The 57,671-nt window shown below is 59.3% G+C and carries 48 protein-coding genes and 4 tRNA genes (2 of these 52 running past the window's edge); 15 read left to right on the top strand and 37 right to left on the bottom strand.

Going from position 1 to position 57,671, the window contains the following annotated elements:
- On the bottom strand, window positions 1-230 hold the 5' portion of the coding sequence (gene rplU / locus ACIOTN_RS04010; protein ID WP_013349163.1) for a 50S ribosomal protein L21. The gene continues 79 nt to the left of window position 1, outside the view; only the first 230 of its 309 coding nucleotides appear in the window; the start codon lies at window positions 228-230; the stop codon falls past the left edge of the window.
- Between the two features lie 228 nt (window positions 231-458).
- On the bottom strand, window positions 459-3,302 hold the full coding sequence (locus tag ACIOTN_RS04005; RefSeq protein ID WP_105661423.1) for an Rne/Rng family ribonuclease: 2,844 nt from the start codon (window positions 3,300-3,302) through the stop codon (window positions 459-461).
- A 606-nt stretch (window positions 3,303-3,908) separates the two neighbouring features.
- Here ACIOTN_RS04005 and ACIOTN_RS04000 point away from each other — a divergent pair.
- Both ACIOTN_RS04000 and ACIOTN_RS03995 read left to right on the top strand, forming a co-directional pair.
- On the top strand, window positions 3,909-4,532 hold the full coding sequence (locus ACIOTN_RS04000) for a vitamin K epoxide reductase family protein (protein WP_105661424.1): 624 nt from the start codon (window positions 3,909-3,911) through the stop codon (window positions 4,530-4,532).
- A gap of 260 nt (window positions 4,533-4,792) precedes the next feature.
- Window positions 4,793-5,380 carry a GNAT family N-acetyltransferase gene (locus ACIOTN_RS03995; RefSeq protein WP_105658492.1) on the top strand — a complete coding sequence of 196 codons (588 nt, stop codon included), beginning with the start codon at window positions 4,793-4,795 and terminating at the stop codon, window positions 5,378-5,380.
- Between the two features lie 75 nt (window positions 5,381-5,455).
- Here ACIOTN_RS03995 and ACIOTN_RS03990 read toward each other — a convergent pair whose 3' ends face one another.
- Window positions 5,456-5,728 (bottom strand): hypothetical protein, encoded by a 273-nt coding sequence (locus ACIOTN_RS03990; RefSeq protein WP_286134567.1) that lies wholly within the window; start codon window positions 5,726-5,728, stop codon window positions 5,456-5,458.
- A gap of 189 nt (window positions 5,729-5,917) precedes the next feature.
- Here ACIOTN_RS03990 and ACIOTN_RS03985 point away from each other — a divergent pair, with 189 nt between their 5' ends.
- Window positions 5,918-7,207: an AI-2E family transporter gene (locus ACIOTN_RS03985; RefSeq protein ID WP_105658490.1), complete on the top strand. Its 1,290-nt coding sequence runs from the start codon at window positions 5,918-5,920 to the stop codon at window positions 7,205-7,207.
- Window positions 7,208-7,559: 352 nt separating this feature from the next.
- Complete coding sequence (locus ACIOTN_RS03980) at window positions 7,560-7,766, top strand: hypothetical protein (RefSeq protein WP_105661425.1); 207 nt, start codon at window positions 7,560-7,562, stop codon at window positions 7,764-7,766.
- Between the two features lie 63 nt (window positions 7,767-7,829).
- Here ACIOTN_RS03980 and ndk read toward each other — a convergent pair whose 3' ends face one another.
- The 6 genes from ndk to ACIOTN_RS03950 form a co-directional block, all read right to left on the bottom strand.
- Window positions 7,830-8,246 (bottom strand): nucleoside-diphosphate kinase, encoded by a 417-nt coding sequence (gene ndk / locus ACIOTN_RS03975; RefSeq protein WP_105658488.1) that lies wholly within the window; start codon window positions 8,244-8,246, stop codon window positions 7,830-7,832.
- Between the two features lie 40 nt (window positions 8,247-8,286).
- Window positions 8,287-8,721, bottom strand: a complete 435-nt coding sequence (locus ACIOTN_RS03970) for a DUF4233 domain-containing protein (protein ID WP_105658487.1) — start codon at window positions 8,719-8,721, stop codon at window positions 8,287-8,289.
- Window positions 8,721-10,016 carry a bifunctional folylpolyglutamate synthase/dihydrofolate synthase gene (locus tag ACIOTN_RS03965; protein ID WP_388022955.1) on the bottom strand — a complete coding sequence of 432 codons (1,296 nt, stop codon included), beginning with the start codon at window positions 10,014-10,016 and terminating at the stop codon, window positions 8,721-8,723. Before ACIOTN_RS03965 ends, ACIOTN_RS03970 begins: the two co-directional genes overlap by 1 nt.
- Window positions 10,017-10,072: 56 nt before the next feature.
- On the bottom strand, window positions 10,073-13,333 hold the full coding sequence (gene ileS / locus ACIOTN_RS03960; protein ID WP_402734798.1) for an isoleucine--tRNA ligase: 3,261 nt from the start codon (window positions 13,331-13,333) through the stop codon (window positions 10,073-10,075).
- Between the two features lie 365 nt (window positions 13,334-13,698).
- A complete protein-coding gene (locus ACIOTN_RS03955) occupies window positions 13,699-15,180 on the bottom strand; it encodes a 5-methylcytosine restriction system specificity protein McrC (protein WP_105661428.1) in 1,482 nt (493 codons plus the stop codon).
- 2 nt (window positions 15,181-15,182) lie between these two features.
- On the bottom strand, window positions 15,183-16,763 hold the full coding sequence (locus ACIOTN_RS03950) for an McrB family protein (RefSeq protein WP_105661429.1): 1,581 nt from the start codon (window positions 16,761-16,763) through the stop codon (window positions 15,183-15,185).
- Between the two features lie 195 nt (window positions 16,764-16,958).
- Between ACIOTN_RS03950 and ACIOTN_RS03945 the strand changes: the two genes are divergently transcribed.
- From ACIOTN_RS03945 to ACIOTN_RS03925, 5 genes are all read left to right on the top strand, one after another.
- Window positions 16,959-18,206, top strand: a complete 1,248-nt coding sequence (locus ACIOTN_RS03945; protein WP_105661430.1) for a sensor histidine kinase — start codon at window positions 16,959-16,961, stop codon at window positions 18,204-18,206.
- Window positions 18,203-18,820 carry a response regulator transcription factor gene (locus ACIOTN_RS03940; RefSeq protein ID WP_105661431.1) on the top strand — a complete coding sequence of 206 codons (618 nt, stop codon included), beginning with the start codon at window positions 18,203-18,205 and terminating at the stop codon, window positions 18,818-18,820. The genes ACIOTN_RS03945 and ACIOTN_RS03940 overlap by 4 nt, the downstream gene beginning before the upstream one ends.
- A 112-nt stretch (window positions 18,821-18,932) precedes the next feature.
- Window positions 18,933-21,035 carry an MMPL family transporter gene (locus ACIOTN_RS03935; protein WP_402734797.1) on the top strand — a complete coding sequence of 701 codons (2,103 nt, stop codon included), beginning with the start codon at window positions 18,933-18,935 and terminating at the stop codon, window positions 21,033-21,035.
- Window positions 21,028-21,471 carry a DUF2871 domain-containing protein gene (locus ACIOTN_RS03930; protein WP_181149005.1) on the top strand — a complete coding sequence of 148 codons (444 nt, stop codon included), beginning with the start codon at window positions 21,028-21,030 and terminating at the stop codon, window positions 21,469-21,471. Before ACIOTN_RS03935 ends, ACIOTN_RS03930 begins: the two co-directional genes overlap by 8 nt.
- A gap of 176 nt (window positions 21,472-21,647) precedes the next feature.
- A complete protein-coding gene (locus ACIOTN_RS03925; protein ID WP_105661433.1) occupies window positions 21,648-22,886 on the top strand; it encodes an exonuclease domain-containing protein in 1,239 nt (412 codons plus the stop codon).
- Between the two features lie 90 nt (window positions 22,887-22,976).
- Here ACIOTN_RS03925 and ACIOTN_RS03920 read toward each other — a convergent pair whose 3' ends face one another.
- The 11 genes from ACIOTN_RS03920 to ACIOTN_RS03870 all read right to left on the bottom strand — a co-directional run bounded on the left by ACIOTN_RS03920 (window position 22,977) and on the right by ACIOTN_RS03870 (window position 34,130).
- Entirely contained in the window at window positions 22,977-24,431 is a 1,455-nt protein-coding gene (locus ACIOTN_RS03920) for an FAD-dependent oxidoreductase (RefSeq protein WP_105661434.1), read from the bottom strand.
- Window positions 24,432-24,448: 17 nt separating this feature from the next.
- Entirely contained in the window at window positions 24,449-25,228 is a 780-nt protein-coding gene (gene cobA, locus ACIOTN_RS03915; RefSeq protein ID WP_105661435.1) for a uroporphyrinogen-III C-methyltransferase, read from the bottom strand.
- Window positions 25,221-26,039: an ABC transporter permease gene (locus ACIOTN_RS03910; RefSeq protein ID WP_402734796.1), complete on the bottom strand. Its 819-nt coding sequence runs from the start codon at window positions 26,037-26,039 to the stop codon at window positions 25,221-25,223. The genes cobA and ACIOTN_RS03910 overlap by 8 nt, the downstream gene beginning before the upstream one ends.
- A gap of 10 nt (window positions 26,040-26,049) precedes the next feature.
- Window positions 26,050-26,793, bottom strand: coding sequence for an ABC transporter ATP-binding protein (locus tag ACIOTN_RS03905; RefSeq protein ID WP_105661437.1), 744 nt, complete (start codon window positions 26,791-26,793; stop codon window positions 26,050-26,052).
- Entirely contained in the window at window positions 26,793-27,890 is a 1,098-nt protein-coding gene (locus ACIOTN_RS03900; RefSeq protein WP_105661438.1) for an ABC transporter substrate-binding protein, read from the bottom strand. Before ACIOTN_RS03900 ends, ACIOTN_RS03905 begins: the two co-directional genes overlap by 1 nt.
- A complete protein-coding gene (locus ACIOTN_RS03895; RefSeq protein ID WP_105661439.1) occupies window positions 27,877-29,172 on the bottom strand; it encodes a sulfate adenylyltransferase subunit 1 in 1,296 nt (431 codons plus the stop codon). The genes ACIOTN_RS03900 and ACIOTN_RS03895 overlap by 14 nt, the downstream gene beginning before the upstream one ends.
- A 1-nt stretch (window position 29,173) precedes the next feature.
- Entirely contained in the window at window positions 29,174-30,097 is a 924-nt protein-coding gene (gene cysD, locus ACIOTN_RS03890) for a sulfate adenylyltransferase subunit CysD (RefSeq protein WP_105658472.1), read from the bottom strand.
- Window positions 30,098-30,107: 10 nt separating this feature from the next.
- Entirely contained in the window at window positions 30,108-30,830 is a 723-nt protein-coding gene (locus ACIOTN_RS03885; RefSeq protein ID WP_105661441.1) for a phosphoadenylyl-sulfate reductase, read from the bottom strand.
- Window positions 30,827-32,527: a nitrite/sulfite reductase gene (locus tag ACIOTN_RS03880; RefSeq protein ID WP_105661442.1), complete on the bottom strand. Its 1,701-nt coding sequence runs from the start codon at window positions 32,525-32,527 to the stop codon at window positions 30,827-30,829. Before ACIOTN_RS03880 ends, ACIOTN_RS03885 begins: the two co-directional genes overlap by 4 nt.
- A gap of 67 nt (window positions 32,528-32,594) precedes the next feature.
- Window positions 32,595-33,335 carry a sirohydrochlorin chelatase gene (locus ACIOTN_RS03875; RefSeq protein WP_105658469.1) on the bottom strand — a complete coding sequence of 247 codons (741 nt, stop codon included), beginning with the start codon at window positions 33,333-33,335 and terminating at the stop codon, window positions 32,595-32,597.
- Window positions 33,336-33,365: 30 nt separating this feature from the next.
- A complete protein-coding gene (locus ACIOTN_RS03870; protein WP_105658468.1) occupies window positions 33,366-34,130 on the bottom strand; it encodes an SDR family oxidoreductase in 765 nt (254 codons plus the stop codon).
- Window positions 34,131-34,589: 459 nt separating this feature from the next.
- Between ACIOTN_RS03870 and valS the strand changes: the two genes are divergently transcribed.
- Window positions 34,590-37,211, top strand: a complete 2,622-nt coding sequence (gene valS / locus ACIOTN_RS03865) for a valine--tRNA ligase (RefSeq protein ID WP_402734795.1) — start codon at window positions 34,590-34,592, stop codon at window positions 37,209-37,211.
- 56 nt (window positions 37,212-37,267) lie between these two features.
- Here valS and ACIOTN_RS03860 read toward each other — a convergent pair whose 3' ends face one another.
- The 13 genes from ACIOTN_RS03860 to ACIOTN_RS03800 all read right to left on the bottom strand — a co-directional run bounded on the left by ACIOTN_RS03860 (window position 37,268) and on the right by ACIOTN_RS03800 (window position 47,561).
- Window positions 37,268-37,462, bottom strand: coding sequence for a hypothetical protein (locus ACIOTN_RS03860; RefSeq protein ID WP_146112904.1), 195 nt, complete (start codon window positions 37,460-37,462; stop codon window positions 37,268-37,270).
- A 70-nt stretch (window positions 37,463-37,532) separates the two neighbouring features.
- Window positions 37,533-38,540, bottom strand: a complete 1,008-nt coding sequence (locus tag ACIOTN_RS03855) for a serine protease (protein WP_105658466.1) — start codon at window positions 38,538-38,540, stop codon at window positions 37,533-37,535.
- Window positions 38,541-39,438: 898 nt separating this feature from the next.
- A complete protein-coding gene (locus ACIOTN_RS03850; RefSeq protein WP_105658465.1) occupies window positions 39,439-40,047 on the bottom strand; it encodes a DsbA family protein in 609 nt (202 codons plus the stop codon).
- 40 nt (window positions 40,048-40,087) lie between these two features.
- Window positions 40,088-41,380: an ATP-dependent Clp protease ATP-binding subunit ClpX gene (gene clpX, locus ACIOTN_RS03845; RefSeq protein WP_105658464.1), complete on the bottom strand. Its 1,293-nt coding sequence runs from the start codon at window positions 41,378-41,380 to the stop codon at window positions 40,088-40,090.
- Between the two features lie 167 nt (window positions 41,381-41,547).
- A complete protein-coding gene (locus tag ACIOTN_RS03840; protein WP_105658463.1) occupies window positions 41,548-42,207 on the bottom strand; it encodes an ATP-dependent Clp protease proteolytic subunit in 660 nt (219 codons plus the stop codon).
- 47 nt (window positions 42,208-42,254) lie between these two features.
- On the bottom strand, window positions 42,255-42,878 hold the full coding sequence (locus ACIOTN_RS03835; protein WP_286134321.1) for an ATP-dependent Clp protease proteolytic subunit: 624 nt from the start codon (window positions 42,876-42,878) through the stop codon (window positions 42,255-42,257).
- 223 nt (window positions 42,879-43,101) lie between these two features.
- Window positions 43,102-44,433, bottom strand: coding sequence for a trigger factor (gene tig / locus ACIOTN_RS03830; protein WP_105658461.1), 1,332 nt, complete (start codon window positions 44,431-44,433; stop codon window positions 43,102-43,104).
- Between the two features lie 87 nt (window positions 44,434-44,520).
- Window positions 44,521-44,595 (bottom strand) — tRNA-Pro (locus tag ACIOTN_RS03825).
- 157 nt (window positions 44,596-44,752) lie between these two features.
- A tRNA-Pro gene (locus ACIOTN_RS03820) sits at window positions 44,753-44,827 on the bottom strand.
- Window positions 44,828-44,969: 142 nt separating this feature from the next.
- Window positions 44,970-45,044, bottom strand: a tRNA-Pro gene (locus ACIOTN_RS03815).
- An 812-nt stretch (window positions 45,045-45,856) separates the two neighbouring features.
- Window positions 45,857-45,930: transfer RNA gene (locus ACIOTN_RS03810), tRNA-Gly, on the bottom strand.
- Between the two features lie 186 nt (window positions 45,931-46,116).
- Window positions 46,117-47,085 (bottom strand): Fpg/Nei family DNA glycosylase, encoded by a 969-nt coding sequence (locus ACIOTN_RS03805; RefSeq protein WP_105659203.1) that lies wholly within the window; start codon window positions 47,083-47,085, stop codon window positions 46,117-46,119.
- Between the two features lie 2 nt (window positions 47,086-47,087).
- Window positions 47,088-47,561 (bottom strand): ribose-5-phosphate isomerase, encoded by a 474-nt coding sequence (locus ACIOTN_RS03800; RefSeq protein WP_105659202.1) that lies wholly within the window; start codon window positions 47,559-47,561, stop codon window positions 47,088-47,090.
- Window positions 47,562-47,850: 289 nt separating this feature from the next.
- Between ACIOTN_RS03800 and pepN the strand changes: the two genes are divergently transcribed.
- The 3 genes from pepN to ACIOTN_RS03785 all read left to right on the top strand — a co-directional run bounded on the left by pepN (window position 47,851) and on the right by ACIOTN_RS03785 (window position 51,495).
- On the top strand, window positions 47,851-50,406 hold the full coding sequence (gene pepN / locus ACIOTN_RS03795; protein WP_105659201.1) for an aminopeptidase N: 2,556 nt from the start codon (window positions 47,851-47,853) through the stop codon (window positions 50,404-50,406).
- 81 nt (window positions 50,407-50,487) lie between these two features.
- Window positions 50,488-50,964, top strand: a complete 477-nt coding sequence (locus tag ACIOTN_RS03790; RefSeq protein ID WP_332486839.1) for an OsmC family protein — start codon at window positions 50,488-50,490, stop codon at window positions 50,962-50,964.
- 12 nt (window positions 50,965-50,976) lie between these two features.
- Window positions 50,977-51,495 carry a globin gene (locus ACIOTN_RS03785; protein WP_105659199.1) on the top strand — a complete coding sequence of 173 codons (519 nt, stop codon included), beginning with the start codon at window positions 50,977-50,979 and terminating at the stop codon, window positions 51,493-51,495.
- Window positions 51,496-51,551: 56 nt separating this feature from the next.
- On the opposite strand, the gene ACIOTN_RS03780 is transcribed toward ACIOTN_RS03785, so the two are convergent.
- The gene (locus tag ACIOTN_RS03780) at window positions 51,552-52,211 is read right to left on the bottom strand and encodes a hypothetical protein (RefSeq protein WP_332498343.1); all 660 of its coding nucleotides are present in this window, start codon (window positions 52,209-52,211) and stop codon (window positions 51,552-51,554) included.
- Between the two features lie 173 nt (window positions 52,212-52,384).
- Between ACIOTN_RS03780 and ACIOTN_RS03775 the strand changes: the two genes are divergently transcribed.
- On the top strand, window positions 52,385-53,278 hold the full coding sequence (locus ACIOTN_RS03775) for an acyl-CoA thioesterase II (RefSeq protein ID WP_105659197.1): 894 nt from the start codon (window positions 52,385-52,387) through the stop codon (window positions 53,276-53,278).
- Between the two features lie 31 nt (window positions 53,279-53,309).
- Here the strand turns inward: ACIOTN_RS03775 and ACIOTN_RS03770 are convergent, their stop codons facing one another.
- Both ACIOTN_RS03770 and soxR read right to left on the bottom strand, forming a co-directional pair.
- Window positions 53,310-55,046, bottom strand: coding sequence for an MOSC domain-containing protein (locus ACIOTN_RS03770; protein ID WP_332486833.1), 1,737 nt, complete (start codon window positions 55,044-55,046; stop codon window positions 53,310-53,312).
- Between the two features lie 109 nt (window positions 55,047-55,155).
- Window positions 55,156-55,662, bottom strand: a complete 507-nt coding sequence (gene soxR / locus ACIOTN_RS03765; RefSeq protein WP_332486867.1) for a redox-sensitive transcriptional activator SoxR — start codon at window positions 55,660-55,662, stop codon at window positions 55,156-55,158.
- A 132-nt stretch (window positions 55,663-55,794) separates the two neighbouring features.
- Here soxR and ACIOTN_RS03760 point away from each other — a divergent pair, with 132 nt between their 5' ends.
- On the top strand, window positions 55,795-56,301 hold the full coding sequence (locus ACIOTN_RS03760; RefSeq protein WP_166650788.1) for a flavin reductase family protein: 507 nt from the start codon (window positions 55,795-55,797) through the stop codon (window positions 56,299-56,301).
- Window positions 56,302-56,369: 68 nt separating this feature from the next.
- Here the strand turns inward: ACIOTN_RS03760 and ettA are convergent, their stop codons facing one another.
- A protein-coding gene (gene ettA / locus ACIOTN_RS03755; protein WP_105661447.1) for an energy-dependent translational throttle protein EttA crosses the window boundary here: on the bottom strand, window positions 56,370-57,671 show its 3' portion. The gene runs 381 nt beyond the window's last position; the window shows 1,302 of its 1,683 coding nt (coding positions 382-1,683); the start codon falls outside the window, past its right edge; the stop codon is at window positions 56,370-56,372.

Genomic DNA, 57,671 nt, shown 5'->3' with positions numbered 1-57,671 from the left:
TACTTCTGGATTACGATCTTCTCGCCGCGAAGGTTTTCTACAACCTCAGCGGTGACCGTGACCTTAGCCAGATCGGCAGCTGCGGAAGTTACCTTCTCGCCATCTACCAACAGCAAAGCTGGAAGCTCGATGGAGCTGCCTGGGGCAGCCTGAAGACGGTCAACGGTGATGAGGTCTCCAACGGAAACCTTCTCCTGGTGGCCGCCTGCGCGGACAATTGCGTACACCACGTGGGTACTCACTTCTACTCGACGTTTATTGTCTTACCGGCGCAGATATCGACCCGAACACCCACAAAGTGGATGCGATCCCGGGGATCTCATGCGCTTGTGCCTTGACGCCGAGCGGACCAAAAGTCCGTGATCTTGGCGTTTAGCACCGATCAACTAGATTACGCTAGTCCACACCGCTGGAGCAAATACAAACTGCCCCAGCGAGGGAAGCGTGATCAAGTTCATCTATTTCAGTTCGCGTACTGGAACACCCACACCGAGCATTACCGGTTGCCCGGCAGGCTCAGCTGGCTTATCTTTCTGCGAACCGGAGGCATCCATCTGAACTACCGAACCGGTAGCGGCGGATACCTCTGCCACGAGAACCTCTGCAGTCGCATCGCCCTGGACCGAGGTGGCCCGACGACTGCGACGCTTTGGCTTCGTGGAATTCTGTGGGGCTGCCGCGGTGGCGGCAACTGGGACGGAAGCCGCGGGGCTGCTGGACTCAGCAGGCGCGCTGGCAGCAGGCATGGCCAGGCCGGTGAGCACCGGCTGGTCCTGCTGTGCCGCTTCCTGCGGACGCGAAGCACGGCGTGAACGCTTGCGCGGCTGGTCCTCGGACGTCGAGGCGGCAACAGGTTCAGGAGCAGCCTGCTGTTCCTGGTTGGCCTGAGCTTCCTCGTTGCCCGAAGCGTTTTCCTCGGACTGGTTGCGTCCGCGTCCACGGGAGCGTGAACGGCGGCGCGGCTTGCGGCTGCCGTCCTGCTCGTCGCTGGACTCATCCTGGCCCGGCAACGCTGCTTCCAGCGCTTCCAGGGTAACCGAGGCCTCGGTGCCCTGCGCAGACGCCGCGGACTTGGCCACAGGAATCTGTTCGCCCTCGATGCTCACTGCGTTTTCAGCAGCGGCATCCAGGTGCGAAGCGGCGGCAATGCTGGCCAGGGCGTTGCGCGTGGCTTCGTCCTTCTCCCCTGCTGCCGGCTCCTGCTTCTCAACTGGCTTCTGCTCGTCCTTCTCGCCGCCACGACGGCGGCGGGAGTTGCGGCTTGGCTTGTCGTTGAACTTCTTGCTGTGCGCTTCGCCCTGCGAGTTGAAGGTCTTGCGCGATTCAACTGGCTCTTCGTGGGTGATGAAGCCAGCACCTGCACAGTGCTCGCACTCTTCACCGAAGACTTCGAGCAGGCCGGTGCCCATGCGCTTGCGCGTCATCTGGACCAGACCCAGCGAGGTCACTTCAGCAACCTGGTGCTTGGTCCGGTCGCGGCCCAGGCACTCCACCAGGCGGCGCAGCACCAGATCGCGGTTGGATTCCAGGACCATGTCGATGAAGTCGATGACGATGATGCCGCCGATGTCACGCAGGCGCAGCTGGCGGACCACTTCTTCGGCCGCTTCCAGGTTGTTCTTGGTCACGGTCTCTTCGAGGTTGCCGCCCGAACCGGTGAATTTACCGGTGTTCACGTCGATGACGGTCATCGCTTCGGTGCGGTCGATGACCAGCGAACCACCCGAAGGCAGGAAGACCTTGCGGTCCAGCGCCTTGGCGATCTGCTCGTCCACACGGAAGTTGGCGAAGATGTCCTCTTCGGCTTCCCACTTCTCCAGGCGGCCCATCAGATCCGGTGCCACGTACATGACGTAGGCCTCGATGGTGTCCCAGGCGTGGTCACCGGAGACGATCAGCTTGGTGAAGTCCTCGTTGAAGACGTCGCGGACCACCTTGATGGTCAGATCGGGTTCCGAGTACAGCAGTTCCGGAGCCAGGGTCTTGGTGGAGTTGGCCTGCTCTTCGATGCCTTCCCACTGCGCACGCAGCCGGTTGATATCGTTGGTCAGTTCTTCCTCGGAAGCGCCTTCGGCGGCGGTGCGCACGATGACGCCCGCGTTTTCCGGCAGGTGGTCCTTCAGGATCTTCTTCAGGCGCTGGCGTTCGACATCAGGGAGCTTGCGCGAGATGCCGGTCATCGAACCACCTGGCACGTAGACCAGGTAGCGTCCAGGCAGGGAGATCTGGCTGGTCAGCCGGGCGCCCTTGTGGCCTACCGGGTCCTTGGTGACCTGCACCAGGACCGAGTCGCCAGCCTTCAAGGCGTTCTCAATGCGGCGCGGCGCGCCTTCGAGAGCGGCTACGTCCCAGTTCACTTCGCCTGCGTACAGCACGGCGTTGCGGCCGCGGCCGATATCCACGAAAGCAGCTTCCATGGATGGCAGCACATTCTGCACCTTGCCGACGTACACGTTGCCGATCAGCGAATCCTGCTGGGTCTTGGAGACGAAGTGCTCTGCAAGCACTCCATCTTCCAGTACGCCGATCTGGATGCGGTCCTCGCGCTGGCGCACGATCATCTTGCGCTCGACGGATTCGCGGCGGGCCAGGAACTCGGCCTCGGTGATCACCTGGCGGCGGCGACCGGTTTCGCGTGATTCGCGGCGGCGCTGGCGCTTGGCTTCCAATCGGGTGGAACCGCGCACCGAAGCGACCTTGTCGTTGACCGAGCTGTGGCTTTCGATACTGCCACGCGGGGCGCGCACACGGGTAACGGTGTTCGGCGGATCATCCTGCGAGCCGCCCTCAAGTTCCAGATCCACTTCCCCGCGGCGACGGCGGCGGCGGCGGCGCGAAGTCACGTCGTCGGCATCGGCGTCTGCCTCGGGATCTGCGGCAGCTGCGCGGCGAGCAGGTTCCTGCTTCTTCGCAACAGCCTGGGCCAGAACAGCCTGAGCTGTTTCCGGCACGGCGAAAGGATTCAAGATCATGGTGCTGCCGTGTTCGGCCAGCAGCATGCCGGTCTGGTCAACGTCGTTCGCTTCCTCAACCGGTGCAACTTCCTGCTCGGCCGGGGCAGCGATTTCAGCGCTCTGCTCCTGGACGTCTTCCTGCTTGTCCTGGACGTCTTCCTGCTTGGCCGCGGCGACCTCTACGGCCTCGTCATTCGCGGTATTGCGCACTGCCTGCGCCCGGCGTTCGGCCTGGCGGCTGGCCCGCTTGGTGGAATCAGGGGTGGAGATCTGGGTGCGGCGGGTGGCCCGCCAGCGGTATGGGCTTTCCTCGACGCCGGCAGCGGCATTGAGTTCGGCCAAGGTCATGGCGCGACGCAATGGTCGCGCGGGTGTGGTTGAAACACTGGTACGGCGGGCTCGTGTTGAACGGTTGCCCCGCTTATTACCTTGCGTTCCGCCCTTTCGTTGATTTGCTGCGCTCATTTAAATTCGCGTACTCCTACTATGTCCCGCTCGGGCATCCTCCACAGACGGCGCCGTTGCTGAAACTACAATCATCACGTGTCGCTTGGCCTACTTATCTTCCAGTAGTCCGGACACAAAAGCTCGCTATTTTCCGCGGGTTCGACGCTGGTCCAAATTTCTGAACCAGGCGCAAATCCTGCGGATCAACGTGGCCTAAGAAAACCGGCTGCTTTCCTTTGCAGCCCTACGATCCGCGGTATTCCCCCGGGAGGCGCACATATTGGGCACTCAACCGAAGCGATGCATCGCCTGTCGATCTGTTGTTTCAAAAGTCTGTCGTCGGGTTGAAAGCAGACTGTGGATCCGCGAACAACCATTCCCATTCTCTCATATTTCGTTCACGCCTTGTTCATTGCTTCTCACCAGATGCACAGAAATGCTTCCTAGTATGAAAAAGGCCTTGGCGGAATAACCCGCTTTCCTATGAACTTATGGAATAGTCAAAACATGGTTTCATCACAAGAAAATAGCCACGGCTCGGGCGTGTTGCCCTGGTGGGCTAAGGAACGCGGCTTCGGGCTGTTCATCATCGTTACGGGATTGATCTCTTGGCTCGCCGCCGGAATCCTGGTCCTGGAACGCTTGGAGTTGTACAAGAACCCCGACTACATCACCAGTTGCGACGTCAATCCCTGGATCTCCTGTGGCACCGTGATGAAATCCGAGCAGGCAGGAATTTTCGGATTCCCCAATCCCTTCTTCGGGATCGTTTGCTTCGCTGTTGTTATCGCCATCGGCTTCGCCCTGCTGGCCGGCGCAACAAACCTGAAGCGCTGGTTCTGGCTGTGCTTCCAGCTGGGCATCACCGCCGCTATGGGCTTGGTGATCTGGTTCTGGTCCCAGGCCCTATATGAAATCAACGCCCTGTGCCCTTACTGCATGGTCGTGTGGGCCATGACGATTCCCTTGTTCGTGTTCACGACCGCACGCAATGTGCTTACCGGCGTGATTTCTGCTGGAGTCGGCGTGAAGAAGTTCTTCGCCGAGTGGAGCTGGATCATTACCGCCGTCATCTGGGCGCTCGTTGCCGCATCGGTCGTCCTGCGTTTCCCGCTCGCCTTCTTCGGCTAGAGCCCGGCTTCCATGCCCACCTGCGGGGCCGCTACTTCGGTAGCGGCCCCGCAGTGCTGTTCCTGGCGCTCCCCCACCCCGCCGCCAACCAGGTCGGCCGGCCTTGTGCCGCTGCTTGTTGCACCCCGGCGCGCCACCGGCGCCAAGACATCCCGCTTCGGCCTTCGATCCGCGTCAAAACGGCCATCGGCAAGGCCGGGAAGGGTTCGCCGTCAACGATCTTCCGGATACTGCCCAGCTAGACCCGGTAGATTAGAAGCATGGCAAGTGACATATGGAACACAGAAAATGCCCAGGACTACGGAATCAACCTGCTGATTTCCGAACACCTTCGGCTCCGTGAACTACAAGAGGAAGATCTTGCGTTCCTCACCCAATGGTGGAATAGCCCAGAATTCATGGCCCTGCAGGGCAACCTGGTACTTCCCCACCCGATCACCGAAGCCGCAGAACTCTTCAAATCGCGCAGCGTCAACCGTGGCACTACCGACGGCGTGGGACTTTCCATCACGCTTCCCGATGACACGCTGATCGGGCACACCGCTTTGTACGACTACAACGCGCCGGCCCGTTCGGCCGAATTGATGATCATGATCGGTGGTTCAAATGTGGGCCAAGGCTATGGCACCTTGGCCACCAAGATGATCATCGACTACGGCTTCCGCGAGATGGGCTTGAACCGCATCGGCTTGAACGCCTGGGCGTACAACGAGCGCGCACTGCGCACCTTCAACCGCGCAGGATTCCGCGAAGAGGGCCGAGTGCGCCAGGCTGGATTCCACGATGGGTCGTTCCACGACAAGATCATCATGGGCCTGCTGGCCAAGGAGTACTTCAACGCCAGGTAATCCGCACAGGCAGAGAACGAGACCTCAACAGAGCTGGGGCCGCGCACTGCGCGGCCCCAGCTCTGCTGCGTCAGTTCACTTCTGGACCAGACCCGCATAATCGGTCTGATAGCCCGTTACAGGCTGGTGAGGGATTTCTTCCCAGCGTTCTGGATCTTCTTGCTGGACTTCGCCCGATGCCATTCCGAGCAGCAATTCCTTGAGCGCAAGAACATTTTGGCGAATCAACTTGCCGCGGGACTTCTGCCCGAGGCTTCCGTCACTGCTATTTCCACTGGTTTCAAAGAAGACCACCGGGTTTCGATGCCCGTCGGCATTGAGCCCCCGGTAGTTCAAGCCCAGCATCATTGCAGAGACGACGCCGCAGGAATGCCGGGGAAATCAGCCCGTGGGTGCACGAATCGATGCATTCGGGCACGAAAACGGGTTAGTGGCCAGTGTGAACGCCAAAAAATCAGCATTTCGGTGTTGCCTTGGGACCTTGTCAAGTCGTTAGCCTATTGTTAGAGCTATCAGAACCAGCTACAAGGAGCGACTATGGCTTTTTTCCGTAAGGTCAGGCCCGCCGCGTTGTTGAAAAAGCAACCTCAGGACGACAAGCCGACACCTGCCGAGCACCACCGTGTTCCGGCCAGGGACGCCAAACCAGATTTCACGGTCACCAGCCTGTGGACCGACTTGCTAGGACGCCTAGGCATTCGAAGCGCCCAGCTGCTGGTAGTTGGCGCGCTGGCAACATTCCTCATCATCGGCATGCTCCGCTTGACCATGATCGTGATCCCGACGTTGCTGGCCGTCATCATTTCCTGTGCGTTGTGGCCCCTGGTGGTCAAGCTGCGCAAGTTTGTTTCCCCGATGCTGGCAGCATGGATCGTTTTTCTCGGATCCCTATTGGTCCTCGGAGGCATTGGCACCGGCCTGGTCTTCTCGGTCATCAAGGAATGGCCAAAGCTCGTTGACCAAGCTGTTGAGGGCTTCAACCAGCTCAATGACATGGTTCAGGGCTTCATCGGCACGATGCCTTTCAGCGTCGACCAGAGCCAGATCGATAATGTTGTCGAAACGGTAACCGGCTTCTTGACCAGTTCCCAGTTCGGCACCGGCGCTTTGAACACGCTGAGCGCAGCAGGCAGCTTCGTGACCGGCCTGGTCCTGCTGCTGGTGATCCTGTTCTTCTTCCTGAAGGACGGCGACAAGATCTGGGCCTTTGCCGTGTCGTGGACTCCACGCCACTACCGCAACAAGTGGATTCTTTCCGGCGACCGCGCGCTGCGCACCTTCGGCGGCTACATCCGCGGTACTGCCACCGTGGCCGCGGTGGATGCTTTGGGCATCACCGCGACGCTGCTGATCGTGCAGGTTCCATTGGCCATCCCGCTAGGCGTCATTGTCTTCCTCGGTTCCTTCGTGCCGATGGTAGGTGCCACCGTTGCCGGCATCCTGGCCACGCTGATTGCATTGGTTACCAACGGACCTGTGGTGGCGCTGATCGTGCTGGCTGCGGTGATCCTGGTGAACCAGCTGGAGGGCAACTTCCTGCAGCCGGTCGTCATGGCCAACGCCCTGAGCCTGCATGCACTGGTCGTGCTGATGGCACTGACCGCAGGCACCGTCCTGGCAGGCATCGTTGGCGCCGTCCTGGCGGTGCCACTGGTGGCCGCTTCATGGGCGGTGATCAAGGTATGGACCGGGCGCGACAAATCCGATGCGGTGGCTGAAGCCAGCGAGGACATCAAGTCTGAAGTCGAGATCAGCGAAGAGCAAGCGGCTTTCGACAAACTCGAAGCGAAGGAACAGCACCAGGAATCCCTCAAGGATTCCGAGTAGCTGTTGCGGCTGGGGCGCTCCTGCACGTCAGGGGCGCCCTTCCTTTTGCCACTTAAATGCTCTTGATCGAATTATTTCCAATTAATTCTCAAAGAGTTCATGCCCTCATCCAGCCCCGGCTTCCCGGGGTTTTCGCGCTGGGGACAAGACCGGTGGACCCGATCCCGCGTTGCCGTGGATGTGGTTTGTGTGTTTAATGTGACTGAAGTGATGGAAGTGGAGCGACGCGGGATGCGCAATCGCCTTGAGAAGTTTTGCTGCATGTCTTCGTTTTCCCCAACAGGGAAAACCCGCGCCACGCTTCGCCCGCAATCAATGTGCTAACGCGCACTGAAGACTGGGAGGTATCCACGTGCTGGAATTCAGCAATGACGGAGCAGATAAGTATCTTTCGCACATAGTCGGCCCTATCACCGACCACCACCAGGTGGTCAGGATCGGCGCTGCAGAGCAGCTGCCGCTGGACTCGACCGCACAGGCGCTCGGAAGTTCGGTGCAGCAGGCAGCTAGCCCGCAAGGAGCTATGCTCGCCCAGGACAGTTTGGATGACTGGTTCTAGGACCCGCTTCCAGGCATGAAAAATCCCGGCAGTTTCCAACTGCCGGGATTTTCGCGTTTCGATCTACTTGCCGAACCAGATGCCGATCTCGCGCTCGGCGGACTCGACGGAGTCCGAACCGTGGACCAGGTTCTGCTGGACCTTCAGGCCCCAGTCGCGGCCGAAGTCGCCACGGATGGTGCCTGGAGCCGCGGTGGTCGGGTCGGTGGTGCCAGCCAGCGAACGGAAGCCGGGGATAACGCCCTGGCCTTCAGCCACGATCGCCACCACCGGACCGGAGAGCATGAACTCAACCAGCGGCTCGTAGAATGGCTTGCCTTCGTGCTCTGCATAGTGCTCGGCGAGCAGCTCGCGAGTAGCTTCCAGCTGCTGCAGCTTGGCAATGGTGTAGCCCTTGGCTTCAATGCGGCCAAGGATCTGTCCGGTCAGACCGCGCTTGACGCCATCTGGCTTGACCAGGATCAGGGTACGTTCAGTCATGTGACTACCTCTTCGTATCGTTGATGTACTTCTTAGGTTCTCAGGCTTGCTCGGGGTTCGCTTTTTCCCAGGCTTCTTGGGCGGCGGCGCGGCGCTTGTTCACTGCGTCGATTTCGCCGCCCTTGTTCAGCGCATACCACCAGCACAGGGCGAAGGCCGCTGCGAGGTAGAACATGTCCGGCAGGATGAAGCCGCACAGGAAGAACACTACCTGCAGGATCCAGCCGATGATGTAGCCGATCTTCTTGCCCAGCAGGGCGCAGTTGAAGATGCACAGCAGCGCCACGGCAGCGCCGAGGCTGAGCACGACCACCGGTTCTCCGCCACGCTTGAGCCCGAAGGCCGCGAGGGTGACGAACACCGCCAGCAGCGCCTCGCAGACCAGCACTGTTGATGCGAACATCATTTTCGTGGAGCGCTGCTTCTTCTTCATCCCAGGACGCCACTCGCGCTGGGCACGGGTGAGTTTAGCCATCAGGATTCGCCTCCCTTGAGCAACAGTGAAATCTCGCCCACCAGTGTAATCGAACCGGTCACCAGCACGCCGCCGGACAAGTCGTTGCCTGCCTCGGCGCGGCCCACCGACCATTCGATGGCATCTTCCAGGTCCTCGGTGACGTGGATGTCCTCTTCCGGCCAGCCAGCGTCGATCGCCATGGTGGACAGTTCGCCGGCCGGGATGGCCCGCGGCGAGGACGACTGGGTGATGCAAATGTCCTCAACCATGTCACCGTACTGCTCGCGCATGGTGTAAAGCATTGCTTCGGCGTCCTTCTCCTGCAAGATGCCAACCATCAGCACCAGGCGGGTGAAGCCGAAGGATTCCTTGATCGCCTCTGCGGTGACGCGTATGCCATCCGGGTTGTGGCCGGCATCCACCAGGATGCTCGGTGCCGCGCGGACCAGTTCCAGGCGGCCCGGGCTGGTGGCGGCCGCGAAGCCGTCGCGGACCAGATCGGCATTCAGCTCGCGCTGGCCGCCGCCCAGGAAGGCCTCCACCGCAGCCAAGGCCACGGTGGCGTTCTGCGCCTGGTGGGCACCGAACAATGGCAGGAAGATCTCGTCGTAGCGCGCCGCTTGGCCCTGGATGGACAGCAGCTGCCCACCCACGCCATGCTGGCGTTCCAGGAGCTTGAAGTCCAGGCTGTCGAAAGCTGCCGGCACCTCAAGCTCGCGGGCGCGAGCCAGCAGCACGTCGGCGGCATCCACCGGTTGCACCGAAGAGACCAGGTAGCCGCCGGGCTTGAGGATGCCGACCTTTTCTTCGGCAATCTCGCCCGGGGTATCCCCCAGCAGATCGGTGTGGTCCAAGGAGATCGGGGTGATCACCGAAACGTCGGCATCTGCCACGTTGGTGGCGTCGGTGATGCCGCCCAGGCCGACTTCGAGCACCACGACATCCACCGGAACCTCGGCGAAAACCGCGAAGGCCAGGATGGTGACAGCTTCGAAGTAGGTCAGCTTGTTTTCGCCGCGCTCGACGAGCTCGGTGTCCACGATCTGAAGGAACGGGCTGATTTCATCCCACACGCGCACGAAGGTCCCGTCGTCTACCGGGGCACCGTCAATGGCGATGCGCTCGGTGACCGAGATCAGGTGCGGCGAGGAGTAGCGGCCGGTGCGCAAGTCGTGCGCCATCAAGAGCGACTCGATCATGCGTGCGGTCGAGGTCTTGCCGTTGGTGCCGGTGATGTGGATGACCGGGCAAGCCTTGTTCGGCTCGCCGAGGATCTCCATCGCGCGGAACATCGGATCCATGCGCGGTTCCATCTTGTTTTCCGGCGCACGGGAGAGCAGTTGCGCGTAGACGCGGTCCAATTCGCTCACTAGTTGGCCTCGACTTTGCCAGAATCCAGCTTGGCCACGGTGACCTGCTCGCCATCTACCGAATCATCGGCGACAAGTTCCAGCTGCGCGGTCAGGGTTTCACCTGCCACCAGCTCGCGGTTCGCTTCCAGTGCCGCGATGGCGGCCGTGTTGGCGGTGACCACGGTGTGGATGCGATCCGATACCTGCAGGTCCGCGTCCTTGCGGGCGGACTGGATGGAGCGGATCATGTCGCGTGCGGTGCCCTCGGCAGCCAGTGCCTCGGTGACCTCGGTATCCAGCACCAGGAAGCCGCCGTCGATGACTGCCGCGGCAATTTCGCCTGCTGCATCCACCACGGTGTCCAGGGTGTACTCGCCCTCGGCCAGTTCCAGTCCTCCCGCGGTGACCACCCCGTCGGTGACCGACCAGTCCCCGGACTTGGCGCCCTTGATCGCCTGCTGCACGTTCTTGCCCAGGCGCGGACCGGCCGCACGGGCGTTCACTACCAGCTGCTGGCTGATGCCGTAGCTGGCGGCGTCGACGCCTTCGGCATCGATCAAGGTGACGGCCTTCAGGTTCAGCTCGTCCTTGATGATCGACGCGTAGGTGCCTTCCAGGCGGGCAGCGCCGGTGAGCACAACCTTCAGCTCGGCCAGCGGCAGGCGCACGCGCAGGTTCTTGGCCTTGCGCAGCGAGGAGCCCACGGAGCAGATCTTGCGGGTTGTTTCCATGGTTTCCAGCAACGCGGCGTCGGTTGGGAATTCGCTGGCTTCCGGCCAGTCCTCCAGGTGCACCGAACGTTCGCCGGTCAGCCCGCGGAAGATCTCTTCGCTGGCCAGCGGCAGCAGCGAAGCAGTGACCTTCACCAGGGTTTCCAGCGCGGTGTACAGGGTGTCGAAGGCCTGGGTGTCTTCATCGAAGAAACGCTGGCGGCTACGGCGCACGTACCAGTTGGTCAGGGTGTCCATGTACTGGCGCACGGCCTCGGTAGCATCGGAGACCTCGTAGGAATCCAGTGCCTCGGTGACTTCGCGCACCAGCTGGCCCGTGGCGGCCAGCATGTACTGGTCCAGCGGGTCGGTGGAGTCCATCGAGCGCTTGGCCTCGTAGCCGGCCCCGTTGTTGGCGGAGTTGGTGTAGAGGTTGAAGAAGTGCCAGACGTTCCACAGCGGCAGCAGCACCTGGCGCACGCCATCGCGGATGCCCTGTTCGGTCACGACCAGGTTGCCGCCGCGCAGGATCGGCGAGGCCATCAGGAACCAGCGCATGGCATCGGAGCCGTCGCGGTCCAGGACCTCGGTGACATCCGGGTAGTTACGCAGGGACTTGGACATCTTCTGCCCGTCCGAGCCCAGCACGATGCCGTGGGAGATCACGTTGGTGTAGGCCGGGCGGTCGAAGAGCGCGGTGGAGAGCACGTGCATGGTGTAGAACCAGCCGCGGGTCTGTCCGATGTACTCAACGATGAAGTCCGCCGGGTGGTGGCCGGAATCGAACCATTCCTGGTTGTTGAACGGGTAGTGCACCTGGGCGTACGGCATCGAGCCGGAGTCGAACCAGACATCGAGCACGTCTTCCACGCGCCTGAGGGTGCCGGATTCGGCGCAGCCCTCATGGGCCTTGGTCAGCTCGTCGATGAATGGGCGGTGCAGGTCAGGCTGGCCTTCGTGGTTAACCGGCATCCGGCCGAAGAAGTCCTGCATTTCCTGCAGCGAGCCGAAGACTTCGCGGTGCTCGCATTCGGCACCGCTGCATTCCCACACCGGGATCGGCGAACCCCAGTAGCGGTTGCGCGAGATGGACCAGTCGCGGGCGTTTTCCAGCCACTTGCCGAACTGGCCGTGCTTGACGTTGCCCGGGATCCAGTTGATCTGCTCGTTCAGCTCGACCATGCGGTCCTTGAACTTGGAGACCTCGACGTACCACGAGGAGATCGCGCGGTAGATCAGCGGGGTGCGGCAGCGCCAGCAATGCGGGTAGGAGTGCTCGTAGGAGGCCTGCTTGACCAGCTTGGCCTCGTCCTTGAGCACATTGGTGATGGTCTTGTTGGCGTCGAACACCTGCACGCCGGCGATCTCGGCCAGCGGGCCGTTGCCGAAGACCGGCAGGAACTTGGCGCCCTCGTCTACCGAGAGGATCACCGGGATGCCGTGCTCTTCGCAGACCTTCTGGTCATCCTCGCCGTAGGCCGGAGCCTGGTGCACGATGCCGGTGCCGTCGGCCACAGTGACGTAGTCGGCGGTGAGAATCTGCCAGGCGTTTTCGGTGCCGTACTTCTCGGTGTCGGTGTACGTGTCCCACAGCGGCTGGTAGCGCACGCCGGCAAGCTGCTCACCGGTGTAGCTGGCGGTGATGGCCGCAGCGGCTTCCTTGGCATCCTTGTAGCCCAGGTCCTTGGCGTAGGAGCCCAGCAGGTCGCGGGCCAGCAGGAATGGCCCGGCGGCGGCCGAAGCCTTCACGCCGGCCTCGCCTGCAGGAACCACGACGTAGTCGATCGCCGGGTGCACGGCCAGTGCGGCGTTGGTTGGCAGGGTCCACGGGGTGGTGGTCCACGCCAGGGCCTGCACGCCGGCAAGTGCCTTGGAGGCTTCGGTTTCACCGGCAAGGATGGTGAAGCCCACGGTGACGGTCTGGTCCTGGCGGTTCTTGTAGACGTCGTCGTCCATGCGCAGCTCGTGGTTGGACAGCGGGGTCTCGTCCTTCCAGCAGTACGGAAGCACGCGGAAGCCCTTGTAGGTCAGATCCTTGTCCGAAAGCTGCTTGAAGGCCCAGATGACCGATTCCATGAACTCGACGTTCAGGGTCTTGTAGTCGTTTTCGAAGTCGACCCAGCGAGCCTGGCGGTTCACGTACTGCTTCCACTCATCGGCATACTTCATCACCGAGGTGCGGCAGGCGTCGTTGAACTTGTCGATGCCCATGGCTTCGATCTGCTTCTTGTCGGTCATGCCCAGCTGCTTCATGGCTTCCAGCTCGGCTGGCAGGCCGTGGGTGTCCCAGCCGAAGCGGCGCTCCACGCGCTTGCCGCGCTGGGTCTGGTAGCGCGCTACCAGGTCCTTGACGTAGCCGGTGAGCAGGTGGCCGTAGTGCGGCAGGCCGTTGGCGAAGGGAGGGCCATCGTAGAAGACGAATTCTTCGCCCTCGCGCTGGTCAATGGAGGCCTGGAAAGTGTCGTCGTTCTTCCAGTATTCGAGGACGCGCTTCTCAAGATCTGGGAATCGCGGTGAAGCCGGGGTCGAACCGGTTGGGTCTGTAGTGACCTTCGGGTAGAAGCTCATCGAATGGGCCGTCCTTCAAGCGTAGGGTCGATAAATCCTTGCCTACGAGGACGGCACGAATGCCGCGGTACCACCCCGCTTATCCCCCGCCGCAATGATGGGGAATCGCTTATCTTCAGCTGTGACGGGCTGGTCCCGTTCGGTTCTACTTGGCGTTCATGATGCTCGCGGTTCTTCCGAAGACTCACCGGTGATAGCCGGATCAAAGTCGCAGTCCTTATATCCTACCGCGTGATGCCCCAGCTGAAAATTCCCGGCAGCCTTCGAAATGCAAGTGAGCGCAGGCTCACAGCTCGGCGAGCGCAGAACACGCATGCCACCCGCAGCGCCATTCAAATATAGTTTCGAACAAGTGTTCGAACTTGTTAACTGCACTGGCCCTTCAACCCGGTATCACCCGAACGATCTGCGATAAAGTCCAGCAAGCGCTCAATCTCATTAGGCTCGACCGGTATCGCCGTTTGCCCGGGCTTCGGAAACGGAAGATTCATCGCACCGACCCTCCCTCCCCGGTTCGCAATAGCTGACGTCATGCATACGCGAGGTGATGAATCACCGGTAGATGGGTATGCAAGCACTGCCGGAGCATTCCAAAGATTTGCATAGGCGTAAATCTGGTACTGGTCTGCCATCGATGCGCTGGTAACGAACTTTTTAGATTTCTTGTACTTGCCGTCGATAAGCAGGACTGAACACCCCGGAGTATCAGCGTAGTCAATGTGGATGTCGACATTTTTCGACACTCCCCCATGAAATAGCACTTTGTTGCCAGGACTCCTATTGACGCGATATTTTCGCGTCGTATCAACGGCTCTGGCCACCAGATCTTCCCAGATCTCGCTAGTTGCAATCTTGAACGTGAAGACCACGCCGTCAGCGTCCTCATGGGTCGGCTCTGCCAGCGACACGTGATCGTTCAATACCGCCAGTGCCAATCGGTACACCGCGAGCAACCCGCGATTGCGCTGGCGAGCCGCATCCCGCAATGGGCGCCGTACGATTTCAGCGACGGATCCAATGGAAACGTCATTCAGTCTCGCGTCAATTTCCAGCGCCAAATCAACAAGCAGGTCATCACCGTTGACCTCTTGAGAGCACTGTTCAACCGCAAGTCGAATCGCTTGCCAGATTTGAGTGTCTCCGTCTAGATCGTCGAATGTACACCATATGGGCAATCTTCGATTTGCCTTGCGTTTAACAAGCTCGTTGATCATCAAACGACCTCGAACGGCTGCCAAGGGTTCGGAGACCGGAATGAACTCCGGCCTGCGCCGTGCGACTTGAGCTTCTGCCAGGAGCAAGAATAACTTCATGAAAGCCTGACGCGCCTGCGGTTCGCGCATCATGACCGAAATTCCAAGAGGTGGGTCATTGACTACTGGCTGCAATTTGTCACGGATCAATTCCCAAAATCCGGCCAAAATACTCGACCGCGTTGGCTCCGGGGCACGCGAGGCCACAGCTGGAGGAACCGAACGCGTCCAAAGCGCGTCTCTGACGCCGTCGTCATCCTCATCAACTTGAACAGGTCGGCACAAGCGACTCAGCGCTTCGGCGCACTGGCCATTCAATCTTAGATAGTCCATTTCATAGAGGACTAGGGTGTCTAAATCTGAGCCTGTGGATTCGCTGTCAAACTTCCAAGCGCGCGGCACGATCTCAGCTGCTTCTGAATCCCGCCATGCTTTCGGCAAGACGTAGATGAAGATTGCGCGGCTATCTGCTTCGTAGGACTCCGTCGTTTTCAAGACGGTGAGCCCAATTCCGTTTCCACGTGTGCTGGCTTGAAACCACTTAGGCTCCTCGTTGGCTAAGCGGCCTTGTACAGTCGGGAGTTCGGTTTCCATGATCAAGATTCGGTACGGTTCGATGGAACTGTTAGGAATCTTCGTCCAAGTCCACGACCGTGCGCATAGAGTCGCATCTGGTTCGGCAGCTGGGCTTCTTCCTCATCGAAGAATGCTTTTACCGTTTCAGCGCTGAGATTGAAAATATGGGCGATCTCGGCCAGTTGCTGCACCAGCGCTTCCGCAATGTCCTTCGCTGTTGCATCGGTAGTGAAAAAATATGAGTGCCCCAGCTGTGCATCCGGGCCCACTTCGTCGTTTAATTTCTGGTTGACACACTCGTGCCACGCAATTACCTTGTCGAGTTCTTGAGACCGATCTTTTCCCAAAGCTATCGCTAAGCGCTGCCCTGCCAGAACTTCTTGAGTCTTCCACCAGAATCGGCGACGCAGCGCTAGGTCTATAGTGCCAACTGAGCGATCAGTTGTATTCATCGTTCCGATAATGTGCAGGTTTGGCGGAACAACCAAGTGCTTACGGTTACCTGGCAAACTTGTCTGCAATTCCACGCTGTTGAGTTTCGGTTGTTCGTGCAGTTCAGAGTCTGTAAGCACCGTGTGGAAGTTCTCGGTCGGCCAACACCAATGCTCAAGGGGATCATGCAGCCCCACACCAGTATCCGCCTGCACAGCCGACCTCTTGCTTGGTTCGATCACCATCAGGAGATCGCCAAGGACACGTGCGGTATTAGCTCGGTTGATTTCATCGAGGAATAGCAAGTAGTTCTGTTCAGGATCCCTGGTCGCCCGTTCGCACATCCGCAAGAATGGCCCAGGTACGACTTCAAATGAATCTGATTTTGGCCGCAATCCCACGACGAAATCTTCGTAGGAAGTCGAAGGATGGAAGACTAGAACGCTCGTCCGGTTGCTGTAGGCGACTTTGAGCGCTTCAAGGGTGTGCGTTTTTCCGCTTCCAGCGACACCTTCGAGAATGACGTTTTTGTAGGTGTCGAGATCGCTAATCAGCTGATCAATATCAGTTCCGGCTGGGATCAGTTCTTCCTCAGATTCGCCTGGTGCAAAAGCAACAACTTTCGCATTTTCCTGCATCCATCGGCTAAATCCTTGTTTGCAAAGTTCAGCATCTTGCGTCGTTCCCTTGAGTGCTTCAACAGGGAACTTGATCCACACGTAGCTATCTGGATCTCTGCTATCCTCCGGACCGGACTTGCGCCTAAGGTTTTCGATCATGGTGCCAGCTGCCAGCAGGTGCGGAAGCGGGTTATGTGCGAGATCCCATTGATCCACCAGCTCACGTGGTGACTTCGAATACGAACCTTCGCCCGGCCAATCAGGATCCAACAGACGCAAGAAGGAACTGATATCTTCGCGAATGACGACAAATTGCTTTAGCGGTTCTCCCGGCACAGCAGTCGCTTCGAACTTGCGCCCCAGAGCTTCCAGGCAGGTGGACGTCACCTTATCCGCCTGAAGTTCGTCGTCATATCCGAAGATGCAAAAGACGGTTGACCGCATCTGGGCACTCAGCGTGCCATCAATCCGTACCTGATTGAATATCTGACGCACCTGTACCTCAGCAGGCTCTTCCAAGAGCCGAACAGTTCCCGTGTTTACAGACATTGGCGCCTCTTCTACCAAGGGATGAATTCAATACTCACATCCGGCTCTACGACTATCGTCATCTTTGCACACTGCGTCGCGTCGCGGAAGACTAATATTTCGCATCAACTGCGGTAGGTTCTAACCCGAATTCTTCAACGAGGACTAAATGATCTTGGCACCTGCGCGATCCGTGGTTTTAGTAGGCTTGCGTCCATGAGCACTCCCGCGCCGTCTTGGGCTGGCCCGCAGAACCAGCCTCGTTATTTCGGCTCCCCCGCAATTTTGCGCTGGGGACAACACCTGGTCACCTTCATCCTGCTCCTCATCGTGCTGTTCAGGGCCTTCGCCAACGGGGAGAACCCCTGGCTCTGTCTGGGCATCTCGATCCTGTTCATCGCGTGGTACTGCGCCGGATTCATTCGCATGGCACGCAGCCACGCGAAAAATATGCCAGCCTGGTGGTTGGCGGTCCTGCTGGGCATCTGGGTGGCCAGCCTCGCAGCTTCCCCCGAATTCATGTGGCTCGCTTTCAGCCTCTGGTTGTTGCTCGGCCACCAGCTCCCCTTAGTGCCCTCGATCCTGTGGTCGGTCGTCGTCTATGCCTTCACCATCCTCGCCCCGTACCTGCACAACTCAACGGTTACACTGGCAGCGGCAGCCGGCCCCTTGGTTGGCGGGCTATTCGCCTGGGGCATCTCCCGCGGATACCTGCAGATGGAACGCGACGCGGAAGCACGTACTTCCCTGGTGGATTCCCTGGTGCGAGCCCAGCAGGAAATGGCAGACCTGCAAGGAGAATTGGCCCGCTCCCAGCATGAGGCTGGCATCGCCACCGAACGCACCCGTCTGGCCCGCGAAATCCACGACACCGTCGCCCAGCAGCTCTCCTCCATCGGATTGCATGCCAAGGCGGCCGAAGCGTCCAGGGATCCCGAAGCTGCCACGGCGGCCCTGAGCCGCATCGATGAGCTTTCCGGGCAGGCTTTGACCGATTTGCGTCGCATCATCGCCGCCCTGGCTCCGGCAGAACTCGATTCCCAGGCGCTCGCCGGAGCCTTGGGCCGCGTCTTGGAGAATTTCAAGGCCGATTCGAAGTTGGAGACCCGATTGGATATCGAACCGGGGCTGCCCACTTTGGATCCGAATGTGCAGATCGCGCTGCTGCGCACCATCCAGTCCGCCCTGTCCAACGTGCTGCGCCATGCCCAGGCCTCCACGGTGGCGCTCAGCCTGGGGTCCAGCGGCGACGAAGTACGTTTGGATATTGTCGATGACGGCATTGGCTTCGTTCCCAATACTGGTCGCGTTCAAACCAGTACGCACACCGGAGGCTTCGGCCTCACCGCAATGAACCAGCGCCTGCGCGAACTCGGCGGCGGTTTGGATGTCGAGAGCTCACCCGGTGAAGGCACCGCCCTGTGCGCCCACCTTCCGCTTCGCTTAGCAAAGGACAACTCATGATCCGGATCCTGCTGGTCGACGATCACCCCATCGTGCGGACCGGCCTGCGCGCGCTGTTCGAGAACTACGACGACATCGTTGTCATTTGCGAGGTTTCCAGCGGCGAGGAAGCGGTGGAATTCGTCAAGGCCAACACCGTCGATGTGGTGCTCTGCGACCTGCGTCTGGGTGCCGGGATGAATGGCGCACAAACCACCGCGGCGATCCGCCAACTGGCCAAACCGCCTTATGTGCTGATCCTGACCACCTTCGACAAGGACTCAGAGCTGCTCGCTTGCATCGAAGCTGGAGCTGCCGGCTACCTGCTCAAGGATGTCAGTGCCCAGACCATCGTCGAATCCATCCGCCAAGCCTCCGCCGGGCACATGGTCCTGGCCCCGGAGATGACCCAGCGCGTTGTCGAGGGCATGCGCCGTCCCAAAATCGAGCTCACCAAGCGCGAAAAGGACGTATTGGTCCAACTGTCTACCGGTGCCGGCAACAAGCAGATCGCCAAGGCCCTGTTCGTCTCGGAGGCGACGGTCAAAACCCACCTGGTCCACATTTTCGACAAGCTCCAAGCAACTACGCGTACCGACGCGATCAACAAGGCCAAAGACCACGGACTGCTGTAGCTGATCAACAGAATCCCGGTGACACGCCGGGGTGCATCTCAACCTTTCGATTGAAGTTTTACTCACCCCTTTCCACGATGGCCTGACCTGCGAAATCTCGTTAACTGGAACTATGAAAGTTCCAGTTATCCCCCGGATCGGCGATTCGCTGACCAACCGCCGCGGAGCCCGCATTTGGGCCGCCGGCATCTTTGCAGTAGTTCTCGTTCTCTTTGGTGCGCTGAGCAGCATCCAAGCCCCAACCCGTGCGGCCAGCTCCCTGGTCGAAGGCTCCGAATCGGCACAGGTCGCCGAAATCCTGGATGCCAACACCAGCGATTCCCAGAGCTCGGCTTTGCTGGTGGCCAACCGCACCGATGGCCATGCGTTGAGCAATGCCGACACCGCTGCCCTTGATGAGCAGACCGCGGCGCTAGGCCACGACGCGGAGGTGTCCGCCGGCCGCACCATGGCCAGCGAAGACCAGCAGGCAGCCATGGTTCCGCTCACCTGGGATACGGTCTCCGATACGGCCGACCGCCAGAAGCTGGATGAGGTCCGCAACTGGATCCAGGCCCATCCCATTCAGGGGCTGGCCGTGCAGGTCACTGGTTCTACCGCCTTCGCAGTAGATATCACCAATGCCTTCGCCGGGGCGGACTTCACCCTGCTGGCCGTCACGGTGGGCATCGTGGCAGTCTTGCTGATCCTCACCTACCGTTCGCCGGTACTCTGGCTGATCCCGCTGGTCGTTGTTGCCATCGCCGATCGCAGCGCCTCCCTGGTGGCGAACCTGCTGGGCAACGCCTTCAATCTGCACTTCGACTCCGGCGTGCTCAGCGTGCTGGTCTTCGGCGCCGGCACCAACTACGCCTTGCTGCTGATCTCCCGTTACCGCGATGAACTGCAGAAGAATACTGACCACCGCCAGGCGCTGTCCAAGGCGTGGGCGGCCAGCTTCGAAGCGATCCTGACCTCCAACCTCACCGTAGTGCTGGCCCTGCTGACCTTGGGACTGGCCGTCATGGAAGATACCCGCGGGCTGGGCATCGTCTGCGCCGCTGGCTTGCTGATCGCTGCGTTCTTCGTGCTCTTTGCGCTGCCACCGATCCTGGCCTTCGCCGGGCGCACGGCATTCTGGCCGCTGGTCCCCCGCCCGGGACAGGAAAGCAAGAAGGAAAACTTCTTCGGACGTGCTGCTCGTGCTGTGATGACCCGTCCGGGTCTGAACCTGGCAGCATTGGCGGTCTTGCTCATGGTGCTGGCTGGAGCGTTGACCGGCACCCGTATCGGCCTGGACCAGACCCAGCAGTTCCGTACCGCCACCGAGTCTTCCAGTGCCATGCAGACCCTGGCAGCGCACTTCCCCGCAGGTGAAACCCAGCCGATCACCGTGTTGGCGCAGGGAACCGATGTCCAGGTCCTGCGAGATGAATTCTCTGGAGTCGACAACGTCAAGCGTGTTGGCGAATCCTCCCAGCTCGGCACCACGCCATGGCAGCAGTTCTCTGTCATCTCGGCTGTCGATCCCAGCTCGGCCATGGCACAGGACCTGGTAGCGGACCTGCACGGTGCTGCGGCAACCGGCAGTACCGGGCAGGTGCTCATTGGCGGGCAGAGCGCCGAACAGCTTGATTCGCACCAGATGCACCTGCGCGACCTGTTCGTGATTGCCCCGCTGATCATGGTCATCTGCTTCGTGATGCTCGGCTGGCTGACCCGTTCCTGGCGAACCGCACTTGCCTTGGGTCTGGTGAATTTGCTCAGCGCGGGCGCCGCCGTCGGCTTGGGTTCCCTGGTTTCCTCGGTGGTCTTCGAGGCCAACGCTCTGGATGTCCAGGTGCCGCTGCTGGCCTTCGTCTTCTTGGTCGCCTTGGGCGTGGATTACACCATCTTCTTGACCCAGCGAGTCCGCCAAGACTCGCAGGTGCTGGCGCTGGGCGACGCAGTGGTACTGGCCGCAAGCCGCACCGGTTCGGTGATCACCAGTGCCGGGCTCGTGCTAGCAGGTGTCTTCGCGGCACTGGCAACACTGCCGCTCACGGTATTAGGCCAGCTCGGCCTGATCGTAGGACTCGGCGTCCTGCTGGACACCTTCGTCGTTCGCACCCTGCTGCTCCCGGCGCTGTTCGCAGTCCTGGGCTCAGGCAAGCATCCACTCTTCGGCACAACTTCCTCCGCTGCAGAAGCAACTGCAGAACCAACCGTTCAGAAAGAAAACAAAATCAATGCGTAAGCTCGTGAATTTCTCCTTCGCCTACATGGTCCTCGGTGTAGCTTCCGGTCTTTTCTACCGTGAACTCACCAAGATGAACGGCTTCCCTGAAGGCCAGTGGACCCAGCTCTCCGTAGTCCACACCCACCTGCTGGTGCTGGGCTTCATCATCTTGCTGCTGGTGCTCCTTCTGGAAAAGGCCTTCGGCCTGAGCCAGCACCGCAAGCTCTTCGCGTGGTTCATGGGCACCTACAACGCGGGCGTGATCCTAACCGCGGGCATGCAGCTCACCCACGGCATCATGACCGTACTAGGCGTTGAGTCGTCCAAGATGATCTCGGGCATCGCGGGTCTTGGCCACATGTCGATCACCGCAGGCATGATCTTGCTGTTCATCATGCTGCGCCGCAGTGTCGGCACCCCGAAGCCAACCCAAAAGGTCGAGATGGCCGGCTAGCCCAGCCAAGTACCACAGCGGAACTGACACTCGGTCCAGACGAAGATCGTCTGGGCCGAGTTCGCTCGCGCTTCTGGCACCCACCGCCAGGACCCCAAGATTGGCCACTTGGCTAAGGATAAAATGATCCGCTGCTGCTATAGATTGAACTAACAATCTTTCTCCCAGGAGCGGTCATGAGCGACGAATTCTTTTCCATCGTGGATACCGAAACCACCGGCCTGTTCCCCGGAGGGAACGACCGCATCGCCGAAATTGCGATAGTCACCATGAATCGGCAGGGCACGATTGTCGACTCGTGGGAAACACTGATCAACCCGCAACGCGATCTTGGCAAGCAATCAATCCATGGCATCCAGAGCCGCGACGTGCTCGATGCACCCAGCTTCAAGGATCTGGCAGAAGAACTGCATTGGAGGCTATCGGGCACAGTGCTCGTGGCACACAATCTTTCCTTCGATTCCAGATTCCTTGAGGCTGAATTCCGCAAGTGCGGCCTGCCGGTGCCCGAGACCTTCCTGGCGCAAGGAATGTGCACCATGCGAATGTCCCACCGCTACCTGCAAGGCGCAGGCCGCTCGCTTCAAGACTGCTGCGATTCCTTTGGCATCGAGTTGCAACAGGCTCACAGCGCAGTGGGAGATGCGACGGCCACAGCGACATTGCTTTCGCGCTACATGGAACTGGATCCCGATGAACCAGAATGGGACGGACGACTGCGTTTAGCCTCGACAGGGCGGTGGTTTGATTCAACGCCGCGCTCGCGCGTCGTTCCAGTTAAGCGGTCCCAGTACAGAGCTGAATCTGCCGGGCATTTTCTGGAAAAGCTTGCGACCCGGTTGCCGGAATTTTCGGGCACGGCTACGGAGGAGAACTACTTGGCCGTACTGGATTTAGCTTTGATGGACCGCTACGTATCAGCCCATGAAGAAGCCCAGCTGCTCCAGGCCGCCACTGAAATTGGTTTGGATAAGCACCAAGCGCTGAGATTGCACGAACTGTACTTCCAACAGCTTGTCGCAACGGCTTGGTCCGATGGCGTACTGACCGAAGACGAAATAGCCGATCTGGCGAAAGTCATCGGATTGCTAGGACTTCCGCCGCAGCTAATCGAGGTAGCCAAGGTGGCGCCGGTGGCTTCCGAAGATCACGAACCCATCCGCGAGCCTCAGGGCAATCATCAGATCGATCTCGGCGCCATGGTGGTGCTCACCGGCGATATGACTCGTCCGCGTTCGGAGATTGAAGCTCAGCTTGCGTCCGCAGGGTTCGCCCCTCATCGCGCGATCACCAAGAAAGTAGCCTTGCTGGTGGCCGCGGATCCTGACTCGCTCTCCGGCAAAGCCAAGAAAGCACGCGACTACTGCATCCCTGTTGTCGGCGAAGATTATCTCTGGAACACCCTACTCCGCTGACACCTGCGCCAGGTACAGCAATGGGCGATGTCCCCCAGCAATGATTTGCCGAGGGACATCGCCCATAGTTGCTAGAGCCCGGGGTGAAACTTACAGGCTCTCAACCAATTTTTTTGCCGAAGAGAATTCCATCATCGCTTCGCGCTCTACGACCTTGACGCGGTCGCGAGTGATCTCGCCGAAGCGAGTCGAAACGGTGCCGGCTGCGGCGCCCAGTTCCTTCTCGTGCGCGTCCAAGTTCTTCCAGCCATCCCAGTTGGAGAAGTTCACGCCGCGGCTTTCGAGCAGTTCCGAGATCTTCTGGGAAGAATCCGGCTGCGCCAGCTTAGTGAGGTCTTCAAGCAAGTGGGTAATGGTCTCCAGGGCGTCGCCCTTGGTGTGGCCAATCAGCCCAATCGGGCCACGCTTGATCCAGCCAGTGGCATACAGGCCGGGAACGTGAGCGCCGGACGCGTTCAGCACGCGGCCTTCCATGTTGGGCAAAACGCCCTTGGCCCCGTCGTATTCAATGTCGTCGACTGCCGAACCGAAGTAGCCGACGGCACGGTAGATGGCCTGCAGCGGGTACTCGACGAATTCGCCGGTGCCGCGTGCGCCGCCATTTCCGTCGAGCTCGTTGCGCTCCACCTTCAAGCCGGTGACCTTGCCATCTTCGCCCAATACCTCGACTGGCGACTGCAGGAAGTGCAGGTGCAGGCGGCGCGAGGCGCTTGGAGCTTCTTCACGCTCTTCCTGCTCGATCAGCCAGTTGGTCAGGGTGGAGACCATGGTCTTGGTCTGGTTATTGGTCTTCATGGCTTCATCCGAAGCCTTGTCGAACTCGAAGTCCTCTGGGTACAGGACGATGTCAACGTCCTTGGAGTGCGAGAGTTCGCGCAGTTCCAGCGGGGTGAACTTCACCTGGGCCGGGCCACGGCGGCCGAAGACATGCACGTCGGTGACGGCCGAGTCATTCAGCTGCTCGTAGATGTGCTCAGGGATTTCGGTTTCCAGCAGCTGGTCAGCATGCTTGGAAAGGATGCGGGCCACGTCCAGGGCAACGTTGCCGTTGCCGATGACAGCAACTTCCTTGGCGGACAGGTCCCAATTCTTGTCAACATCTGGGTGTGCGTCATACCAGGACACGAAGTCGGCGCCGCCGAAGGACCCTTCAAGATCGACACCTGGGATGTTCAGGTCAGCGTCCTTCTGGGCGCCGGTGGAGATGATCACTGCGTCGTAACGGGTATGCAGGTCTTCCAGCGAGATGTCGCGGCCCAAGCCGACGTTGCCGTAGAAGTCGATCCAGTCGTTGTCCAGCACCTTGTGCAGGGCGTTGATGATGCCCTTGATACGCGGGTGATCCGGGGAAACTCCGTAACGGATCAGACCGAATGGCGTAGGAAGCTCGTCAAAGAGATCAACGTGCAGCTTCAGTTCGCCCGATGCGACCGGCTGGCTCTTGTTGAGCAGGTCAGCGGCGTAGATGCCGGCCGGACCGGCACCAACGATGGCAACACGCAGCGCCCGGGAATGGAGGTGCTCAGGGACGATAATTTCACTCATCAAACAACTTCTCTTTCTTAGTCAACGAATGAGGCCGGCGCGGTGGCATCGGCATTCTCTAGCGGCAGGAGGTCTACCAGTTGGTCGGAGGCTTCCGGGGCTAGCCGAACGACGTCACCAATAACGATAACGGCCGGATTCGCCACTGCGGCCTTGCGGGCGCGCTTTACTATCCCTTCTAGCGTACCGATAGTTGTGCGCTGCGTCTGTGAGTAACCTCGCTCAACTATCGCAATCGGTGTACTTGACGGTAAACCACGGGTAAGCAATGTCTCAACAATTTGTGGCAAATTCGATACTCCCATCAGCACCGCAAGGGTGTGATCAGAGCGGATCGGCACGTCCGCGAGTTCGCTGTGTCCACTGACTACGGTAAAACCGGCCGCAATTCCCCGGTGCGTGACGGGAATGCCAGCGGCCATGGGCACGGAGACTGCACTGGTAATGCCGGGAATCACACGCGTAGGGATCCCGTATTTCGCGGCGTGGAGCAGTTCCTCGCCGCCGCGTCCAAGTACAAACGGGTCGCCACCTTTGAGGCGAACTACCCGCTTACCTTCTAAAGCGTACTTGACCAGTAATTCATTGGTTTCATCCTGGGTTTTGACGTGGCAGCCTGGTGACTTGCCCACATCGATGACAACCACATCATCGGAAAGTTCTGCCAGCAACGCGGTAGGTCCCAGCTTGTCGGCCAAAACCACTTCCGCGGCAAGCAGGGCCTTATAGCCGGCGATGGTAATCAGCTCGGGATCCCCCGGTCCACCGCCAATCAGGGTGATATGCCCTTTAGCCATAGTTTTCTCCCGTTCGGGTCATTCCTCGATCGCGCAACAGCTTGCGTTCAATCGGAGCGAAAAATAATAATTCGATCAGCACACCCACCAGCAGGATGGTCAAGATCACCAGCATGACCAATGGCAGGTCTGCCAGATCGCGGCCCCGTTGCAGCAGTGAACCGACGCCTAGGGCCAGTGAACCGCCCACGGCAATCAATTCGGCAGCCATCAACGAACGCCAGGCGAAAGCCCAGCCCTGACGCAGTCCGGCTACATACCCTGGCATGGCAGCTGGCAGCTCAATGTGCAGCACATGCTCCCATTTGGAGGCACCGAGCACCTTAGACAAGGACTTGTACTGCGCTGGAATCATGTCGATCCCGGCGAGCAGGCCATTGATGATGGATGGAATCGCGCCGAGCAGCAGAACCGTGTAGATGGTCGCATCGCTCAGGCCAAAAAGAATGATGGCTGCGGGAACCCACGCAATAGAGGGCAATACCTGCATGGCCGATACCAGTGGCCCCACCCCCTTGCGCAACAGCGGCTGATGCGCCAGCAGCAACGCCAGCGGGGTGGAAATAATCACGGCAATCGCAAATCCGCTCACGGCGCGGAACAACGAATTGCCCACGGCCGCAACCAATGATCCATCTGCCAGCAGTTGCGGAAGCTTAGCCGCGACAGCCAGTGGACCGGGAAAAAGGTCTTCGCGCAGTGGGCTTGCCCAGGAAATAATTTGCCACAGGCTCAGAAGCACAACCACAGTGAGCAAGGGGGCAACCCATGAATCGAGCTGGTTGTTCGGGCGTAGCTTGATAACGCGCACGGGTTTGAACCTAGTTCGAGATTCTGTCAGTGAGCTCATGTTTCCGCTGCTCCTTTCTGAGAATCGTGGTTAGTTCATCGGCCAATGCGGCGGCCTCGGCCGGGTTATTGCGGAGTTCGCCGGTGATCCGGCGAGTCTCCAGGATGCGCCCGGGGTGCGAAGAAAGCACCAGAATGCGGCCGGAGAGGCGAATCGCCTCACGCACATTGTGGGTGACGAAGATGATGGTTTTGCCCGTTTGCCTCCACAAGGCCCGCAACTGCTCATGGAGCATGTCACGCGTGATGGCGTCCAGGGCGGCAAATGGCTCATCCATCAACAGAACCTGGCGGTCCTGAGCCAAAGCCCTGGCCAAAGCTACGCGTTGGCGCATGCCGCCAGAAAGTTCATGCGGCTTCTTGCCGCTTGCATGCCCCAGCTGAACGAGGTTGAGCAGTTCCTCGACGCGTTGCTGGCGTTCCGGAGCTGGCTTCCCCGCGAGCTTGAGCGCCAGGTCAACGTTCTCGCTGGCTGTCAGCCACGGCAGGAGGTTGGCATCCTGGAACATGAATGCCGCGCCGTCTTCAGGTACTTCAAGCCAGCCGGAGCTGGGCGGCAGTAACCCAGCAATCATGTTGAGCAAGGACGACTTGCCGCAGCCTGAGGCCCCCAAGACAGCGATAAACTCTCCGTCTTCAATTTCTGCACTGAGGCGATCTATGACCAAGCCAGTGCCTGGATAGCTCAGGGAAACTTCATTCAGCCGTACTCCCATTACTTCTCCTGCTGTTCAAGAAAACGCGTATCCACGAGTCCGTCTGCGTTACCGCCAGACCCCACTCCTACGGCCAATGCGTGGTCCACGAGTGACTGGTAGGTTTCAGGCAGGGGGTCCTCGCTGAAGTGCACCTGCTTCAAGGCTTCAGCGATCACTGATTTGTCAAAGGAACTTCCGTTGGCTTCGACCAAAGCTTTCTGCACAGCCGCCAACTTCTGTTTTCCGTCCGCATGATTGAGCCAATCGATGGCTTGGGTATTTGCATCGACCAGCTTCTGCACGGTTTGCGGATGGCTAGCCATGAATTCCTTGGAGACCACCAGAACCGTTGTCGGGAACTTGCCGTCGGGCCAGAGCTCGGCTTCATTCACCAAGCGGTGTCCCCCGTTCTTCTCGACTAGCAATGAAGCGTAGGGCTCCGGAAGCCAAGCACCGTCAATTTCACCGCGGCCGAAAAGCTGTGCGACGGTTCCATTGGAGCTCGGGGTCACTGTGGCGTCCTGTTTCAAGCCCTGGCCCTTCAGGTAGCTGCGCAAGGCAACATCCTGGGTTCCGCCGAATTGCGGGCTGGCCAGATTGCTGCCGGCCAGTTCCTCGGGCTTAGTGATCTTCTTGTCGACAACCAGGCTGGCTCCGCCGTAGGCGACGCCGGACACCACGTTCAACGACTCGCCATCGCTGGACAGGTAGCTGTTCAACGCCGGGTTTGGCCCCAGATATGCGGCGTCGATGGCCCCCGAGTTCAAGGCTTCTACGGCTGCCGGTCCCGCGTTGAATATCTGGCTTTGGACACTGGTACCGTCTTCTTCAAGGTGATCTTGGAGAAGACCTTCGGACTGGGCGATCAAGGCCGGAGCATGGGTGAGGTTGGCGAAATAGCCAATCTTCAGCTCATCTGCCGGTCCGTGATGTGCCGCCTGCGCTGGTACTTCATTTGGTCCCGGAAGAAACGTCGTCGCCACAGCAACTGCGCTCAATGCTCCGACCGCCGCCAGCCCGAGGAAGCGTCCTCGGAAGCCGGTCTTCTGCCCATGAGCCGTCAGCCGGACCCGCCCTTGGTTTCTTGTTGGCTGGCCAACATCAGGCTGCTTCATTATTTTCCTCGATGATCCCCGCCGCAAGGGTGCGCCCCGTAGCTGGATCGATTAGCAGGAAGCTTCCGCCAGTGCGCGAGGTGGCGTACTGCTCGATGGCCAACGCTGCCTGGCTGCGCAAGGTGATCCGGCCCAGGTCGTTGAGCTCCAAGGAGTGGGCGGGCTGCTGCGAATAGTCGGCCACGTTGATGACGTATTCGATGGTTGACAGCTTGGCTGCGGCGACCTTGGTACCGTGCTTGATCAACAGCCGTTGGCCGCTAGTGAGCTTCACTGGGTCCAATACGCAGATGTTCGCCTGGAACTCCCGGTGCGCGGTTGGCAGTTCGCCGGCGACGATGGTGTCGCCGCGGGCAATATCCAAGTCGGTCTCCAGCTCGACAACGATGGCGTCGCCGGCCTGGGCGCGGTGCGCGGTACCAGCAGGGGTGCTGATGGCCTTGATCCGGCTGCTCACCGGCTGGCCGTTGGAGAGCACCTGCACGGACTCCCCCACGGCCAAGCTGCCGTCAACCAGAGTTCCGGCATATCCGCGGTAGTCGCGGTACGCGTCCGGGTCCAGGCCTGGAGCCAAGGCGCCCTGCGGGCGGATCACGTACTGGACATCCAGACGGGCAGTGCCCCCGCCGAGCCGCGGCTCGATGTCCTCTAGCAGCCCGAGCAAGGTCGGGCCGGCATACCAGTGCGCGGAAGCCGAAGGATCGACGATGTTATCTCCCTGAAGCGCGGAGACCGGGATGACGGTGGTTGACTTCAGGCCGAGTTCTCCGGCGAGCGCGAGTACTTCGGCCTCGATCTGGCTGAAGGCCGCTTCGTCCCAGTCGATCAGGTCCATCTTGTTCACGGCGATGACCAGTTGCGGAACCCGCAGCAAGGCGAGCACGCCAAGGTGGCGCCGGGTCTGCTCCAGCACGCCGTGCCTCGCGTCAACCAGCACGATCGCCGCGTCTGCGGTCGACGCGCCGGTGACGGTGTTGCGGGTGTACTGCACGTGTCCGGGGCAATCGGCCAAGATGAAGGACCGCTTGTCGGTGGAGAAGTAGCGGTAGGCCACGTCGATGGTGATGCCCTGCTCGCGTTCGGCGCGCAACCCGTCGGTGACCAGCGCGAGGTCCAGGGTTCCGGCGCTGCCGCCGAAGCCGCGTTCGGCGCTGGTACGGGCCAGGTCATCGAGCGAGTCGGCGAGGATGGCCTTGGCGTCATGGAGCAGGCGGCCCACGAGAGTGGACTTGCCGTCGTCGACCGAACCGGCGGTAGCGATGCGCAATAGTGTGGTGGTCATCTTAGAAGTACCCTTCGGTCTTGCGGTCTTCCATTCCCGCGGCGGAAATACGGTCGTCGGCGCGGGTGGCTCCGCGTTCGGTGATGGTGGCGACGGCCAATTCATCGAGCACCTTCGCCACGGTGTCGGCGGCGGAGAGCACCGCACCGGTGCAGCTGGCGTCGCCCACGGTGCGGTAGCGCACCTGCTTGACGACGACCGGCTCATCGGCGTTGGGCTGACTGACGCTGGTCAGTGCCCGCCACATGCCGTCGCGTTCGAAGACCTGGCGGCAGTGCGCGAAGTAGATCGGCGGCAGCTCGATGTTCTCGCGCTGGATGTAGGCCCAGATATCGCGTTCGGTCCAGTTGGAGATCGGGAAGGCGCGCACATGCCAATCCGGCTCGTGCCGCCCGTTGTACAGGCTCCAGATTTCCGGGCGCTGGTTGCGCGGATCCCAGACGCCGAACTCGTCGCGCAGGGACAGGATGCGCTCCTTGGCGCGGGCCTTGTCCTCATCGCGGCGCGCCCCGCCGAAGACCACGTCGAAGCCGTTGGATTCGATGGTGTCCAGCAGGACCCGGGTCTGCAGGCGGTTGCGGGTGCCGTCGGGCAGCTCGGCCAGCTCTCCGCGGTCGATGTACTCCTGCACGGAGCCGACGACGAGGTTCAGCCCGTACTTTTCCACGACCGCGTCGCGGAAGTTGAGCACCTCGGCGAAGTTGTGGCCGGTATCGATGTGCACGACGGGGATGGGCACGCGGCCCGGGGAGACGGCCTTGGCCAGCAGGTGCAGGACGACTACGGAGTCCTTGCCGCCGGAGAACAGCAGTCCGGGCTTGTCGAATTCGGCGAGCACTTCGCGGATGATGTGGATTGATTCGGCTTCCAGGGCGTCCAGGACGCTGCGCTGGGTGCCTGCGGGCGCGTTAGCGGTGATGGTCATGATTCGCTCCTTAGACGTGGATTCCGCATTCGGTTTTATTCAGCCCGGCCCAGCGGCCAGCCCGCGGGTCCTCGCCCTCGGCTACCGGCCGGGTGCAAGGCTGGCATCCGATGGACGGGTAGCCGTTGGACAGCAGCAGGTTCACGGGTACTTGGTGCCCGGTGGCGTAGTCGATCAGCTGATCGAAGCTCCAGGGCGCCACGGGATTGAATTTGACCAGTCCGTGCTTCTCGTCGAAAGCGACCAGGGGCGTGTTGATGCGGGTCTCAGCTTCGTCACGGCGTACCCCGGTGAACCACGCGCTATATCCGGACAGGGATCTGGCCAGCGGGTCCATCTTGCGCAGCTGGCAGCAGGCGGCCGGATCCCGGGAGAACAGGTCCTTGCCGAACTTCGCATCCTGTTCGGCCACGGTCAAGGCAGGCAGCACGTCGACGATGTTCACGTCCAGCGTGCGAGCCACTTCGTCGCGGGTTCCGTGGGTTTCGGCAAAGTGGTAACCGGTTTCCAGGAACAGCACATCGACCTTGGGCAGCTGCGCGCAGACCAGGTGCGGCAGCACGGCATCGGCCATCGAGCAGGCCACCGCTACCTCGTCGGCGTCGAGGTGCTCAGCTGCGAAAGCGACGACCTGGTCCGCTGTGGCATCCCCGCCCAGCTCGGCGGCGCCCAGCTTGGCGATGCGCCGCAGTTCAGCCTCGCTGCGGGTACGTACTGGGGTCGGCTTGCTCATTTCAGCTCATCCTCTTCAGCTCGGTGGGCCCAGGCAGCGAAGGATTCCCCTTCGGCAGCCGAGGCCGAGTAGTTCTTCACTACCCGCTCCACGTATTCGGGCAATTCATCAGCCGCGACCTTGAGCCCGCGCACCGTGCGCCCCAGGGCGGCTTCGCCATTTTCGAAACCGGCCAGGGTGCCACCGAGGTGAACCTGGAATCCGGAGACCTGTTCTCCCTGGTCGTTGGTAATCAGCTGGCCCTTGAATCCGAGGTCCGCTGTTTGGATGCGGGCGCAGGAGTTCGGGCAGCCATTGACGTGCAGAGACAGCTGGCGAGGCAGCTTGCCCTCGTGGTCGGCCAGGCGATCCTCGATTTTTGCTACCGCGTCAATCATGGTGTCTTTGGTGTCCACAATGGCCAGCTTGCAGAATTCGATACCGGTGCAGGCAATGGCCGAACGCTTGAACAAGCTGGGGAATGCCTCCAGGCCCAGGGCGCGGGCCGAAGCGACGAAGTCCTGCACCTGCTCTTCGGCGATGTCCAGGGCGATGATCTTCTGGTGCGGGGTGGTGCGCAGCCGGGTGGATCCATGGGCTTCGGCCAAATCGGCAAGGCCGGTCAGCGCGGTACCGGATACGCGGCCAGCCGGAGCGGTCAACCCGATATAGAACTTGCCGTCCTTCTGCTCGTTGACCCCGCTGTGGTCTCCTGCTTCGGTGGGCTGCTCCGGCAACGGGCCGTCGGGCAGCTCGTAGCCCAGGTACTCATCTTGCAGCACCTGGCGCATTTTTTCCGTGCCCCATTCGGCCAGCAGGAACTTCAGGCGTGCGCGGTTGCGCAAGCGGCGGTACCCGTAGTCACGGAAGATGGAAACTACGCCCTCCCAGACATCCGGTGCCTGCTCTTCGGTCACGAAGGCGCCGAGGCGTTCGCCCAGGCGGGGGTTTGCCGACAGCCCGCCGCCAACCCACAGGTCGTATCCGGGGCCGAGCTGCGGGTGGACGGTGCCGATCAAGGCGATGTCGTTGATTTCGTGGACGACATCCTGGCTTGGGTGGCCGGTGATGGCGGTCTTGAATTTGCGCGGGAGGTTCGCGAATTCCGGCTTGCCGATGTAGCGGCGGGAAATTTCGGCGATCACCGGGCTGGGATCGATGATCTCGTCCTTGCTGATGCCTGCCACCGGAGAGCCGAGGATGACACGGGGCACGTCGCCGCAGGCCTCGGTGGTGTGCAGGCCGACGGCTTCCAGCCGCTGCCAGATCTCCGGGACATCGACGACGTCGATCCAGTGCAGCTGGACGTTCTGGCGATCTGTCAGGTCGGCGGTGTCGCGGGCGAAGTCGGTGGAGATCTGGCCGATGACGCGCAGCTGCTCGGTGGTCAGGGCGCCGCCGTCGATGCGCACGCGCAGCATGAAGTAGCGGTCTTCAAGTTCTTCTGGGCTCAGCGTCGCCGTCTTGCCGCCGGGGATCCCCTGGGCACGCTGGGTGTAGAGGCCCCACCAGCGGAAGCGGCCGTGCAGATCCTCGGGTTCAATGGAATCGAAGCCCTGCTTCGAGTAGATTTCCTCAATGCGCTGGCGCACGTTCAGGCCGTTGTCGGCGGCCTTCATCTCTTCGTTGGCATTCAACGGGGCAGGGCCGTCGATTTTCCATTGGCCGTTGGGTTTTGCCGCTCTTGTGGAGCGAACTGGTGTGGTTGTCTGCGTCATGTCCACCAGCGTAGGAACTGCCCCCAGGAGGTCGGCAACCTGCCGGTGTCACATGGCTACGCGTTGCCTAACGAGTTAGGACTTCGTCATCTGGAGACATGAAAAGCTCCTCTTCGAGCGCCTTTTGCAGTCGCACAAGGAAACATTGAGCAATCATTACGTCAGGAAGCAGGGGGCTTGTCACCACGCCTGCCCCCGTGCTAGCCAGCTTCTGCTGGAAGAATCCGTCGGCGAGCAGCGAGCTGAGCACGAGCACTGGACGCGCGGCAGCATTTCCCACGACGTCAGCGATCCGCGGCTGGGCCCCTGCGCAGTAGCCCACCTGCACTTCGCGCTCCAATAGGACAGCGAGCTGCTCGGCGAGATTCTTGACCTGGTTTTGGCCGACTTCCAATCTCGTGCCCGCCGCCGCCAAGACAACGAGCGGGTCGTTGGCCAGGTGCCCTGCGGCGCGTTGCGCCAGGACTTGGGCCAGCTCCGGCAGCGGACCCAATGGCAGGGCGGCGGAGGTTCCCGCGCGCGAGGCGACCGCCTGCGCAATGTCGTGCGTCGTATGAACGCCGTCGGAGACCAGCAGCGGCAAGACCACTGCCGGCTCGCCTTCAGGCAAACCGGCGATAACCGTTTCAAGCCGGGGCTCTTGGACATCCACATAGGCTTCGTGCCAGACAAGCTGCACCGGGAATCGCTCTTCGCTCCGCCGTTCCAGGTCGGCACGCAGATCATGGATTAGTTGCTGCCCGTTGGCGTTGTCCGTGCCGTGGGATGTTGCGACAACATGTATCTTCTGCTGGGTCGCTTGACTCATGAATTGATCCTCACCGATGTTGTTGGGCGCCTATTTGGCGCTGCGCACTAGCTTGTGGTTGGCGGCCTGCGCCTGCGGGCGGATGACAATTTCATCCAGATTCACGTGGGCCGGGGCGCTGACCGCATAGCGGATGACTTCGGCAACGTCTTCACCGGTCAAGGGATTCTCCACACCGGCGTAGACGTTGTCGGCGGCGCTCTGGCTTCCCAGACGACGGAGCGCGAACTCTTCTGTCTGCACCAGGCCGGGCAGGATCTCGATTACCCGCAGCCCGTTCTCGACTTCTTCAAGACGAAGCGCCTGGGTCATGGCACGTTCAGCGGCCTTTGCCGCGTTGTAGCCGCTGCCGCCTTCGTAGCTGGCCAGTGCGGCGGTGGAGGTAACGTTCAAGACGGTGCCTCGCGCCTCGCGAAGCTGGGGCAGCAGTGCACGGGTCAAGCGCATGGTTCCCATGACATTGGCTTGCCACATGAAGTCCCAGTTGTCATCGACCGCGTCGGCCCAGGTTTCGGTTCCACGCGCACCGCCGGCGCAATTGACCAGCGTATCTGCGCCGCCATGCGCGGTGACCGTTTCTACCAGTGCGTCGACATCTGCCTGCACGCTGACATCTGCTGGCACCGCGATCGCACCGCATTCAGCGGCGAGCTTTTCCAAGCGGTCGGCCCGGCGGGCTACTGCGAAGACGGTCCATCCTTGTGCGCGCAACGCACGGACTGTTGCCTGGCCAATTCCGCTGGAAGCTCCGGTAACAACGGCCGAACGGGAAGAAGTCTTATCTGTAATTGTCATACGTCAACTGTAGAACCAGATCATTACCAGTTGGTAAGGCATGAATTTCTCTTACATTTCATGCGGCAAGATTTTCTTCCGGGCCAGGGCCTGGAATCCAGGGCGGCGAGCGTCGGCGGTGCCGCCAGGGCCATGGCCGATGCTGTCCCGCCTGCGCCTACTGCGCGGCGGTAACGTGCAGCTGGCGCGGCTGCCGGAGGAATGCAATCGGAGGGAATATCTTGCGTAAGCGGAGCCATGCAGGAATGCGCCAACGCCAGACGGCGCTGCTATGCCCGGGTGCACCGTGCCGCTGGTGCGGGCGACAAGGCGATTCGGCGTTCGCGGCAGGACGGCTGAGCCAAGGGCCGCCGGTCCGGCACAGGCTTTTGATCCAGCTGGTCCCGGCTGGACAGCGGCGTGGTGCAAGCCATGGGCAACAATGACTGTGCGCCGGGCAAAACATGGAAGAATAGACGTATGGCAGAAGAAAACTTGGGCACAGACACGCCCGCAACGGTTTCCGTTCCTGACAAGCCCGCTTTGGAAGGCTTGGAAGAACGTCTTTCGTCCCGGTGGCGCACCGAGGGCACCTATCACTTCAATGAGGACACGACTCGCGAAGCCGTGTACTCCATCGACACTCCCCCGCCAACCGCTTCGGGTTCGCTGCACGTAGGACACATGTTCTCGTACACGCAGACCGACGTGTTGGCTCGCTACCAGCGCATGATCGGCAAGAACGTGTTCTACCCACTTGGTTGGGATGACAACGGCTTGCCTACCGAGCGCCGCGTGCAGAACTACTTCGGCGTCCGTTGCGACCCGACCAAGCCGTACATCGAGGGCTACCGTCCACCGGAAAAGCCTGCGAAGAACCAGCGCGACTGGGATGTCATCAGCCGCAAGAACTTCATCGAGATCTGTGAAGAGCTGGCGGTCGAAGACGAAAAGGTCTTCGAGCAGCTGTTCACCACCCTGGGCCTTTCGGTGGACTGGCGCATGACCTACCGCACGATCGACGACAATTCGCGTGCAACTTCGCAGCGCGCCTTCCTGGACAACCTGGCAAAGGGCGACGCCTACATGGCTGAAGCTCCAACCCTGTGGGACGTGACCTTCCGTACCGCAGTGGCCCAGGCCGAACTCGAAGACCGGGAAATGCCCGGCGCCTACTACCGTTATGCATTCGACGCTGAAAACGGCCAGCAGGTCTTCATCGAGACCACCCGCCCGGAACTGCTCGCTGCTTGCGCCGCGCTAGTGGCCCACCCGGATGACGAGCGCTACCAGCACTTGTTCGGCAAGACCGTGACCTCGCCGATCTTCGGAGTTCCCGTCACCGTCCACCCGCACCCATTGGCCCAGGCCGACAAGGGTTCTGGCATTGCCATGGTGTGCACGTTTGGCGACTTGACCGACGTGACCTGGTGGCGCGAACTGCAGCTGCCAACCCGTCCGATCATTGGACGCGACGGCCGCATCCTTGCAGACACCCCCGAGTGGATCACCACCGAGGCCGGCAAGGAAGCGTACGCCCAGATTTCGGCAAAGACCGTGTTCTCCGCCAAGGAAACCGTCGTCGAGATGCTTTCCGACGCGGGCCTGCTTGATGGCGAGCCGAAGAAGATTTCCCGTCCGGTGAACTTCTTCGAAAAGGGCGACAAGCCGCTGGAAATCGTGACCTCGCGCCAGTGGTACATCCGCAACGGCGGCCGTGATGAAGAACGCCGCAACCAGATGATCGCACGCGGCCAGGAAATTGATTTCCACCCGTCGTTCATGCGCTCGCGCTACGAAAACTGGGTTTCGGGCCTGAACGGCGACTGGCTCGTTTCCCGCCAGCGCTTCTTCGGCGTACCAGTGCCAGTGTGGTACCAGGTCAACGAGCACGGCGAACCGAACTACGATGCGCCGCTGTTGCCGACCATCGACCAGCTTCCGGTTGACCCGGCAGCAGACGCGCCGACCGGCTACACCGAGGACCAGCGCGGCTCCGCTAACGGCTTCATTGGCGATGCCGATGTCCTGGACACCTGGGCAACCAGCTCGCTGACCCCGCAAATCGCTGGCCGTTGGGGCCGTGACGACGAGTTCTTCTCGAAGGTCTACCCCTTCGACCTGCGCCCGCAGGGCCACGACATCATCCGTACTTGGCTGTTCTCCACCGCGGTTCGCGCAGATTCCCTGCACGGCAACGCTCCGTGGAAGCACGCTGCGATTTCGGGCTGGATCCTGGATCCGGACCGCAAGAAGATGTCCAAGTCCAAGGGCAACGTGGTTGTACCTAACGAAGTCCTGGATAAGTTCGGCGCGGACGCCGTACGCTACTGGGCGGCCAGTGCCAAGCTGGGTGCCGATACCGCGTATGAAATCAACCAGATGAAGATCGGCCGCCGCCTGGCCATCAAGATCCTCAACGCCTCGAAGTTCGTGCTGAACTTGGGCGCGACCGACGCCAACGTCTTGACCGATGACGCTTCGGTAGTCACCAACGGGCTGGATCGTTCGCTGCTCGCTCGCCTGTCGACCGTTATCGAAGACGCCCAGCGCGCTTTCGACAACTACGACTATGCTCGCGCGCTGGATATCACCGAGTCGTTCTTCTGGTCGTTCACCGACGACTACGTCGAATTGGTCAAGGACCGCGCCTACGGCGGCCACGGCGAAGCCGAGCAGGCGTCGGTTCTGGCTACCCTGGCCACCACCCTTGATTCCGTGCTGCGGCTGTTCGCGCCATTCCTGCCATTCGCTACCGAAGAGGTTTGGGGTTGGTGGCGCACCGGGTCGGTGCACCTGACCCAGTGGCCAAGCACCGGGCACTTGTCCGCTGCAGTGGAGGGCTCCGACCCGGCGGTACTGCCACTGGTTGGCGTCGCTCTCTCGGGCATCCGCAAGGCCAAGTCCGATGCGAAGGTCAAGCAGCGTACCGAAGTGCTCTCGGGCGAGATCCACGCTCCAGCGTCTCAGGTTGCGCAGCTCAAGGCAGGATTCGAGGACTTGAAGTCCGCGGCGAACGCCCGTGAGCTGACCCTGGTTGAAGCCGACGGTGAAATGACTGTCACCAACGTTGAATTGGCTCCGGCTGAAGAAACCGAATAGCAGTTGAACCAGAAAAACCGGTTGCCATCCCGTCATCGGGATGGCAACCGGTTTTGCTATTTCTGCCCTTGCTCCTCCCCCGCATCAGGGTCATCCGTCTCGGGTGGAGACTGGACGGTTTTCTCCATGGGCCGAGCCGCGCGTCGACGTTCGCCGGTGAAGTGTTCCAGTTGGTCTTCCGCGCTGGACTCAAGACGATGCTTCTGGACCGAGTCTTCTGACCCGGCAGCTGGCGAATTTCCGTCGGTCATCTTCTCTTCCCATCTACTTGCAGCCAGCAGCTGGATCCCCATCGATGTCCAGCTGCTGGGTTATTAGTGCTTAGTTCTGCGCGCTCTGGTATGCCTGCTGGATCACCGAGCCCCAGTACGGTCCGAACATGGTGTCGCGCACCGAGCTGTAGCCGAAGCTGTTCACAGAGTTCTGGTAGCCGTTAGATCCACTCCCCAGGAACCATGGGCCACCGGACGAGCCGCCGGTCATGTTGCATGGAATGCCTTGGGACTGGGACTGGCCAAACGGATCGTCGCTGGAGTATCCGCTGCACGATTGCAAGGTCTCGCCGTTGAATGGCGAAGCAGCTGGGTAGCCGTAAGCAGTGTAGTACTCTCCGCGCGCCTGGTTGAAGGCGACCCCCGAAGCGCCAACAGCATCAGTCAAGGACGCACCACCGCTGGAGCTGACCACGGCGAAGCCTGTGTCATAGGTGATGTCCCCGCCATTTGACCATTCAGTTGGTGCCACCAGCTCGGTCGCTGCGAAGGAACCGTAGGGTGCTTTGCCGTTTTCATAGGCTGGAACGAAGACCCAACGGGTTGCGAATGAACCGGGTCCTTCATTCAGGCAGTGGCCAGCGGTGGAGACCGTCGACTCGTTGGCGGAGACGACAGCGTTGCCAGAGCACACGTAGTCTGATCCGCCGAGAGTGAAGAACACCTTGCCGATGTGCGAAACCGGTGTTTCCTGGGTAGCGCGAGTCTTGCCACCCTTCGTTTGGGCCTGCTTTCCGGCTGCCGCCTGCGCGCCATGACCGGCGACCTTGGCCGGCTTGCCGGCTTCAACCTTGGCAGCCGAACCCGACTTGCCAGCTACGAGTGAATCTGCGTTCTTTGCGGCTTTCATCCGATCCGCGGTCCAGTAGGATACCGCTGCGTCAGCCTTCTGTTCCGAGATCGTGATTGACTCGACGTCGCCACCAGTGGTCGTCGGCGCTGCCGAGGCCATCGGTGCCACGCCGAGCATCAGCGCGCCTGCAAGAACCGCGGCGCTTGCCAGCTTGTGGCGCCCCTTGCCCTTGGATGAATCCGTAATTAGAGAACGAATCTGCACGATTTAACTCCTTGTCCAGTGGCTTCTTTGCCACTATCGATGGGGGTGCTGTTGCACTCGTGGGAAACAGTCAAACACACACTTCAAGCATTTTCTACAGGAATATTTTCCTCCGCCCGCCGCGTCACCGACCTGCAACGGCCACCAAGTTGTGAAGCGAAATAGTTTTGAAACAGATACTTTCAATCGATTCCCCGGCGCCACGACTCCCCTTCGAATGAGCCCGTGCATTTCTGGTGATTTCAAACCAGCCCCTGAATACCAGTGAGCCGAATCACACGCCCAGAGTCCGGCCTTGCCGCGCGAGACCGGAGAAGCGTGTCTGAATATATGAAATAGAAGCTTCGGTAACAGATACTTTCCCGGCTCCGCGATGTCTGCCCTGTAGGAAAAAATATGCATTAATTAGGCTTTAAAATTGGACTTATTCGACACCCAATAGAGCCGGTTGCCGATGCCGACGGCCTACCTCCACGACTTGCCTTGCAATCCGATGACGCCTGCGCACTCTGCAAAGGCAGCTTGAACTGTCCGCCCGCCGCGCGCCGTTGCCCTGGATTGATGAGTCATCATCCGAGCCTAAGAAACGGAGGTTCGAACGACGCACCAATTGGACTGCGGAACCGTCCCTGGCCAATATGAACCGCGTGCTCCGCGATCCGACGAGAAGGTGAAGCACCGGTGCAACGAATGGCGGATGCACAGAATACTGGTCCGGCCCATGCGGATCGGCGCCTTGATGGCGCACCTTCCTCCGTCGGCGGATAGCCAATCGTCCCGTGGATTAGTGGCATCGGAGGGCGAACACCCGGCCCTCCATGCCAAGCGCCTTCACTGATTAAAAACCAAGGACGCTGCCTCGCAATGAGACAACGTCCTTGGAACAGAAAATTCCCGCTTAGTCGAAAACCGGGCTTTCGGTACGAGTGCGCTTCATTTCGAAGAAGTACGGGAAGGATGCGAGCTGCGCCGCAGCGTCAAACATCTTTCCTGCATCTTCCCCAGTTGGAATACGGGTAATGACCGGACCGAAGAAAGCAACGCCATCAACGGCGACGATTGGCGTGCCTACATCCTGCCCCACCAAGTTGATGCCTGCCTCGTGGCTCGAGCGCAGCACGTCATCGTTGGCATCGGTATTCGCAGCTTCAGCGAGTTCCGCCGGCAATCCCGCCTTCTTCAGCGCCTTGGCGATGACTTCATCACGATCTTCGATCTTCTCGTAATGGAATAGTTCACCCATGGCGGTGTACAAGCTGTCCTTGACTCCCTCGCCGTGTTCCTGGGCAGCACGCGTGACCACCCGCACCGGCCCCCATGAGATGTCCATCTTGGCGCGGTAGTCAGCTGGAAGGTCGCGGCCTTCGTTAAGCATCGAGAGGCTCATGACGTTCCAGTTCACGTCGATGTCGCGGACCTTCTCCACTTCCTTGATCCAGCGGCTCGTCGCCCAAGCGAACGGGCAGATTGGATCGAACCAAAAATCTACTTGCTGACGTTCAGCCATGAACTACCAACTTTCTTCCGAAGAGAATTTTTGAATACGGCTAGGCGGACTTCATATCGCGCTTGGCCACCATCGCGTGAGAGAGCAACGTGGGATCTTCACGGTCAATGACGGTTGCCCGAGTAATGACCACCTCGGCAACATCGTCGCGGCTTGGAAGGTCGAACATTACGCCGCCAAGGGTTTCCTCAAGAATCGACCGCAAACCACGCGCGCCGGTCTCACGCGCAATAGCCTGTTCTGCGATTGCTTCCAGTGCCGACTGGTCGAAGCTCAAAGCTACGCCATCCATCTGGAACATCTTCTGGTACTGCTTGAGAAGTGCGTTCTTTGGTTCGGTCAGTACGCGCACTAGCGCGTCCTTATCCAGATGCTCCACCGTGGTGATCACCGGCAGGCGACCAATGAATTCTGGAATCAGGCCGAACTTGAGCAAGTCTTCCGGCCGAACATCCGAGTAGGAAGCGGTCTCCGACTTCAGCGCTTTCAGCGGAGCACCGAAACCGATGCCTTTCTGCCCTGCCCGTGAAGAAATAATTTCTTCCAGTCCGGCAAAGGCGCCGGCAACGATGAACAGGATATTGGTGGTGTCGAGCTGAATGAAATCCTGGTGAGGGTGCTTGCGGCCACCCTGGGGCGGCACCGCAGCGACAGTGCCTTCAAGGATCTTCAGAAGCGCCTGCTGGACGCCTTCACCGGAAACGTCCCGGGTGATCGAAGGGTTCTCGCTCTTGCGGGAAATCTTGTCGATCTCGTCAATATAGATGATGCCGGTCTCGGCCTTCTTGACGTCATAGTCGGCAGCTTGAAGCAGCTTGAGAAGAATATTTTCCACATCTTCACCCACGTAGCCTGCTTCAGTCAGGCTTGTAGCGTCGGCGACAGCGAAAGGAACATTCAGCTTCTTCGCCAGCGACTGCGCCAGGTACGTCTTACCGCATCCGGTAGGACCAATAAGCATGATGTTGGACTTCGAGACTTCCACATCATCCAGCGGGTCATCGTTAGTCAGCGCCGCAACAGGACCGTGGTCCTGGTTGCCGTGGATACGCTTGTAGTGGTTATAGACAGCGACCGAGAGAGCACGCTTGGCGTTCTCCTGGCCGATGACGTATTCCTGCAACGAGTTGAAGATCTCGCGTGGCTTAGCCAAGGAGAACTCTTCGTGCACCTGCTCTTCGGCGAACTCTTCAGCGATGATTTCGTTGCAGAGTTCGATGCATTCAGTACAAATGTAGACACCATGGCCTGCAATTAGCTTCTTAACCTGCTTCTGGCTCTTCCCGCAGAAAGAGCATTTCAACAGATCCGAGCCTTCACCCATGCGTCCCATCGCACCATTCTCCCGTTTACTTGAGTAGCTGTGGACTTACTCAATTCTAGGCTAGTAGTCCCCCAAATTAGATGAATATGGCGGTTTACCTGTGTTGTGCCGTCTGCCTTTGGACAGACCAGCAACTAGGTAAACCGCCATTCATCATGGATTATTCCAAGTATGCGCTAGCTTCCCAGCTGAGCACGGTTCAGCTTACGAGGAGTCAATACCTCGTCTACGATGCCGTACACCTTGGCTTCGCTAGCAGTCATGAACAAGTCACGCTCCACGTCGCCGCGCACCTTCTCAACGTCCTGGCCGGAGTGGGAGGCAATGGTCTCTTCCAGCCAGCTGCGCATGCGCATAACTTCCTCGGCCTGGATCTGCAGGTCAGTCGCGGTGCCGCGTTCGCCGCCACCCATTGCTGGCTGGTGGATCAATACGCGCGCGTTAGGCAGGGCCAAACGCTTGCCCGGGGTACCAGCTGCGAGCAGTACTGCTGCTGCGGACGCCGCCTGGCCAAGGCACACGGTCTGGACCTCTGGGCGGATGAACTGAATCGTGTCGTAGATTGCAGTCATCGCGGTGAAGGAACCACCTGGCGAATTGATGTACAGGGTAACGTCGCGCTCAGGGTCCATGGATTCCAGGACCAGCAGCTGGGCCATCACGTCATCGGCCGATGCGTCATCAACCTGGGCGCCGAGGAAGATGATGCGATCTTCGAATAGCTTTGCGTATGGGTCCTGGCGCTTGAAGCCGTATGGGGTGCGCTCTTCGAACTGTGGCAGGATGTAGCGGGCCGACGGCATCTGACCGCTAACGGCTTCCGGATTGAAGTTCATGGTTTTCTCCTAGGACAAATCTTTGGGTATCAAGCGATGCGGTGCGACTATTTGTTGTCGTCGCCTACGAAACCGTTGACCGAGCCTGCGTGGGTTGCGATCTGATCGAAGAAGCCGTACTTCAAGCCATCTTCTGCGGTGAACCACTTATCACGCTGGTTGTCGATGAGGATCTGCTCCACGGTCTGACCGGTCTGTTCTGCAGTCAACTCGCTCATGACCTTCTTCATGTGCATGATCAGTTCAGCCTGGATCTTGATATCCGAGGCGGTACCGCCGATGCCGCCCGATGGCTGGTGCATCAGGATGCGGGCGTTCGGCGTAGCGAAACGCTTGCCCGGGGTGCCCGAGGACAGCAGGAACTGGCCCATCGATGCGGCCAGACCGGTTGCTACGGTCACGACGTCATTCGGGATGAAGTTCATGGTGTCGTAGATGGCCATGCCAGCGGTGATCGATCCACCTGGCGAGTTGATGTACAGGTAGATGTCCTTCTCAGGATCCTCTGCCGAGAGCAGCAGCAACTGCGAGCAAATGGCATTCGCATTGTCGTCGCGGACGTCGGAGCCCAGCCAGATGATGCGCTCCTTGAGCAGGCGGTTGTAGATGTAGTCATCACGGCCGGCCGGCTCTGCGGCTGCCATAGTGGGAGTGCGCGAATCATTTGACATGTTCTCTACCTCTTCCAAACGTGTAGATCAGTTTCTGGAATCTCTGTTTCTAATCCCATAGCTACAACTGGTTACTTTGAGATTACTTACTTCAAGCCATTCTTGGGCCGTTTCATGCCCCTGTTTCGCTCACGGCGCATGATGCACGCCCGCAGCGAACAAAAATGGCCATCGGCGGCTTGTTTTGAACAAGCGGCCGATGGCCATCAGAGTTTAGTGAAGACTACTTGGCCTCTTCGGCCTCAACCTCAGCAGCTTCTTCTTCACCGGCTGGCTTGACGAAGGAGGTCAGGTCAACTGCGGCACCGTTGGAATCGGTAACCTTAGCGAACTCGAGAACCTTTGCAAGTGCCTTGCGGCGGCGAACTTCGCCCATGAGCATTGGAACCTGGCCTGCGCCGTCCAGCATCTGTGCAAACTGGTTTGGCTCCATGCCGTACTGGCCTGCGGTCTGAACGATGTAGTCGATCAGCTCGGACTGCTCGACGCCAACTTCTTCAGCATCTGCAACAGCGTCGAGGATGATCTCGTTCTTGAAAGCACGCTCGGTGTTCTCGCGAACCTCTGCGCGGTGCTCTTCGGTGTCGTGGTCTGCTTCAGCGTCTGGTGCGTTGAAGTGCTGCTCGATCTGCTCATCGATAACCGATGCAGGAACAGGAACCTCAACCAGTTCAACCAGCTTGTCCAGAACCAGCTCGCGAGCCTCTACGCCCTGCTCGACAACCTTGCCCTCTGCAGCGTCCTTCGACAGGTTCTCGCGCAGCTCGGCGATGGTGTCGAATTCCGAAGCCAGCTGAGCGAAGTCATCGTTAGCTTCTGGCAGTTCGCGCTGCTTCACAGCGTTGACGACAACCTTGACGGTTGCGGTCTTGCCGGCGTGCTCGCCGCCAGCCAGGGTGGTCTCGAAGGTTGCGTCTTCGCCGGCAGACAGGCCGGTAACAGCCTCGTCCATGCCCTCAAGCATGTTGCCGGAACCGATCTGGTAGGACAGGCCCTGTGCGGAGTCGACTTCTTCGCCTTCTACAGCAGCGGTCAGGTCGATGGTCACGAAGGAGTCTGCAGCTGCTGGAGCTTCAACTTCCTTCAGGGTGCCGAAGCGGCCGCGCAGATCGTCGAGAGCCTTCTCGATGTCCTCGTCAGCAACTTCCTTGGCCTCAACAGAAACTTCGATGCCCTTGTAGTCCGGAAGTTCAACCTTCGGACGTACGTCTACCTCGAGGGTGAAGACCAGCTGGCCTTCGCCTTCCTTTTCGAGGGATGGCAATTCGGTGATGTCTACCTCTGGGCGGGACAGCGGGGTGAGTTCGTTCTCAACCATTGCCTTCTGGTAGTACTCGTTCAGACCTTCGTTGACGGCAGTCTCGATGACATGGCCGCGACCGACGCGCTGGTCGATCATCTTTGCAGGAACTTTGCCCTTGCGGAAGCCTGGGATCTGAATCTGCTGAGCGATGGTCTTGTACGCCTCATCGACGCGGGGCTTCAGTTCCTCGTAAGGAACTTCAACGGTCAGCTTAACCCGGGTCGGGTTGACGTTTTCGACGGCGCTCTTCACAGCGTTGTACTCCTGAGTTGTCTAATATTAGGTCTAATCTGCAAAAAACCCCGCAACATGGTGGCGTTGCGGGGTTGTTCGACAGAGTCGGGGTGACAGGATTCGAACCTGCGACCTCACGCTCCCAAAGCGCGCGCTCTAGCCAAGCTGAGCTACACCCCGATTAGCAGTGAACAGTCTAACCCGAGTTATCCTGTATCCACTAATCGTTTGTGATGCTTACTAGTTACTTTTTACGGTTCTTAGTGATCACAAGATCTAAATTATATTTAGCTCTCAAATTTCACGAGCTGAATCCGAAGATTTTTCACTCGTAAAGTCGGGGTGACAGGATTCGAACCTGCGACCTCACGCTCCCAAAGCGCGCGCTCTAGCCAAGCTGAGCTACACCCCGATTAGCCAGGAAGCCGCATCAAGCGATGCTTTGCTCCAACTAACCGTTTTGCTTGAATACCGAGAATTTTTCAATTTCCGCCACTCACGAGGACTGATCTCTCAGTTCTCAATTCTACGGCTGAATTGCTTCAGCCATAAAGTCGGGGTGACAGGATTCGAACCTGCGACCTCACGCTCCCAAAGCGCGCGCTCTAGCCAAGCTGAGCTACACCCCGGTAAAGTTCAGAAGAAAGCTTGTTTCATCTGGACTAACCGTTTTGCAATCGGTCCGGGAATGTTTTGTTTCCCGTGCTGATCACAAGAAACTAAGTTACACGGGTTCGAACCAAAAGCAAAATCGAGGATTTTGCATGTTGCAGAAAGACATCCGCATGATTTAGCGGTTTTCCTCGTTTCACAAGCCAGAATTTAGCCAAAACTCGCTTTTTCGTGAGTTGAATTACAGGTGGATTTTCGAACGACCGCAACACCAGTGCCGCCGGCCGACTGGAAGACAAGAACCACCCATTCTCCTTTGAAGCATTGACTGGGACCCAGATGCGGCCGATTATTTTTTCCAGGTGTTCAAGCAGCGACTGTTGCTTTGCTCGGCGACCCGGCACATAATCCGTGGCTGCTGGACTGAACCCCGGTCGAAACCAAGCGTCACGCTTGCAAACCTGACGCCATGCCAACAGCTCCCAGGCAGGCGTGAGGAGGGTGCGAGTTTGGCATATTTGAAAGCGGGAAATCGCCAATTCCCGAAGCTGCACCCCGGAACGCGAGGCTCATCGAATCAATTAGCGACGTTCGGCGACGACTCTTCTCCGCCGCTGACGAAGTGAAGGGGCCTGGGAAAAACGCTCCCCGCCGATGCATAAGAATGCGATTTGACGTCCAGGAGCAGAAAAAAATGGAAGCCGCAAACATTATCGGAGCCTCATTTCTGCAGTGACCCGAAATGGCTGCACTACGCAGAGGAGGCCAGGAAAAGAGCGGCCTTCGTCCAGATACGCGAAAAGGCCCCGCACGGCGAGACCTTTTCATTTGGAGGGGATGACGGGAATCGAACCCGCATCATTAGTTTGGAAGACTAAGGCTTTACCACTAAGCTACATCCCCATTTCGAAGCTTCTGCGCTTCGAACAAGATTCAGTCTAGACCATAAAACTCTTGCTTTGCAAATCGGGGATTCCATGTCTCACTTGGCACCTCTCCCTTATCACTGCCGTACGGTGATGGTTAGCAAAACACGCCGACGAGCCTGAACGAAAAGAACTCCGCTCGTCCCATCGACGAATCTGCAGCTTATGCCTTCACATGTTTGCGCGGAAGCTTCTGGCAACGAGGGCACCAGTACAGCTTGCGAGCCGCGATTTCGGCCAGGGAAATCTGCGCCGAACATTTCCGGCACCCCATTCCCTGCCGCTGATAAACGTAGTACGCGTTATCGGGCCAAACCACGCCCTGTGGGTCGCGGTCTTCGGGCAAGGTAGTGATGATCTTGCCATCGCGAACGCCGTCTTCCATTACCGATACGATGTCCCACCAAAGTGATTTGGCCTTTTGAGCACTAAGTTCATTCGCCGGCAATTCCGGAGCGATTCGATTCCGGAATAGGGCTTCCGCTCGGTAGATATTGCCGACACCAGAAATGAGCGCCTGGTTCATGAGCACGATGCCAATGGCTGTCTTGGTCTTCATCAGGTTCGCCCGGAATTCCTTGAAGCCCGCTTCAAGCCGAATATCTGCGTCCGCTAAATCAGCCTGGCCTTTGGCTGCCCTGAAACGCACTGCGGACCCAATCAATGGATCCGGGCCGAGCTTATCCAGATGAATCTGGACCTGTTCGTATTCCAGAACCTCGCATGCAGTTGGCCCGCGCAAATCAGCCCAGCCGTGTTCGGAAACGATCCGCGCTCTAACTGCTCCTACCGGTGCGGGCGGGCCGGTGTACTTCTCAGCATCCGTACTGGCACTGGCTTCGATTTCACCAATCTTCCGAGGGGCGCCAATCGAGGAAGCACCCGTAAAGTAGCTGTCTCCCCCGAAATTGAACGCGCCATAGAGCCCCAGATGCACTCGCAGATAGAGATCGTTGGAAAAGCGGCAGAAGAGCTGCTTGCCCTTGGCAAAGGCCTGTTCCAGCTGATGGCCGTCGATGCGCGCGGCATCGGAGCTGAAACGGCCCTGCGGAGAAGTAACCAGGACCGTTTGCCCGCCAAAGACATCGTCGAACTGGCGGGCAAGTCGGTGAAGGGAATGACCTTCAGGCACGACTAGTCGATGACCTCGCCGGTCGTTTCATACGTGGCGATCTTGCCGATGCGGCGTACGTGGCGCTCCGCTTCGCTAAATGGTTCAGCGAGGAAGGCCTCGATAAGTTCCGCAGCTTCTTCTACTGAGTGCTGGCGCCCGCCAACGGCTATGACGTTGGCGTTGTTGTGCTCACGGGCCAATTTCGCGGTATCCATGTTCCACGCCAGTGCGGCGCGAATCCCTTCGACCTTGTTGGCAGCAATTTGTTCGCCGTTGCCGGAGCCGCCCAAGACGATACCCAGTGCGTCCACGCCCGCGCGCTGGTCATCAACAACAGCTTGTGCCGCGTTGATGCAGAATGCCGGGTAATCATCCTCCGGGTCATAGGACTTCGGGCCGTGGTTGACCATTTCGTAGCCCTTGGCGGTCAGGTGCTTTACCAGGTAGTCGCTGAGCTCAAGTCCTGCATGGTCAGTAGCGATATGCACGCGCATAGTCGATTGCCTCATTTACTAGGGAGGGTTCTTTTACTTTCCTATCTAGGATAGCGACCGCGGCACGCGCTCCGGCTACTTCTCAGCTGCGCATCACGGAGTATGAACCGAATAAGTCTCCGAGGCGTCCCAAAGCGTGCAATTTCGGGACGCTATTGGAAAATTGAGTAAATTGTTCGGCCCGATGACTTGCGCAATGCCCGGTCAAAGGTGACACAATAGACAGATATTCAATATTCATTTCACAACTTCCACCGGTGGATAGCCATCGCCAAGAATTGGAGAACCCATGCCAGGAATGAACCTCACTCGCGCCGAGGCCAGCGAACGCGCAAATCTGCTCAACGTTGACAGCTATGAGGTAAGCCTGGATCTTACTCGCGGTGAGCGCGTCTTCACTTCCAAGACTACGGTGCGGTTCTCCGCCACCGCCGGCGCTTCGACATTCATTGATGCAGTCACCGACTCGGTACGCTCCATCAATCTCAATGGCGTCGAGCTGGACCCAGCGCAGCATTCAGATGGCATCCGTATCCAGTTGCCGAACCTCGCCGCAGAAAACCTACTCGTGATCGACGCGGACGCGCTGTACATGAACACCGGCGAAGGCCTGCATCGATTCGTAGACCCAGTGGACCAGGAAGTCTACTTGTACACCCAGTTCGAGGTCGCGGACTGCCGGCGCATGTTCGCCGTCTTCGAGCAGCCTGATTTGAAGGCCACCTTCCAGTTCTCGGTCACCGCGCCAAAATACTGGAACGTTGTTTCCAACGCCCCGACTCCTGCGCCAGAGGAAAACGGGAATTCAGCAACTTGGGCCTTTGCCCCAACCCAGCGGATCTCGTGCTACATCACTGCCCTGATCGCAGGCCCCTACCAGGTCGCCCGCGATTCGCTGGTTTCCTCCAGCGGCCGCACCATCGAGCTGGGTGTCTTCGCCCGCGCATCCATGATGCAGTACCTGGACGTCGAGAACATCGTCACCGTGACCCGTCAGGGTTTCGAATTCTACGAGAAGAACTTCGGCACCCCATACCCATTCGAGAAGTACGATCAGTTGTTCGTTCCCGAATTCAACGCAGGCGCCATGGAAAACGCTGGAGCGGTGACCTTCCTCGAGGAATACATCTTCCGTTCCCGTCCAACCGGTGCCATGATTGAGCGCCGCGCGATCACCATCCTGCATGAGCTGGCACACATGTGGTTCGGTGACCTGGTCACCATGAAGTGGTGGAACGATCTGTGGCTCAATGAGTCCTTCGCAGAATTCATGTCCACTCTGGCGGCCGCGCAGAACACCGAGTTCACCAGCGCTTGGACCACCTTCAATACGTTGGAGAAGAACTGGGCCTACCGCCAGGACCAGTTGCCTTCCACCCACCCCATTGTCGCGGAGATCAATGACCTTGAAGACGTAGAGGTCAACTTCGATGGAATCACCTATGCCAAGGGGGCCAGCGTTCTGCGCCAGCTGGTAGCTTTCGTAGGCCAGGAAGAATTCATGGCTGGCGTACGCGAGTACTTCGCCAAGCATGCCTGGAAGAACACCGAGCTGCCAGACCTGCTCAAGGAACTGGAAGCCGCCAGCGGCCGCGATCTCAGCGGCTGGGGCGCATCCTGGCTGGAAACCGCTGGTGTGAACACCCTCAAAGCCGAAATTGAAACCGGCAATGACGGTGCTATTACGTCCTTTGCCATTCGCCAGTCCGCCGTTGCCCAGTTCCCGACTTTGCGCCAGCACCGACTTGCTGTTGGCTTCTACTCGCTCGATGAGGCCGGAACGCTGCAGCGCGTGCACCGCGAAGAACTTGATATCGATGGCGAGCTCACCTTCGTTCCCGCGCTGGCCGGCATGAAGCGCCCGGATTTGGTTCTGCTCAATGACGATGACCTGACCTACGCGAAGATCCGCCTGGATGAAGTTTCCTTGGCGACTGCCACCGAGCATCTGAAGGACTTCCAGGAGTCGCTGCCGCGCACTCTTGTTTGGTCAGCCGCGTGGGACTCTGTACGTGATGCCGAAGCCCCTGCAAGCACCTACGTCCAGTTGCTGCTGAACAATATTGGCCACGAGGTGGATTCCACGGTGATCATGGTGCTGTTGCGCCAGCTGAACACCTCGCTGGATCTTTTTGTTGCTGCAGAACGCAGCGAAGAACTTTCGGTGCAGGCTGCCGACCAGCTGTGGCAGCTGGCTTCCAATGCTGAAGCAGGCTCCGACGCGCAGCTGCAGTTCGTCAAGGCCTTCGCGCACCGCTCGCGCGCCGCCGCCCAGTTGGATCGCGTCAGGAACTTGTTCGACGGCTCGGCAAGCTTGCCAGGCCTGGCCGTTGACACCGATTTGCGCTGGTCCTTCGCAATCGCGCTGAGTGCCGGCGGCTACCTGAGCGATGCTGATCTCGACGCAGTTCTGGCCAGCGACGACACGGCCAAGGGCAAGGCGTCGTGGTACACCGCGCGAGCTTCCCGCCCAACTGCAGAAGCAAAGGCAGAGGCATTCGGGGCGGCAACCGCTGCTACCTTGTCCAACGATCAGCAAAGCGCCGTCATTTCCGGTTTCAACAACGTGCACCAGAACGCGTTGATCTCCGGATACGCCGAGGACTACTTCGGGCTGCTCGTCAACGCGTGGGAATCCTACTCGCATGAGATGGCCAAGCAGATTGTGATCGGCTTCTACCCCAGCTCCAACGTCTCGCAGGAAACTTTGGACCAGACGGATGCATTCCTGGAATCCCTGGGATCCAAGCACGCGGCGATGCGCCGTCTGCTGGTGGAATCGCGTGCCGACGTGGTCCGGGCTCTCGCTGCGCGTCGGGCGGACGCCGAGGCACTAGAAATCTAGGGTCGCTCGGATGGTGGCGGCGGCTTCTGCTCAATGCGGAAGCCGCCGCCACCTTTCGGTTAAAAGTGGGAGAATAGACCTATGGACCTCTCGCAACATGAATATCGGGTAGGGCTCGAATGGACAGGCAATCGTGGAACCGGAACGGAAAGCTACCGCAGCTACGGCCGGGACCATGTATTGCGCGCATCGGGCTTGCCAGATTTGCCGGGCACCGCGGATCCAACATTCCATGGGGATCGCGATCGCTGGAATCCAGAACAACTCCTGCTTGCTGCCCTGAGCCAATGCCACATGCTCTCGTATCTGCATGTAGCAGTTACCCACGGCGTGAATATCACGGGTTATACGGACGATGCTTCTGGAACACTGCGTCTCAATCGGGATAACAGCGGTGAATTCACCCAAGCCATCTTGCGGCCCGTCGTTTACCTTGCCGATGAATCCCAACGAGAACTTGCCGATTCGCTCCACTCCCAGGCGAACAAGGTTTGCTTCATCGCCCGGTCCGTCAACTTCCCGGTTCTCCACGAGCCGGTATCCCCTAGCTCCTCCTGAGGATTTTTACGAATGACTGAAAACCTGCCACTTGCACATGACCCGAAAAAGGATCCCTTCAGCAATCCCCTGGTTCTAGGCCGATCCAGCCAAGAATTCTTGGATGCCGCCGAAACGCCGATCGACGTTGCCAACTATCCCGGTACCTTCTACGCAGAGGTTGGCGGTCGCGAGATTTTCGCTCAGCTGACCAAGAATTTCTACAGTTCCGTTGCCGAAGACGAGGATTTCCGTCGGATGTATCCAGAGAAGGAGCTTCGGGCTGCCCAAGTTCGCCTCCAGCTGTTCCTGGAACAATACTGGGGTGGTCCGACAACGTTCTCCGAGCATCGTGGCCACCCTCGGCTCCGCATGCGTCATGCAAATTACCCGGTGAACGGCCACTACCGTGATGTCTGGCTGGGCCATATGAACAAGGCTATCGACCAGCTAGAGCTGCCAATGCTGCAGGCCGAAACCCTTCGGGACTACTTCGAGCGTGCGGCTCACTCGTTGCTGAACACTCCGGATGAACACCGGAATCTGCTCTAAGAATTTATGGACTAGAACCGCCACGGGCGAGTTCTAGTCCATATCCTTATTACTGCTTAGCCGAGCAAAGAGGCTTTGCGGACAAGGACATGCCCTCGCTCGTTACTCAGTCGAGTCCAACTGCCATTGCGGAGTACTCGGCTTTGCCCGCCAGGCGCCAGGAAACCCAAGGCATGCATGGCAAATGCGGAGCCCATAGGAATCTTCAAATCTTCTCCTTGCACATCCGCAGCCCAAATTCGCTGCCGTATCTGCACAAGCACAGGCAATCCCGGGTTTTCCGGCAATGCTTGGGCGACGGCGTCGATGCCGTTTTGAGCTGAGGAAGTTAGCATGTCGTTCGCTACGGCTCCTGCATCTTCCCAGCCTGAGACCGGCACGGAGATCCCAGCCCATTTAGGGTTCTCTTCAACCGGTGGGAGCGCGAAGTCGACGGTTGACTCCCCCATGCGAGCAAGGCGATCCTGGATCGATGCCAAGGAATAGCTGGCCTTGAGATCTGCAGGCTGCGCCAAGCGATGAACTCGCATTCCGAGGATGGTATAGCCGCCTTGACCGAGGTCGGAAGGGACCAAAACAGGTACATAGACAGCCAAGGCCGTATTTCGAGCGACGAATTGGGCCGCATCATCTTCAATTGTTTTCGCCCGGCTAATAAAGTTCGCTAAGTCGCTTACTGAATTACTGTCGTCGAAAATCACCGCATCACTAGCCATATATTTATCGTCTCACGGAGCGGCAACTACGCGTGGCGACTTTGCTCATGGCGTGATGCTGCTCCGTGAAACGTATAGTTTTCCTATGAGCCCGAATCTCAACTGAAAATATTACTTTCGAGTAGCATTAAATTTGGTTTTGTTCCGCTATCGCATTCCAAGGAGCCCGCACAGTGACCGAAGACCTAGGCACCACCCAGATCCTGCTGGATCTGTTGAATCTGGATGGAGAAGACCAGGCGCGCACGGATGAGGATATCTTCATCGGCCATACCCCTGGGCAGACTCGACCTCGCGTCTTTGGCGGGCAGGTTCTGGCCCAATCGATCATGGCCGCCACGCGTACAGTTGAAGCGACCCGTGCGATCCATTCCCTGCACGGTTACTTCCTGCGTCCGGGAGACCCGAACCAGAACATCACTTTCGGCGTACAGCGCCTGCGCGATGGCCGCTCATTTTCCGCACGTCGAGTGCACGCCTACCAAAATGGCGAACCGATCCTGTCAATGATCACCTCATTCCAGGAACCGGCAAACGGCCTCGAACACCATGATCCAATGCCTGCCGGAATCCCGGATCCCGAGTCGCTTCCGACTACCGCAGATCTCGTGGGGCACCTGGACCATCCAGTGGCAAAGGAATGGGCTTTCGAACGTCCTTTCGACGTCCGGCATGTTTCGGAACCGATCTACCTTCCAGGAAATTCGGCCAAGCTTGCCGATAGTGCGGTTTGGCTGCGCACCACCTCGGCAATGCCCAATGAGCCCGCCCTGCACCGAGCTGCCTTGGCTTACGCGAGCGACTACATGCTACTTGAGCCTGCCCTGCGAGCCCATGGAGTGCCATGGGTACATCGCGGCTTGAGCATCGCCAGCCTCGATCACGCAATGTGGTGGCACCGGGATTTCCGAGTCGATGAATGGCTGCTCTACGTACTTCATTCGCCATCGGCCTCGTCGGCCCGCGGACTTGGTGCGGGAAAGTTCTACAACAAGGCAGGCGAGCTCGTCGCGACCGTCGCCCAGGAAGGCATGATCCGCCTGCCTGAGTTCGCAGAGGGGCACTAGCCCTCAATCGATAGCGCACCGCCCGCGTGGTTCATGCGTCCAGTTCAATATCGCCTGCTGGTACGGCCATACAGGCGAGGATCTGGCCCGGTGCTACGCGGGCGCTCGGCTCCAACGGGTAGGAAATCCTGCCCCTGAGCAGGCTAACGGCGCATTCGCCGCAAGAACCCGAGCGGCAAAGACTAGCCGGTTCAAGCCCTTGCTCTTCCAGCGCATCAAGCAACACTCCATTCTCCGCACTCCAGGTGAAATTCTTTTCGCTCCCACGACAAGAGACTTCTGCGGGCGGATAGTTCTCAAAAAGGCGTTCCAGATCGGTCGCCGGTGATGCGAAGGTTTCGCTGTAAATCTGCGAAGCAGAAATTCCCGCTTGCTCGCACGCCTCGAATACCATCTTGGTGAACTCTTCAGGCCCGCACACCACCACCCTGCTGCAACCGCGTAGTCGTGCTGCGATCGCAGCAGCCGCTGGCCGCCCCTCGGAGGTGTCGATGCGATCCAAGCTGATTGGCGCCTTCAGCCCGGCAGCCATCTGTTCCAGCCGGCAGTACAAGGCACTGGCTCCGCCACGTTCGACATGGATGAACCTCAGATCTTGGCTGCCATTCACCGCTGCAGCATCCCCGAGCAGCCCCAAAGCAGGAGTGATGCCAATTCCAGCGCTGACGATGGCAGTGCTGGAGCCTAGTACATTAGCCGAGGTCAGCACACCGTACGGCCCTGAGACAAGAAGTTGCTCGTCCTCCTGCAGCTGTGCTATTTTCGCTGAAGCTTCACCTTGGATGCGAACGGCGATACTAATGCCCCGGTCGCTCACCGAGGTGATGGTGTAATTTCTCCACAGCGGATCTGGCAAGTGAACCCTTAGATGCATGCCCGGTTCATACTCAGACTTAATCCATCCGTAAGGATCGTGAAGCAGCAGTTCGACTACTCCTGAGCCCAAGTCCTCGTTTCGAAGTATGGTCATGAACCGTGGAGAGATCTTCACTGGAACCAGTTCTTCGGCTTCTGTTGCTTCGTTTTCTATTTCAATTGAGGCGCCAGTCTCCAAGACCCCGGATTCCAGAACGGTTCCATAAATGCCACAGTGAACGTGGCCAAAGTGCGTTGCCAGCAAACGGGGTCCGTTGGTATCGACTTCGGTAGTATCCGGATTTACCGAGGTTGCTGAGCAACGGGCGATTGATTTGGTAATGGCAATACGGGTTTCGCCTATGCGCAGCACTTTGCCAATAAGCCCATATTCCGAGTATGCGGGCAGGCCTTCCACCACAAGGTTGCCTCGATACCGCCGGGGATCCAAGTGCACCCCGGATACTCGCGACAGCTCCGCAACCGTATTGGGGTTAATAATCGAAATGCCCGACAGTCGCGAATCGAACATTCCTTGCGGTGCAGACACCAATCTTCGCGGTTTTGGCCCCTGCGCCGGCAAGTGATTCGACAGATAGGCGCTGGCGGCATCCCTGCCATGCTGGCTACTGGCATCAAAGGTCAATGGTGCCGCACCTGTAGATGCTGGCGCGGTCATGGTGATAAGTGGAAAACTGGATTCAACTTGCCACTTTTGCAGGCTCTTGTTGTTCTTGAGAATAGTGAAGCTTAGGCAGCTCTGCCACTGCCCGTCTTGGTGCTCAATTGTGCCGTTTCCGAAGGCGACACAGCGATCGCCCTCTAGCCCGCTTCCCTTTTTGGCTGCGACCGAACTGACTGCTTCGCCTGGTAGCCCTTTAACAGGAAAGCGATATATTTGAGCAATTTTCATGATTACATTCTAGTAAGTGCCGAGTTCAGTACGGGAGTTCCAGGCGGCGCCAATCGAAGGCGCCAGAGGATATCGGAATTTCAAAACAGGTAATGTTCTGCCCCTCCGGCTACATGGACTGCTCCCCGGCATCTGCGGGTGCTTCCAATCGCCGCGCGCCCACACCTTCACGCGCCAATTGGTCTTCCGGATTCAGGAGGCTGCAGGCCTGCATCGACAGGCAGCCGCATCCAATGCATCCCATAAGCCGATCTTCTAATTCCTCGATGGCACGCCGCCTCGCTTCGAGTACTTTCTTCCATTCCTCTGTCGCGCGAAGCCAGTCTCTTTCCTCGGGGATTTTTCCCATCGGCACTGGTGCCAAAGCACGCTTGATGTCGCTGAGTGGGATGCCCAACTTACTGCCGACACTGATCAACGAGATACGACGCAGCAAGTGGCGAGGATAGCGTCGCTGATTCCCCGCTGTCCGCATGGAAACGATCAGCCCAATATCTTCGTAATAATGCAGTGCAGATCTGGCCACACCAGTGCGTTCGCTAACCTGCCCGATGCTTAGCAGCTCACGCCCGGGAAAATCTTTTTCGCAATCCCCAGATTCCGCTGTGTGAAGCATCACCACCCCTTTCCTTGACCTCAAGTTTACTTGAGGTCTTAGGGTGGAAGTATTCAAAGTTGTTGGCAAAAGCTCGGGCTTTTGCATCAGTTACTGGAGTTTTATTCCAACTCCAGGCAAAGGAGCGGCTCAGTGAGCGAATTATCAGATGGATTCCGTACAGCCTTCCGTCACCATCCTGCTGGAGTAGCAGTGATTACTGCAGCGGTCGACGGGGCATTCTACGGTTTAACTATCTCTTCCCTCGCTTCACTTTCCATTGATCCCGTTGCCGTTTCGTTCTCGCTGGCCAAAGAATCCGGCGCTGCCGGCGCTGTGCTAGCAGCACCGAGTTTCGTGATCCATATGCTCGGCGAAGACCAGCACGAGCTGGCAAATAATTTCGCGCGCCCGGGTGCCCCACGATTTACCAGCGATCAACATTTCCGGGTCTTGCCCACCGGCGAGCCACATTTCATCGAGGCTCCCGTTGCTTTCCGCGCCAGTATCCACTCCTCCATCAGCGTTGGAGGCTCCCGCCTGATTGCTGCTGAAGTCCATGCGGTACTCTTCGGGCATGCGCAACAGCAACACCTGCTTTACCAGGATCGCGAGTATCTGAAATTGTCCGGATTGCGTGCCGATTCGACGACGAGCTAATTGAACGATGCCTCCTGCGGCATAAAAATAGCCGCCACAAATGTGGCGGCTATTTTCATGCCCGTGGATTAGTCGCGGGTCAGGCGACGGTGGGTAACACGGTGCGGCTTAGCCGCGTCGGCACCCAATCGTTCAACCTTGTTGCTCTCGTAAGAGTCGAAGTTGCCTTCGAACCAGTACCAGTTCGATGGGTTCTCCTCAGTGCCCTCGTACGACAAGATGTGGGTCGCGACTCGGTCCAGGAACCAACGGTCGTGGGAGACCACTACAGCGCAACCCGGGAACTCAAGCAGCGCGTTTTCCAACGACGACAGGGTTTCAACGTCCAAGTCGTTAGTAGGCTCATCGAGCAGCAACAGGTTGCCACCCTGCTTGAGGGTCAGTGCCAGGTTCAGACGGTTGCGCTCACCACCGGAGAGAACACCTGCCTTCTTCTGCTGGTCTGGGCCCTTGAACCCGAACGCCGAAACGTAGGCACGCGATGGCATCTCAACTTGACCGACGTTGATGTAATCGAGGCCGTCAGAAACGACCTCCCACAACGACTTCTCTGGGTCGATATTTTCGCGATTCTGGTCGACATAGGAAATCTTGACCGTGTCGCCGACCTTCAGGGTGCCACCGTCAAGCTCTTCCATGCCAACGATGGTCTTGAACAGGGTCGACTTGCCGACGCCGTTGGGACCAATGACACCCACGATGCCGTTGCGCGGTAGCGAGAAGGACAGACCATCGATCAATACACGATCGCCGAATCCCTTCTTCAAGTTTTCGGCTTCGATTACCAGCTGGCCCAGGCGCGGGCCTGGCGGAATCTGGATTTCTTCGAAGTCCAGCTTGCGGGTGCGCTCGGCTTCCGCAGCCATTTCCTCGTAGCGCGCCAGACGAGCCTTCGACTTAGTCTGACGGCCCTTGGCGTTCGAACGAACCCACTCGAGTTCTTCTGCCAGACGCTTAGCAAGCTTCTGGTCTTTCTTGCCCTGAACTTCCATGCGCTCGCGCTTCTTCTCCAGGTAAGTGGAGTAGTTGCCCTCGTATGGGTGCAGGCGACCGCGGTCAACTTCACAGATCCATTCGGCGACATGGTCCAGGAAGTAGCGGTCGTGGGTTACGGCCAGCACGGCGCCCGGGTAAGATGCCAGGTGCTGTTCCAGCCACAGTACGGACTCTGCGTCCAAGTGGTTAGTAGGCTCATCGAGCAGCAGCAAGTCCGGCTTCTGCAGGAGAAGCTTGCACAGTGCTACACGTCGACGTTCACCACCGGAGAGGTGGGTAACTTTCTCGTCGCCTGGTGGGCAGCGCAGCGCGTCCATTGCCTGTTCGAGCTGATTGTCAATGTCCCAAGCGTCGGCAGCGTCAATCGCTTCCTG

This window comes from Glutamicibacter sp. NPDC087661, assembly GCF_044743275.1.
Classification (GTDB): domain Bacteria; phylum Actinomycetota; class Actinomycetes; order Actinomycetales; family Micrococcaceae; genus Glutamicibacter.
The sequence above is the reverse complement of the archived record's forward strand: the minus strand, read 5'-3'. Positions and strand labels throughout refer to the sequence as shown.

What these genes read in the sequence shown, in the direction of transcription:
- cysD (WP_105658472.1), bottom strand. Translation starts at nt 30,097, where the DNA reads ATGACCATCACCGCTAACGCGCCCGCAGGCACCCAGCGCAGCGTCCTG.
- valS (WP_402734795.1), top strand. Translation starts at nt 34,590, where the DNA reads ATGGCAGAAGAAAACTTGGGCACAGACACGCCCGCAACGGTTTCCGTT.
- ACIOTN_RS03945 (WP_105661430.1), top strand. Translation starts at nt 16,959, where the DNA reads ATGAGCACTCCCGCGCCGTCTTGGGCTGGCCCGCAGAACCAGCCTCGT.
- ACIOTN_RS03940 (WP_105661431.1), top strand. Translation starts at nt 18,203, where the DNA reads ATGATCCGGATCCTGCTGGTCGACGATCACCCCATCGTGCGGACCGGC.
- ACIOTN_RS03950 (WP_105661429.1), bottom strand. Translation starts at nt 16,763, where the DNA reads ATGTCTGTAAACACGGGAACTGTTCGGCTCTTGGAAGAGCCTGCTGAG.
- ACIOTN_RS03970 (WP_105658487.1), bottom strand. Translation starts at nt 8,721, where the DNA reads ATGGCTAAACTCACCCGTGCCCAGCGCGAGTGGCGTCCTGGGATGAAG.
- ACIOTN_RS03770 (WP_332486833.1), bottom strand. Translation starts at nt 55,046, where the DNA reads ATGAAAATTGCTCAAATATATCGCTTTCCTGTTAAAGGGCTACCAGGC.
- cobA (WP_105661435.1), bottom strand. Translation starts at nt 25,228, where the DNA reads ATGGCTAAAGGGCATATCACCCTGATTGGCGGTGGACCGGGGGATCCC.
- ACIOTN_RS03955 (WP_105661428.1), bottom strand. Translation starts at nt 15,180, where the DNA reads ATGGAAACCGAACTCCCGACTGTACAAGGCCGCTTAGCCAACGAGGAG.
- ileS (WP_402734798.1), bottom strand. Translation starts at nt 13,333, where the DNA reads ATGAGCTTCTACCCGAAGGTCACTACAGACCCAACCGGTTCGACCCCG.
- ACIOTN_RS03790 (WP_332486839.1), top strand. Translation starts at nt 50,488, where the DNA reads ATGGACCTCTCGCAACATGAATATCGGGTAGGGCTCGAATGGACAGGC.
- soxR (WP_332486867.1), bottom strand. Translation starts at nt 55,662, where the DNA reads ATGCTTCACACAGCGGAATCTGGGGATTGCGAAAAAGATTTTCCCGGG.
- ACIOTN_RS03780 (WP_332498343.1), bottom strand. Translation starts at nt 52,211, where the DNA reads ATGGCTAGTGATGCGGTGATTTTCGACGACAGTAATTCAGTAAGCGAC.
- ACIOTN_RS04005 (WP_105661423.1), bottom strand. Translation starts at nt 3,302, where the DNA reads ATGACCTTGGCCGAACTCAATGCCGCTGCCGGCGTCGAGGAAAGCCCA.
- ACIOTN_RS03875 (WP_105658469.1), bottom strand. Translation starts at nt 33,335, where the DNA reads ATGAGTCAAGCGACCCAGCAGAAGATACATGTTGTCGCAACATCCCAC.
- ACIOTN_RS03835 (WP_286134321.1), bottom strand. Translation starts at nt 42,878, where the DNA reads ATGTCAAATGATTCGCGCACTCCCACTATGGCAGCCGCAGAGCCGGCC.
- ACIOTN_RS03990 (WP_286134567.1), bottom strand. Translation starts at nt 5,728, where the DNA reads ATGATGCTGGGCTTGAACTACCGGGGGCTCAATGCCGACGGGCATCGA.
- ACIOTN_RS03785 (WP_105659199.1), top strand. Translation starts at nt 50,977, where the DNA reads ATGACTGAAAACCTGCCACTTGCACATGACCCGAAAAAGGATCCCTTC.
- ACIOTN_RS03850 (WP_105658465.1), bottom strand. Translation starts at nt 40,047, where the DNA reads ATGGCTGAACGTCAGCAAGTAGATTTTTGGTTCGATCCAATCTGCCCG.
- ACIOTN_RS03860 (WP_146112904.1), bottom strand. Translation starts at nt 37,462, where the DNA reads ATGACCGACGGAAATTCGCCAGCTGCCGGGTCAGAAGACTCGGTCCAG.
- ACIOTN_RS03905 (WP_105661437.1), bottom strand. Translation starts at nt 26,793, where the DNA reads ATGGGAGTACGGCTGAATGAAGTTTCCCTGAGCTATCCAGGCACTGGC.
- ACIOTN_RS03880 (WP_105661442.1), bottom strand. Translation starts at nt 32,527, where the DNA reads ATGACGCAGACAACCACACCAGTTCGCTCCACAAGAGCGGCAAAACCC.
- ACIOTN_RS03920 (WP_105661434.1), bottom strand. Translation starts at nt 24,431, where the DNA reads ATGAGTGAAATTATCGTCCCTGAGCACCTCCATTCCCGGGCGCTGCGT.
- ACIOTN_RS03870 (WP_105658468.1), bottom strand. Translation starts at nt 34,130, where the DNA reads ATGACAATTACAGATAAGACTTCTTCCCGTTCGGCCGTTGTTACCGGA.
- ACIOTN_RS03935 (WP_402734797.1), top strand. Translation starts at nt 18,933, where the DNA reads ATGAAAGTTCCAGTTATCCCCCGGATCGGCGATTCGCTGACCAACCGC.
- ACIOTN_RS03885 (WP_105661441.1), bottom strand. Translation starts at nt 30,830, where the DNA reads ATGAGCAAGCCGACCCCAGTACGTACCCGCAGCGAGGCTGAACTGCGG.
- ACIOTN_RS04000 (WP_105661424.1), top strand. Translation starts at nt 3,909, where the DNA reads ATGGTTTCATCACAAGAAAATAGCCACGGCTCGGGCGTGTTGCCCTGG.
- ACIOTN_RS03965 (WP_388022955.1), bottom strand. Translation starts at nt 10,016, where the DNA reads ATGGAACCGCGCATGGATCCGATGTTCCGCGCGATGGAGATCCTCGGC.
- ACIOTN_RS03900 (WP_105661438.1), bottom strand. Translation starts at nt 27,890, where the DNA reads ATGAAGCAGCCTGATGTTGGCCAGCCAACAAGAAACCAAGGGCGGGTC.
- ACIOTN_RS03925 (WP_105661433.1), top strand. Translation starts at nt 21,648, where the DNA reads ATGAGCGACGAATTCTTTTCCATCGTGGATACCGAAACCACCGGCCTG.
- ACIOTN_RS03995 (WP_105658492.1), top strand. Translation starts at nt 4,793, where the DNA reads ATGGCAAGTGACATATGGAACACAGAAAATGCCCAGGACTACGGAATC.
- clpX (WP_105658464.1), bottom strand. Translation starts at nt 41,380, where the DNA reads ATGGGACGCATGGGTGAAGGCTCGGATCTGTTGAAATGCTCTTTCTGC.
- ACIOTN_RS03985 (WP_105658490.1), top strand. Translation starts at nt 5,918, where the DNA reads ATGGCTTTTTTCCGTAAGGTCAGGCCCGCCGCGTTGTTGAAAAAGCAA.
- ACIOTN_RS03800 (WP_105659202.1), bottom strand. Translation starts at nt 47,561, where the DNA reads ATGCGCGTGCATATCGCTACTGACCATGCAGGACTTGAGCTCAGCGAC.
- pepN (WP_105659201.1), top strand. Translation starts at nt 47,851, where the DNA reads ATGCCAGGAATGAACCTCACTCGCGCCGAGGCCAGCGAACGCGCAAAT.
- ACIOTN_RS03930 (WP_181149005.1), top strand. Translation starts at nt 21,028, where the DNA reads ATGCGTAAGCTCGTGAATTTCTCCTTCGCCTACATGGTCCTCGGTGTA.
- ACIOTN_RS03895 (WP_105661439.1), bottom strand. Translation starts at nt 29,172, where the DNA reads ATGACCACCACACTATTGCGCATCGCTACCGCCGGTTCGGTCGACGAC.
- ndk (WP_105658488.1), bottom strand. Translation starts at nt 8,246, where the DNA reads ATGACTGAACGTACCCTGATCCTGGTCAAGCCAGATGGCGTCAAGCGC.
- ACIOTN_RS03840 (WP_105658463.1), bottom strand. Translation starts at nt 42,207, where the DNA reads ATGAACTTCAATCCGGAAGCCGTTAGCGGTCAGATGCCGTCGGCCCGC.